The organism is Salimicrobium flavidum, from assembly GCF_900156645.1.
In the GTDB taxonomy this organism is placed as follows: Bacteria; Bacillota; Bacilli; order Bacillales; family Halobacillaceae; genus Salimicrobium; species Salimicrobium flavidum.
In genome coordinates this window covers 114,257-171,927 of record NZ_FTOC01000002.1, presented here as the reverse complement: position 1 = coordinate 171,927, position 57,671 = coordinate 114,257, and the positions used below count along the sequence as shown (strand labels likewise).

Genomic DNA, 57,671 nt, shown 5'->3' with positions numbered 1-57,671 from the left:
GGTCCAATACGTTACGTATGCACCATCACTATCCACATAGCCGATACCGATCTCTTCATAAGCTGCAGTTAATATATTTTCCCTATGTCCTTCACTGTTCATCCAGGCATTCACGACTTCCTCCGGGGTGACCTGCCCGGCGGCGATGTTCTCTCCGGCGAATCGGTAATCAAACCCGAAGTCATTCATCATAGTAAACGGTGACCCATACGTCGGGGACTGATGCGCAAAGTAACGATTCTCCTCCATATCGCGAGACTTTTCTTCAGCTACGCGGCTCAGCTCTTCGTTCAGCTCCAGTGGGGCGAGTCCGTACTTTTCCCGTTCCACATTTGTAAGCTCAACCACTCTCTGCTCAAATTCGGAGATTCCATCCGCGGCAGTGAATGTTTGAACGACGCCGGTACTGATGACCTGACTCGTTTCCGACTGCAGTTGAGGAGAGATCACCAGTTCATACATTTCGCCACTCTCATAAAACGTTTTCGGTTCTATCCGGAGGGTGGCCTCCGAGATAAAACGTTCCACAGGATGAAATGTCCCGTCTTCCTTCCTGATACCAATGTAGCTGTTACTCTCCAGCATTTCCTCGTCCATGCTTGTACTGAATTCAATCGTCCATGGTTTGTCGACCGGCACCTGCTTTTCCGGCCACACTTCCGATTCTGCCTGAGCAGGGTTCAACACTCCCAAAAGCAATAAAAACAATGCACTCGCCCAGTATTTTTGCATCCCGACCGCCCTCCTGCTTTACCTATAGAATCCCATATTCTGAAACTTCCGACAAGAGTCGAATTGCCTAATAGACTCACATACTTTCCAATTGATAGAAAAAAGCCCGGGTATATGCCCCAGGCTTTTTCGTTCACGTTATTTTTCAGAATATCCGAAAAGTCACTGAATCATCTGGTAAATGACTTTGGCAGCTTCCTCACGGTTCGCATCGTCTTTCGGACGGAACATATTACCTTTTTGACCTTCGATCAGTTCGAGTTCATAAGCAGCATTGATATACGGGTCGAATTCTCCACGGATATGATTTTCATCTTTGAAAACATGATCGCCCTCCGCTTCATAATCCTCATCGTGGTAAACATTATATGCTCTCATCAACATCGTCGTCATCTGTTCTCTCGTAATATTTCTTTCCGGTTTGAAGGATGTTTCTGAATATCCATTCGCTATCCCCGCTTCGTGCACTGCAGTAATCTCTTTACTGAAACGATCACTTACGTCCGTAAATGGAAGTTCTCCATCCGCTTCAAGGTCGAGCGCACGTGCTATAAATGCAGCGAATTGGGCACGGGATACTTCTTCATCCGGACGGAATTCCGACTTGCTATACCCTTCAATCACCCCGAGGTCTGTCAGCGGGTAAATGTAAGGGGCGAAATGGTGATCCTCCGGCACATCTTCGAACGATTCCGAAGCTTGTTGTTCCGGCATATCGAACTGATACGTCGCAAAACCATCCGCTCTCGTTTCCTGGTAAGTGATTTCTTCAATGTTTTCCGCGTATTTCTGTCCTCCCGGAGCAGAAGTGAATGTCAGCGTCGGATCGCCTTCCACGGGAGCGAACGACCAGTTCTGATCCGCCTGAGGGTTAATGCTGTCGTTGCTTTGGATATAGTCGACCAGCACCTGTCTGTTCTCATCCGGAGATTCTATGACGATATTGTCTCCGTCCGGATTAGCGAATTTCATATTGGCGCGGTAATTGTTCGTCGCTACCAGAAACTCCTGATCCGGATCGATCGCTTCTCCTTCGTATTGCACATTTTTGATACGATGGCTATCATTGATTTGTTCTCCGTCATTGTCATAACGTGCCGGTTCTGTAACATCAATTTCATAGGTGATACCGTCGATCACATCGAAGTTATAGCTTGGAAACCCTGGTTCCGTACTCGTATTCGCTTTTACGAGCTGTTGAGGACCTTCTTCATCCGGGTCGATCTGATTGAACTGTCCTGCGCTCCACTCCAGCCATTCGATGACCTGAGCCCCGTCTATCTTCACGGCGCGTACCGTGTTCGGGTATTTATACAGGGAAGTGGTATCACTGATATTCAATCCTCCCGCTTCGATATCCGTGAAGTCACTCACTCCGTCACGACCGGCTTTGAACGGAGCAGCAGCAGATAGTACAGGAAGATCGTCATTCGCCGTTCCCTGTACATACTTTTCTACATATTGTTTCTGTGCGTCGTTTACAATCTGTACGGTCGGATCATCGAGTACCTGGGAGAAATAGCTGTAAAGCGGTACTTCCGTTTCTCCGACCGGTGTTTGCACGTAATCCTGTGTCGCTTCATGATCTTCTTCAACAGCATCCTCGACGCCTTCATGGTTCTCTGCGAGAGACTCTCCGTTCTCCGAATCATAAATGGCACGGGTTTCAGATTGCTGATCCGTCACTGCCCATTCCCCGTCCTTATATTCAAGCGACAGGTCTACCACACCGAGGTGCGACCCCCAAAAGCCGGCCTGAGCGACAGCGACTCCATTGATTGTTCCCTTTTCAAGATCGACACCGGCTGTTCCATCGAGCCCTGCATAGTCATCACTAGGAAATGCCTGATGCGAGTGTCCGAAAAGAAGCGCATCAAAACCGTCGACGGTCGTAAGCTGATACGTCTGGTTTTCCGCACCTTTGATGTAGTCTTCAGTATTACCGAGTCCTGAATGCGGAACCCCTACGATGACATCGGCCCCGTCTTCTTTCATCTGAGGAATGAATTTTTCAGCTGTTTCCTTCAGGTCACGGGTCTCGACTTTCCCTTCAAGCTTATCCTTATCCCACTGCATGATCTGTGGAGGCGTGAATCCGATAATCCCCACTTGGATCGTATGAGTATCTCCGTCTTCGTCCGTCACTTCTTTATCAACGAGAACATAAGGGTCGAAATAATTTTCGTTATTGGTCGGATCGTCATCGTCATCCGCTTTATAGACGTTGGCGTTCACATAAGGGAAGTCCGACCCTTCCGTCGCCTGGCTTAAGTAATCGAGTCCATAGTTGAACTCATGGTTCCCATAGTTCCCCGCGTCATAATCCAGAAGATTCATGGCTTTATAAACCGGGTGTATGTTTCCTTCTTCATCAAGAACACCGTTGTTATGAATATGATCGGCCAGTGGGTTCCCTTGAATCAGGTCTCCGTTATCAATAAGTACATTGTTCTCCTGCTCTGCCTGAGCATCTTCAATCAAACTTGCGACTTTTACAAGACCGACTGTATCATCAGTCGTTCCACTGAAGTAATCGAAGTTCATGACGTTACTGTGGATATCCGTCGTCTCCATAATCCGTAAGTCCACTTCATCCCCATCTTCTTGAGCCGCCACTCCTGTGCCGGGGAGAACCACCCCGAGAACAAGTGCGCCGATACTTAACCATCCGGTTTTTTTCAACATGTCCCCTCCTCTTTGAATTCGCTTTCAAAAAACACAGTTACATTATATCAAATATGACAGATAAGTGAATACCAAAAAAACAATTCGTTCCTACACCAGGACAAAACTAAAAAAACAACACATCGCTTTCCGCGGGCACGGCCTCAAGCCACCATGATCAAGCAGATCGCCTGGTCATGGAGTTTTCAGCACATGCTTTACCCGCCGGATTCTCTGTGTTGTTCTTTACAAAATAATGGGCATCGTCTCGAATGTTCGGTTATTGATCATTGTTATTCGTTTTGTCTGATGCTTTTTTTATATGCTTTTCATAAAAGAATAGCTCTATTAAAGCCTATTGTTGATGATAGGAACGGAAGGTGGGGACGCCTGCGGAACGAGCATGGAAGGAAAATCACCCGTATCGACCAGAGGGAGAAACGGGAAGTTTCCGCCATGCCCGCGGCAAGCTTCCACCCGCAGTTATGAATATCCACAAGGAACGATAACAGAGCTTAAAGCAAGGCTTCCATAATCGCTTTTTGGACGTGCAGACGATTTTCGGCCTGATCGAAAACGACAGAATTCGGACCATCGATCACTTCCGCGGTAATCTCCTCTTCCCGGTGAGCCGGCAGACAATGAAGCACACTCACGTCCGGTTTCGCTATATCCACGAGGTTCTGATTTACCTGATAAGGGAAAAGAGCTTTTTTCCTTTCTGCTTCTTCCGCTTCCTGGCCCATGCTCGTCCAGACGTCAGCGTACAGCACATCGGCGTCTTCTGCGGCTTTTTCCACATCAGCTGTAATAGTTACACTCCCACCGTTCGTCTCCGCAAGCTCCCGGGCATTTTCCGTCACGAATCCCAGCGGTTCATAGCCCGGAGGGGAAGCGACTACGACTTCTAGTCCGAGAATCGCGCCGATTATCATGAGGGAATGGGCGACGTTGTTGCCATCTCCTGTATAAACAAGCTTCACGCCGGAAAGTTTTTCTTTCTGCTCATAGATGGTAAGCATGTCCGCGAGTGCCTGGCATGGATGATAAATGTCGCACAGTCCACTGATGACAGGTACGTTTCCGTTCGCAGCCAGTTCCTGTAGTTTCTGATGAGAATCTGTCCGGATCATGATTCCGTCCACATATCTCGACAGCACCTGGGCTGTGTCAGCAATCGTCTCTCCGCGTCCGAGCTGCATGTCCCGGCTGTTCAGGTTGATAGCCGTCCCACCGAGCTGCGTCATCCCTACTTCAAAAGAGACGCGCGTACGGGTGGATGATTTTTCGAATATCATCGCCAGGGTTTTCTGTGCCAATGCTTCTGAATAGGGCTTCTGTTTCAATTCCACTGCTCTCTCCAGCAGATGAACAATCTCTTCTCTTTTGTAATCTTTCCAGGTCAGCAAGTGTCTCCCCTGGAAAGAAATCTTTCCCTGTCTCGGTTCTATTTCCACACTCATACTTTCACCCCGTCTTTCACAGGTTGCACAAGGGCAATCCTTTCTTTATTACGATGCTCCATGCTATCTTTATACGCCTGATAGGTGGCTTTGTTACTGAAAATGGTGATCCCCGCTTTCAAAGCCTCGATGCGCTTTCGTTTCGCTTCTTCCGTTTCCGCCTCGTTATGATAGACGGTGGCGGATTTCGAGGTTAGCCACGTGTCGAAATCCTCATCCTTCTCCTCATCAAAACTCGCCGGATCATCCGGATAAGGGAGATGCTCAAACACTTTCGCCAGCGCCTGTTCTTTCGTTTTCCCGAGATACATCCCTTCTCCTGTCGACATCATATTCGCGCCAAGCTTGTGATCGAGTTCCGCCAGGGTATGGGAGGAGAACACGGGAAACTTCACCGCAATATAAGGTATGTGCGGCTTCGCTGCCGGAAAGGTCATCGTTTCATCGATCATCGCCTGCACGGCCCAGTCGATCAATGGTACAGCAGCTGTCTTGCTGACAATCGGAACTGTACGGCTTGAACGAGGGTTCACTTCCAGTACAAAGACCTCCTCCCCGCTCACAAGAAATTGGATGTTCATGATTCCTTTGTAATTTACATGAGTCGCAATCTTTTCCGCGTACTTTTCTATCTGTCCACTGATGCCTTCATCCACTTCAGCCGGGAATACAGCCATACTGTCTCCGGAATGGACGCCCGCCTCTTCGATGTGAGCCATGAGGCCGGGGATGAAGACCTCTTCACCATTGCTGACAAGTTCCACTTCGATTTCTTCCCCGGTGATGAACTGATCCATCACAAGCGGATAGTGCTTCGCTTCCGTTTCCTCTAGAGCCGCTTCGAGTTCTCCTTTCGAATGGATCACTACCATCCCCTGACCTCCGATGACGTAAGAAGGACGACAGAGAAGCGGGTACTGATATGAATCGGCGGCCTGTCTCGCTTCTTGCGCAGAATGGCACATTTCCCCCGGGATATGAGGAACATCGATGCTCTGCAACAGATCATAGAAAGCTTCACGATCTTCAAGCTTCTCGATTACGGAAGCAGGTACACCGGCGACTTTGTAGCCGTGGTTTTCGATAGATTCCGTCACGTTCAGGGCCGTCTGACCGCCAAAAGAGGTGAAAACGATATCCACTTGTTCAAAGGCAGCGATATCGAGAATATTCTCGAGTTTCAAGGGTTCGAAATATAGCCGGTCGGCCGTTTCATAGTCAGTGCTGACGGTTTCCGGGTTATTATTAATCATCACCGTCGTATATCCTTGTTTCTGAAGACTTTCGATAGCTTTGACCGCGCTGTAGTCGAACTCTACGCCCTGACCGATACGAATCGGCCCCGCACCGATGATCAACGCTTTCTTCTCCGCTTTCAGAGGTTCTATTTCCGTGACCCCTGCGTACGTGCTGTAGACATAATTCGTTTCGGCTTCGAATTCCCCGGCACACGTATCGACGATTTTATAAGAAGGGGTTATATCGTGAGTAGCTCTGAACGACGCCCACTCTTCCACCGGGATCCCGGTCACTTCGGCAAGTTTCGTATCCGAGACTCCATAGAGTTTCGCCTGCTTCACTGTTACCACCGAAGTATCACCAGCTAGACGTTTCTCCCAGTCGATCATACGACTGAAGGTATGAAGGAAAAACGGATCGATTCCGGTCGCATCAAAAATCTTTTCCATCGAGGTTCCCTGACGCAGCAAGTCAAGAATCGCAAAAAATCTTGCATCGGTCGGAGCTTCGATATGCTCCCAGGCATCATTAATCGCCGCGAAGGTCGGCAACGTCTGGTCCAATGAGTCGATCGCTTTCTGGAAGGCCGCTTCAAGTGTACGTTCAATCGCCATGACTTCTCCTGTAGCTTTCATTTTCGTCCCGAGTGTACGATTGGCGTCTTTGAACTTATCAAAAGGCCAGCGCGGGAATTTGACGACGACGTAATCAAGCGTGGGTTCGAAGCTTGCGTACGTGTAACCTGTAAGAGGGTTCATCAGTTCATCCAGCCGATATCCGAGAGCTAGCTTTGCAGCCATTTTGGCAATCGGATAGCCCGTCGCTTTCGAAGCGAGAGCCGAGGAGCGGCTGACCCGAGGATTGACTTCGATGACATAGTATTGCCGGCTGTTCGGATCGAGAGCGAATTGTACGTTACAGCCACCGATTACTTCCAGACTGTCGACGATCGTAAGAGCCGAGGTCCGGAGCATCTGATATTCTTTATCCGTCAGCGTCTGCGAAGGGGCTGTGACAATCGAATCCCCCGTATGAACCCCGACCGGATCGATGTTTTCCATATTACAGACCGAGATACATATGCCGTCTTTGTCCCGCATCACTTCATATTCGATTTCCTTGAACCCTGCTATACTTTTTTCCAAAATAACCTGGGAGATGGGGCTCGCTTTCAGTCCATCCTTCATCAGTATTTCGAGATCGTCTTCATTGTAGGCGACACCGCCTCCGCGCCCACCGAGGGTATACGCAGGGCGACTGATGACAGGAAAACCGATATGAGCCGCGAAAGACCGGGCAGCATCAAGTGTTGTAATGACCTGACTTTCCACCACAGGCTGATCCGTATCATTCATCACCTGACGGAACTGCTCCCGGTCCTCTCCTTTTTGAATAGAGTCGATGGATGTTCCGAGCACTTTCATATCATATTTATCCAGAATCCCTGCTCCCTGCAGCTCCACTGCCAGATTCAACGCCGTCTGTCCGCCGAGACCCGCAAGCAGAGAGTCCGGCTTCTCCTGCTGGATGATCGTTTCGATACTTTCGATTGTGAGCGGCTCACAGTAAACGCTATCCGCAATCTCAGGATCGGTCATGATCGTCGCCGGGTTGTTGTTGACAAGCACGACTTCGTACCCTTCCTCTTTCAGTGCCAGGCATCCTTGAGTCCCGGAGTAGTCGAATTCAGCCGCCTGCCCTATGATAATCGGTCCAGAGCCGATCACGAGTACTTTTTCAGACATATGTCGTCACCCCTACCTTCTGCACCATTGTGAAAAATTCATCTATCATCCATTCAGCATCTTCAGGTCCCGGATTCGCTTCCGGGTGGAACTGAGCGCTGAAAATCGGTTTCTCTTTGTGCACCACACCTTCTACAGATCCATCATTCACATGGACCAAACGAGCTTCGAGCGGAGTGTCCTCGAGACTCTCCCCGGTCACTACGTAGTTGTGATTCTGAGACGTTATGAATACATGACCGTCCTTCAAATCTTTCACCGGATGATTGGCCCCCCGATGACCAAAAGGAAGTTTTTCCGTATCCGCTCCGTAGGCGAGAGATATCACCTGGTGGCCATAACAGATACCGAAAGCCGGATACTCGTCGAGAAGTGCTTTGAGTTCTCCCAAGTGACCTGTGACATCTTTCGGATCCCCGGGTCCGTTCGAAAGAACAATCCCATCCGGCTTCATTCCGTGAATGTCAGCAATACTCCGGAAAGGAACGGTCGTCACTTTCGCTCCGCCGGCGAGCAATTTATCCAGAATCGACTGCTTCCATCCGAAATCTATAAGTACGAGATGAGTACCTCCATCACCGTGAACTTCTATTGTTTCCTTGCTCACTTCAAAAACCTGCCCCGCAGCCTCTAAGGGTGCAGGGGCGGAAGGCGTATTCGCTATACTCGCCCGACACGTCCCTTTCGTACGAATCGCTTTCGTAATCTCTCTCGTATCGATATTCGTTAAGTATGGAATATCCATTTCTTCCATGTAAGCAGCCAGAGACTGATCCGCCTGGTAGTGACTGTCCTCATCTGAACATTGCCACATGATCGCCCCTTTCACTTGCGGTTTTTCGCTTTCACTACCGCTATCGGAAACGCCGTAATTACCTATCAAAGGATACGTAAAAACGACGATCTGACCACGGTAGGAAGGGTCTGTGAGGACTTCCTGATAACCGGTCATTCCCGTATAGAAAACAACCTCTCCCTCGACCGGAGACGCCCATTCACCGGATGCATGTCCTTCGAAAAACTGTCCGTCTTCAAGCTGAATGACACCTTTCATATAACCACCCCATCTATGTGCATAATTATTATATTCGATGAATATTTATGCTATTATCTTATCAAATAAGATATTTGTCAAGACTGGACTAACGAAAAAAGGAGAACCATTTCGTTGCATCCATTGCTGATATCTTCCAGCGAATACCATAAAAAGATGAATCGTCGGGTTCTTCTACAGTCAGGTACGTACGAACGCAATATAAAAGAATTTTCATCGTGGTCATACATTCAGCGAGAATTTCGAACACAACGATGAAAGCGGGCATACCCTCCCGCCAAGGTATGAAAACCACAACAAAAAAACCACCCGCACACAGGCGGATGGTTATTCAAAGGACTGGAAAACGTACGAGTCCTGTACCGTATACACTTCTTCTCCGAGCAACTGATTGACAATCACTTTACTACGGAAGACGGCCAAACCGAGATTGGTGGAGCCGACACCGTGGGTGTGCGTAATTCCACTGTTGGCAAATATGTCGTAAGGATTTTCTCCTTTTTCCACAAGACGGTAATCTTTCGTCACCTTGAAACGACCGTATTCATCAAATTCGATGATATCGGATAAATCATGGACGAACTCCGGTACGTTCGGCTGGTAACCGGTGGCCACAATCACTTTATCCGTCCGTTTTGAATACGTGTCCTCTTTCTGATAATGATGACACGTCAATTCATATTCCCCGTCCTTCTGCTCGATACCGGTCACTTTCGTAAGCGGAAGAAGCCTGACATCGAGCTCTTCACCGCCCACCGTATATTCATACATCATGTTATATATTTCGTTGATCGTGTGTTCGCTGATTCCTTTGTAATACAACCCTTGAGAAGCGAAAATCTCATCCTTTTTTTCCTGCGAAAGAGGGTAGTAATAATCGATATAATCCGGAGAAAAATGTTCCAGATTCAACTTCGACTCTTCCATAGAGGCGAATCCCGGCGACCGTGTGATCCAGTCCAGGCTGAATCCGCAGGTGCGCTGTTCTTTAAGAAGTTCACGGAAAGCTTCCGCCGCGCTCTGCCCGGAGCCGACGACCGTCACCCGGTTCGCATCCCGGCATGTATGACGCTGAATCTCGAAGTCCGCCGTGTGGAACACGTCTTCTTCCGGCATACCCTGTAGTGCCTTCGGGAGCGCTGGGGTGCTCCCGGTACCGAGTACCACATGCTTTGTGAAAAAGGACTTTTCGCTTCCGGTCGCTTCTTCCCGCACGTCCACCCGGTGACTACCATCCTCCAACCGGTGGATACCTGTAACTTTTTCACCGAAACGGCAACTCTCAATCCGCTTCGATGCCCAGTTACAGTAATCGTTGTATTCCCTTCTCGGGATATCGAGACGCTGCAATATATAAAACTGATACATCCGCCCCTGCTGACTGATATAATTCAAAAAACTGTGAGGATTCGTAGGGTCCGCCATCGTAACAAGATCCGCAAGGAAAGGCACCTGAAGTTTCGTTCCCTCGATCAACATTCCCGGATGCCAGGCGAATTCCGATTTTTGTTCAAAAAATGCCGCTTTCACATCCTGAGTATCCAGGAGCGCAGCGAGACTCAAATTGAACGGGCCGATGCCGACCCCGATTACGTCAAATGTTTCCTGTTGTTGTTCCACTTCATCTCGACCCCTTTTTTCAGAAAAAATGCTTATTTCTGAAGTTTTCCTTTCTAATCGTATCATATTGAAAGAAAAACGAAACGAAAAATTTCGAAATCTTCTTAATGTGCAGCCTGCTTACTGACAAGATCCGCATACCTCCCACCTAAGGAGACCAGCTCGTTGTGACTGCCCTGTTCCACGATTCTTCCGTGCTCCATCACCAGAATCAGGTCAGCATTGCGGATCGTATTCAGCCGGTGGGCGATGACGAAACTGGTTCGGTCTTTCATCAACGTCTGGAGCGCTTCATTGATCTTGATTTCCGTCACTGTATCTATACTGCTCGTCGCTTCATCGAGAATGAAAAGGGAAGGATTCTTCAATATGGCACGGGCGATCGAGAGAAGCTGACGCTGCCCCTGGCTTATGCCCTTCCCATCGGAGTCCAGCATCGTGTCATACCCGTACCGAAATTTGCTTATGAATACATCAGCCCGCGCGGCTATCGCTGCCTGTTCCACTTCGTCATCCGTCGCATCAAGACGCCCGTAACGTATGTTTTCCCGAATACTCGCATGAAACATGACGGCATCCTGGAGAACAAGACCCATATGCTCCCTCAATGCGGAGCGCTTCAACGAACGTATATCTTTCCCGTCGATCCGAACACGGCCTTCTGTCGCGTCATAGAACCTCGACAGTAGAGAAACGACAGTAGTTTTCCCCGCACCAGTCGGGCCTACCAAAGCCACGGTGCTCCCCGGTTTCACGTGAAACGATACGTCTTCGAGCGCTTTTTCTTCCTGATCATAATAAAAATGAACGTGTTCAAACGCAACGTCCCCGTTAATATTTTCTACTTCGACTGCTTCTTTCTCATCCGTCGTTTCCGCTTCTTCATCAATGATACTGAGCACTCTTTCCGCCCCCGCTACTGCTGAAAGAATCATGTTGAATTGATTGGCGAGATCGTTGAGGGGGCGGGTGAACTGTCTCGAATACGTTGTGAAAGTGACGATCAGACCGACCGTTACAAACCCGTTCAAAGCAAGTACAGCACCCCCACCGACAATAATAGCGAAACTGAGACTATTCAGCATATTCATCAGTTTCGGAATAAACCCGGTATACACCTGAGCCCAGTACCCTGATTCATAAAGCGCCTCGTTCTTCTCCGCAAATTCCTTCTCTACGTCTGCTTCCTTCGAAAACATCGCTACGATCGGCTGTCCGGAAAACATCTCCTCTGCGTATCCGTTCACCTCTCCGAGATTTTTCTGCTGGTTCTTAAAATAAGTGCCGGTCCGCTTCGTGATCCATTTCATCCCGTAGTACATCACTGGAACGACAGTCACCGTCAGCAACGTAAGCATTGGACTCAGCACGAGCATTATGATGAGCGTCCCGGCGATTGTAAGAACACTCGTCACGAACTGGATAACTGCAGAGTTCAGTGTACGACTCACATTCTCCATATCGTTGGTGAGGCGGCTCATCAATTCCCCCTGCTGATATTTCTGGAAAAACGCCATCGGCAAATGCTGAAGATGATTGAACAGATGTTCCCGCATCCGGTACACCGTATTCTGGGACAGTTGAATCATCGAATAACTCTGCACCCACATGAATACCGATTGAAAAAGATAGATAACTCCAAGATATATGAGGAGCATCATCACCCTGCTTCTTTCAGGATTTTGTATGATGGTATCGATCACCACCCCGAGCAGATAAGGACCAGCGAGGGATAAAGAAGAACTGATGAAAATCGCCAGGAGCACAAAATAGAACTTCCCTTTTTCCTGCATCATATAGGACCAGATGCGCCGGAGTGTCGATTTCATATCATCCACTTTCGGACGACCGGTGAACGCTGCGGATTGCGCATGTTTCCTGTCTGCCATCAGTCCCCCTCCTCTCTTTGCGACTCATATACACTACGGTAATAGTCGTTCTCCACCAGCAGTTGTTCATGAGCCCCTTCAGCGAGAAGCTCCCCTTCCTGCATGACGAGAATCCGGTCGGCCTGACGAAGGGAACTGATTTTCTGCGCGGTTATCATAACCGTCCGTTTCTCTTCACGGAGAACAGTAAGAAGCTCCTCTTCCGTTTTTGCATCCAGCGCGCTCGTACTGTCATCGAGGATTAGAATCGCAGGGTCGCGAACAAGAGCCCGGGCGATGGACATCCGTTGCTTCTGGCCACCGGAAAAATTGACGCCTTTTTGGCCGATCTTCGTTTCGTATTTCTCCGGTAACGTATGTATAAACTCGTGGATGCGGGCTTTTATGGCGGCTTCTTGCACCTCTTCATCTGTAGCTTCCGGGTTACCGAAACGGATATTTTCACGGATGGTGCCGGAAAATAAGTGCACTTCCTGTGGTACAAGACTGATCTGTCGGCGCACATGATGAACATCCGCTTCTTCAAGTTCCTTTCCGTCTAAAAGGATGTCCCCTTTTTCCTTATCAAGCAGACGCGGAATGAGGTGGAGCAGCGTCGATTTCCCGGAACCTGTTTCCCCGAGGATGCCGATCGTCTCCCCTGAATAGCCGTGGAAAGAGATATCTTTCAACACCAACTCCTCTCCGCGCCGGGCGGATACGTGACGAAACTCTATGCCGCCTTCAAGATCGAATCCAGGTTTGCCTTTGTCATCAAGGTATGCGGGGGTCTCTTCCTGCAACACCTGAGCAATACGGCTCGAGGAAGCCTGGCCCCTCGAAAAAACCATGATCAAAAAGGTGAACATCGAAAAGTTCACCATCATCCGCGTCGCGTAATTGACGATGGCGACCAATTCGCCCGGCTCCACCCCTCCCATCGGAAGCTCTCCGGCGCCGAACCACAAAATAAGGAGGATGACCGCATTCATCATCAGCATAAGCGCAGGCATGGCAAATTCCATCAACCACAGCGCCTGTTTGTTCGTATGGCGGAGAGAGGCATTGATGCCATGGAACCTTTTCTCCTCGTGGGATGTACGATTGAACCCCTTGATCAGTCGAATGGCCGTAAGATTCTCCCTTATAATGCGGTTCACTCCGTCGAGCTTATTCTGCACAAAGCGGAAGAGCTTCACGCCTCTGATACTGACCAGCAACATAAAAAGAACCAGCACTGGAGTAGAAATCAAAAGGATAAGCGCCATGTCCCTGTTCACCGTAAACGCCATAACCAGAGCGAATATGATGAATAGAGGAGCTCTCAAACCGATTCTCGTAAACAGGAAGAGAAAGTTCTGGATTTGAACGATATCCGTCGTTACTCTCGTAACCAGGTCAGGGGTGGAATACTGATCGAAATTTTTCCCGGTGAACTTCTGTACTTTCCCGAATATATCCCTGCGGAGGTCATGGCCCGTCCCCTGGCTCGCCTTGGCAGCGAAGAACGAATTGACGATGCCCGCACCAAAAGCAGTGAACGAAAGAAGCACCAGTATGATCCCCCAGGTGATGACGGTGCGATAATCTTCCTGAAGAATGCCCTCATCGATTATCTTCCCCATGATGAGCGGCTGGAAGAGCTCGACTGTCAGTTCCACAAGCATCAGCGCAATCGCAAACAGAGCCGCCCGTTTATAAGTTGATACGTATTGCAGTAATAGCCTCAAGTCACTCACTCATTTCTATCATTCATCAGCAGGGAAAACGACTCCGATCTGTCTCCTCACTTCCTCCATGATCCGGGAGGTCTCCAGTGAATTCTCCGGGGAAGATACGAAGGATTGAGACTGGGAATCCTTAACGGATAAAATGTAGCTGAACTCCGTCAATTCCCCTAACATGGAGGTTTCTGAAAGAGTAGGCTGCAAGGCTTCTTCTGTACCGTCTCTATATTTGATCGTCATCCCTTCTGGAGTGGAGATATCCGGAATGATAATCGATCCCTCCTCCCCCTGGATTTCAGAAGGGGCATAGGAATTATGGATTTTGGAAAACGAGACGACAGCTTCCATCTCATCGTAATTGAAAATCGCTGTGCCCTCCCCGTCTACACCGGTATCCAACAGTACACCCGTGGCTTTTATGTCAGTAGGAGCACCGAACAAATCCACCATCGGATAAATACCGTAAACCCCGAGGTCCATCAGTGCCCCGTTCGACAACTCTCTCTTAAACGCATTCATGACCTCGCCTTTTCGATATGCTTCGTAACGGGAGGAGAACTTACAATAATTTCCGACATAACGACGGACTTTACCGATTTTATGGATCTCGGATTTTATTTGTGCAAAACCAGGCATTAATACCGACTTGATCGCTTCCATAAGAACGACACCCTCTTCTTCAGCCGTACGGAACATCTCTTCCGCTTCCCGGTAGTTCGAGGCGATCGGTTTCTCACACAATACATCCTTGCCGTTCCTCATACAGAGAAGCGCCTGTTTGTGGTGCAGGGCATTAGGGCTCGCTATGTAGACCGCATCGATCTCATCACTGGCGGCGAACGCTTCAAGATCTGTATAAGTGGAGGGCAGGCCATGCTTTTCAGCAAATTCGTCCGCCTTCTCTTGTGTTCTTGAATAAACGGCCTGGGGCACTACGTCCTCCAGATGTTCCGCCGCAGCAAGCAACCTGTCCGTTATGAAATTCGTACCGATAATTCCTAAACGCATATCGAACTCCTCCTTCTTAATTATTTCTCCATTATAACAAAAAGAAAACAGGAAGCACCCTGTAAAGAAAAACACCCCCTCTTCCCTTCAAAGGAAGTATGGGAGTGTCTGTTTCGAATTCTGGCCCTATCGATCAAGCAGAAAATCGGCTTTCCTGTTATTTGAATTCATCTGCATATTCTTCATATTCTGTGCCTTCTAATTCATCGGCAGGAATGAACTCCATAGCCGCTGAATTCATGCAGTATCTGAGTCCGGTCGGCTCAGGTCCATCCTGGAACACATGACCTAAATGGGAGTCCGCATGCTTACTGCGTACTTCCACGCTCGTTCCGAAAATACCGGTATCTTCTTCATACGTTATATTGGCCAGTTCCAAAGGTTTCGTGAAACTAGGCCAGCCCGTACCGGAATCATATTGATCACGGGAGCTGAACAACGGTTCTCCTGAGACGATATCTACATATATCCCCTCTTCGGTGTTGTCATGATAGCTATTGTCATAAGCGGGTTCCGTGCCATCTTCCTGCGTCACTTTATACTGCATGCTGTTCAATTCAGACACCGCCGCTTCTTTATCCTCTACAGCGAACGGGGAAGCTTTGCTTATCTCATACTCTTTGTCCTCTCCCCACACGTCCTCCAGGAATTCATCGCGTCCGGAGTTATCTCTATAATAATCATATCTTCCCGGATTTTTCTTATAGTAGTCCTGGTGGTATTTTTCCGCTTTGTAAAAGGTGTCGAATTCTTCAATAGAAGTCACGATTTCACTATCGAACCTTCCGGATGCTTCCAATTCATTCAATGAAGATTCTGCCGCCTGCCGCTGTGCCTCATCATGATAAAATACAGCCGATACATACGGCTCTCCTCGATCCACGAACTGTCCCTCATCGTCTGTTGGATCTATTTGACGCCAGAAAATCTGCAGAAGGTCTTCGTAACTGATCTTTTCCGGATCATACGTGATTTGGACTGCTTCCTGATGCCCCGTCTCCTTACCTGAAACTTCTTCATACGTAGGGTTCTTTTCTTCGCCCCCCGTGTACCCGGAAATCACACTGATGACGCCGGGCTTGGATTCAAATGGCGGCTCCATGCACCAGAAACACCCTCCAGCAAACGTAGCCTGCTCCATACCTTCCAAGTCTCCCTGTAATTCTGCTTGTTCCGTGGCGAGTACCTCTTCATATTCCTTTGCTGTTAAAGCCTGATACAAAAACCAGCCGCCTGCTAATAGAACGACCGCAATTATACTAATAATCCATCGTTTTTTATTCATGGAACACCCACTTTCGGTATCTAACTCGTACATAATACCTTTCTTTTAATTATAATGAAAAAAAACTACAGATTATATCATTATGCTTATACCGTTCAGAAAATTGAAAATCTGCTGCATAAAGAGCATTACACTCTCTTCTGCAACAGATTTCCCCTTCTTGCTTTATCTTTTTCAGTTTGGCTACCCTGAAAATAAATATTCAGGGTAGCCTTCATTTTATGTTCGAGGCTTCTTCCCTCAATTTGAATTTCTGAAGTTTTCCACTGGCATTTCTCGGCAGTTCCTCGACGAATTCATAACGTCTCGGACGCTTATACCTGGAGAGACTGTTACCGGATAAAAGGAATTCATCAATTTCCTCCCCCGTAACCTGTTCTTTTTTCACAATGAAGGCCACCACCTGTTCTCCCCATTTGACGTCAGGTTCCCCGACAACTGCAGCATCCTCGACGGCCGGATGGTCGTTCAGCGCATCCTCCACCTCGCGGGAGTAGATATTTTCTCCACCTGAAATGATCATATCCTTCACCCGGTCCCGCACCCAAAGGAAGCCTTCCTCATCCATCATTCCGATATCGCCTGAGTAGTACCAGCCGTCCCGGATGACTTTCTCCGTGGCTTCCGGACGTTTGTAGTATCCTTTCATCATACTCGGACCCCGGACGATGATTTCTCCCAGTTCACCGGCTTCACAAACGTCATCCGGATGTCCGCTTTCTTCCCCCTCAGCGCGAATGATTCTTACTTCCTGATTCACGAGAGGCTTGCCGGCGGAACCAGCTTTCCTTATTTGATCATCTTCCATCTGTACCGTAATCGCAGGCCCCATCTCTGTCATCCCGTAAGCCTGGACAAGACCGATTCCTAGCACATCATATAATTCTTTCGTCAGGGAAGGAGGCATCGGTGCTCCGCCATAAAGGCCCTGCCGAAGTGTTTTTATATCATCGTTCTTGAATTCCTGCTGAATCAGCATGTGCCACATCGTCGGTGCACCGAACATAGTCGTTATCCCTTCTTCTTTGATCAGACGGAGAGTTTCTTTCGGATCATAATGGTGGAGGACTACATTTCCGGCTCCTACAAGAATCCTCGGGAAGATCGCACAATGCAATTCGGCACAGTGAAACATCGGACCTATCGAAAGACCATTATCCGCCGGTGTGAGACGCATAGTCAGCGCAATGGCCATAGCCTGATCGACCATATCCCGGTGCGTATGAAGCACACCTTTAGGGTTGCCTGTAGTTCCTGATGTATACATAATCGCATACGTATCCTCTTCATCAAGACGGGTATCTATTCTTTCAGTCTTGCCCGAAAGTTCATCGTACAGATTCTTCGCACTCTCTCCTCCGCCATCAATAGACCAGAATTCCGTACCGGGCATCTCTGATTGGACCGGTCCCACCTGTTCCGAAGTCGCTTGCTCGAACAGGACGACTTTCGGTTCCGCGTCTTTCAGAATGAAGGAAATCTCTTTCTTCGTCAGGCGGAAATTGATCGGATTGAAGACTGCTCCGAGTTTCGAACATGCAAATAACGTCGTAAGAAACTCCGACGTATTAAAAAGGACCGTCGATACTACATCTCCTTTAGAAACGCCATTCTCCTGCAATGTATGAGCGTACCGGTGTACTTCTTCCTCCCACTGTCTATAGGTCCATCTTATTCCTATCCGTTCATCTACGATCCCTTCTTTTTCCGGAAATTTGGCTGTCGTCTGTTCAAAAACGGATTTCAATGTCGGTCCCATATCCCCACTCCTTATCGAAAAATTCAGAAAATGATCTGTATATCTATTATTTTCGACAAGAGATCGATTATTCCTGCTTCCACGAAAAAAAGCGGAAGTGCTAGACTCCCGCTTTCGCATCCACAATACGATTGATGACACTGGCTACGCCGTGCTCCAGATTCGATTCCGTAATGAGATCCGCTTCCTGCTTCACTTCATCCTGGGCATTTCCCATAGCGACTCCGACTCCGGCTTCTTTGATCATTGCCAGATCATTGAGACTGTCCCCTACTGCCATCACTTCCTTGATAGAAAAGCCGAGAAAACTGTTCACTTTGTGAAGCGCGGCTGCTTTACTGACGCCGGCAGGGTTGATTTCGATATTTACAGGACTTGAATTCGTCACCTCAAGAGCCGGATTGTCCATCACTTCTTTCAGAATGACTTCACGGATCTCTTCATCCGGAACTTCAAATCCGATTTTCAGCCATTCGTACTCATCGAGAGGTTTTTCAAAAGTATAATCCGAATCAAAGGCCCCTTCCACCGTGGATGTCCAGAGACGGATGTCATGTTCTTTCTGGATTTCCCATAGACGTTTCACTTCCTCCATGGCAAGCACCTGCCGCTTCACAAGGTTGAATCGTCCATCATAGATCTCTCCTCCATTAACGGTAATGACATATTCGGACTCTCCGAGAGTTTCTATGACTTCACGACACTTCACTATCGGCCGGCCTGTACTCACAACCACATGGATACCGGCATCTTTCGCACGTTGGACTGCCCTTCTGTTCTCATCGGAAATCTCGAATTCGTTTCTCAAAAGCGTGCCGTCCATATCCAAAGCTATCAATTTTATATTTTGTTCCATTCTTCATCACGTCCTCTCTACGACCTATATTCTAATATAGACGACCTTTCCCGTCCACCAGGAAAACCGCTCCCCGGTGAATTTCCATGAAAAAAATGCCCCCGCGGAGAGGGCATTTTGCTGAGGATCTTACGCTTCAATAAGTTTATTCACCTGGTTCTTCCACTGACTGAACCCGCCGTCCATATTTCGGACATCAGTGATTCCATGCGCCTGAAGAATACTGGTAGCGATAGCCGAGCGTGCTCCGGATCCGCACTGAACGATCAGCGGACGACCTCCAGGCACTTCTTCGATTCTATTCGGAAGCTCTCCCAGATAGATATGGGCAGCTCCTTCAATATGCGCTTCCTCATATTCTTCTTCCGAGCGTACATCAAGGACTTTCGCTTCCCCTTTTTCAATCATGGTCACGGAGTCTTCAGGAGTATAGTTGTGGTAGTGTTCCGTACGACTACTCATCGTGACTGCCTGGGAAGCCTCCATATAATGGGTGACCTTATCGATACCGATGGAACGAAGGGCTGCAAGCACTTGCTGATGTTCCGTATCTTCCGTCAGAATGTAAAGGTCCCGGTCGTAGTCGACGATCCATCCGGCCCAGTTGGCGAAGGACTTGTTGAATGGAATATTATACGTTCCTTTCACATGACTTTTCGCAAAACGGGCAGAATCACGTGTATCCAAGACCTGAACACCTTTATCCAGCGCTTCTTCAAGTTCTTTCGGATTGTCGATACGTTTCGGATCATTCAGTTCACGTACGATGCCAGGTCCGACTTTGTTCACTTTTTTCATTTCCGCAAAGTAGACAGGCGGAGCCGGTTGACCATCGGTCAGTTCCTTCACGAATTCCTCTGCATTGTCATGCTGGAACACCCAGTTTTCCTGTTTTTCATAACCGAGAGTGGACTGTGGCACAGAACCGAGTGATTTTCCGCACGCGCTTCCTGCCCCGTGTCCTGGCCAGATTTGGAGAAAGTCCGGAAGTTCGCTGAATTTCTGCAGCGATTCGAACATCTGATAGCCACCTTTTTCCGCTGTTCCTTCAGCACCGGCAGCTTTTTCAAGAAGATCGGGACGGCCGACATCCCCGACGAATAGGAAATCGCCGGTGAACACACCCATGGCGTTGTCCGTGCCTCCATCTTTCAAAGTGAAGGACAGGCTTTCCGGGGTATGCCCGGGCGTATGAATAACACCGATCTTCACGTTCCCTACCTTCACTTCATCTCCGTCTTTCAGAAGCTGATGAGGCAAGTGATCGATATTCTCATATTTCCAGTCGCTGTCCCCTTCATCCGATACATAAAGCGTAGCTCCGAGACGTTCGGCCATTTCCCGTCCTCCGGAGACGAAGTCAGCGTGGATATGCGTCTCTAAAGCACCTGTTATCCTGAGTCCATTCTGATTAGCCGCTTCGATATAAGGCTCGATTTCACGGGCCGGGTCGACAACTACCGCTTCTCCGGTAGCCTGGCACCCGACAAGATAAGAGGCTTGTGCTAAATAATTATCATAGAAATGTTTCAGTAACATACATAATTCCCTCCCGTTCATAATTTACCTACCATTAGGGGTATATCCTTTTCCAAAAAATTTTAAACCTTAATCCATTTCCTGAAGTCTCTGTTCCATCAGATCTTTATTCATAGCGCCGAGGATGACAGACTGTACTTTACCCTCTCTATCCACGAAGATAGAGGTCGGTACCGGCCCTACTTCATATTGCCCCATAACATCCGAATTCTGATCGAGAAGAATCGGAAACGAAAGACCGAACTCTCCGACAAACTGACTGACGGCGTTCCGCGTCGACTCGGTTTCGGTCAGATTCACTGCGAGAATCTCAAGGTCTTCGGTCGACTGATACATCTCTTCCATATCCGGCATCTCCGCCCTGCAAGGAGGACACCACGTCGCCCAGAAATTGATGATGACTGGAGTACCGCGGTAATCGGACAGGCTCACTTCCTTCCCACTCAAAGTTTCGAGCGTGAAATCGGGAGCCTCCTCCCCTTTTTGAAAGCTGGTGGCATCTTCCTGCTCCCCCTGCCCGTTTGCTGTCATAACAGTATCCCCTGAATCTTCGACGGCCTCTCCCGGCTCATACAATAAATCATATAGGGCCCAGCCGAACAGGCCCACCACTACAACAACTACGATCCATTTCTTCATCAGAATATCCCTCCGACAATAATCGTTCCGAGATTAGAAAACCACGTATCCTGGACCATCCGGAGCAGCATATTAGATATCTTCGTCAGCTGACCCGTGTACAGCAGCACACCCATCACGACCATCATACCGCCTCCGACTTTCATGAAAATCTGGCTGTACCGCACGACCGTCCTCGCAGACCCTACGAAGAAGGAGAATATAAGGAACGGTACGGCGAACCCGAGTACGTAAAAGACGCTGTAGACCATACCCTGTGTCGGGTTGCTGGCAGCCAATACGAGAATCGAACCGAAAATCGGCCCGATACACGGGGTCCAACCGGCTGCGAAACCTACCCCTGTAAAAATCGAACCGGTATACCCGAGGGCTTTTTTAGGCTTGACCGAAAAACGTTTTTCCCTCATCAGCCAGGAAAAATTAATCCACCCGGCTACAAATAATCCCATAACTATAATAAAAACTCCTGCGATTCGTTGGAGGAAGACTCCGGAATCCCCGGTGAGCACCCCCTGCATCCATTGTCCTGCCAAAGACGCCCCGAATCCGAGACTTAAAAATATCGAAGCCACTCCAATAAGGAAAAATACAGAGTGAAGCAGCACTTTCTTCCTTATTTGTGGATTTTGTTTATCCTGAATATCTTTTACACTCATCCCTGTGATGTATGAGAGATATGCCGGAAAAATCGGCAACGTACACGGTGACAGAAAAGATAGCACGCCGGCGCCAAACGCCAGCCAAAATGTTACATCCGCCTCCATCTGTATACCCTCCTATCTATAATGAATATTCCTGCAGCGGCAATGACATAAAATCCGGCATCCACCGGTATTCCCATCCAGTCAAGCACTGCACCGTCCAGACTGAGGAGACCTGCTGCGAGCATCCCTGCCTCGAGCACGGCCGACCAGTATTTCTTCCATAAAAAAGTTCCTATATAAATCAAAAACCAGACCACTATTTCCGCCAAAGGGCGATCGTCCATCGTTATTATACTTATAATATAGTAGAAGAAAAACGCTCCTGAAAGAAGTACAGCCATTTCGTGAAATTCATCTTTTGTAACAGCGAGCCGAAAAGCATGGATCACCATTGCCCCCACCCCTATGTAGAACTCCAGGGTACCGCTCGGGTAGCTGAGTACAGCCACCGGGTACTCTAAAACCATCGGGAATGTCGTAACGAGCTTGGCTCCGATGAATACGACGAAGAAAGTCGTAAGCAGGGAGACCCCTTTTGAAATGATACCCCGCTTCGCTGTACTTCCTTCACGCATCGTCCAGAAGACAGTTATACTCAAAAGCAAAGCAGCGAGACGTATCACTATATATGGAGGTACAAACATAATCTCCCCCTCCTTTATATCATATTCCAATTAACCTTTTGTGAATAATGAATGAACACTACGTGTTTAGTTCTATACCTGCAAGGGTACATGTATTTGAGAAAATACACAATAAGGAGAGATGTTTCATGTTTCACTATACGGTAAAAACCGACAAAAGTCTCGAACAGGCAGTGGAAAGTCTGGAAGCAAGCCTGCAGGATGCCCAGTTCGGAGTACTATGGAATTTTGACGTAAAAGAAACCCTCCACGGCAAAGGTCTCGACTTCGATACAGACTACCGCATCCTGGAAGTGTGCAACCCGAAAGAAGCGAAGAACATTCTCGAAAAAGATTTGCTTGCCGGTTACTTCCTTCCATGTAAGATGGTCGTCTATAACGATCAGGGGCAGACGAAAATCGGTATGCCGAAACCGACTGCTCTCATGGAAATGCTGGATGACAAGGAAATCAAAAACATCGCTGCGGATATCGAAGAGCGATTGAAAGTGTGCATAGACAACGCAGCATAAAGCCTCCACACCGGGGGCTTTTCCTTTTTTATTTCTATCGTGTTGACAAAATACCTGCATGGGTATATTATGTTGGATGTGCCTGACGGAAAGAGGCAAAAAAACGATAGACTCAGCCATTGACATTATACCTGCACGAGTATACAATCTAACACAGTTGATTTTTCAAACAAGAAAGAACTGCGAAAAAATTTTCGTTGACAAAATACCCACATGGGTATAAAATGAAATTTAGTTACGCAAAGGGAGGGAAATGAAATGGAATACAGCAGCAAAGAGATCAACAGAATCAAACGCCTGGAAGGTCAGCTTCGCGGGGTTCTCAGGATGATGGAAGAAGGCAAAGACTGCAAAGACGTCATCACCCAGCTGTCCGCCTCCCGGAGTGCCATCGACCGTTCGATCGGTGTCCTGGTAAGCTCCAACCTTGTTGAATGCGTAAGGGAAGAACAGAATCAGGAAGATCAGGAACAAGCTATCAACGAAGCAGTTCAACTGCTCGTCAAAAGCAGATAAAAATTTTTAAATGAATAAATACCCCTATAGGTATAAGGAGGAACTAATCATGTCAGAAACAAAAAAGACGAACATTATCCTATTCAGCGGTGACTACGACAAAGCGATGGCCGCTTACATCATCGCAAACGGAGCGGCAGCCTATGATCACGATGTAACCATTTTCCACACGTTCTGGGGGCTGAACGCCCTCCGTAAAGACGACAAAATGCTCGTCGATAACAAATCCACCTTAGAAAAAATGTTCGGCCGTATGATGCCTCGTGGGGCGAAGCGCATGGGCATCTCCAAGATGAACTTCGGCGGCTTCGGTCAGAAGATGATCAAAGATGTTATGAAAAAACACAATGCTATGCCCGTTGAAGATTTGATTGATATGGCTCAGGAACAGGACATCAACCTGATCGCCTGCACGATGACGATGGACCTCTTAGGTCTGAGAAAAGAAGAGCTCATCGATGACATCGAATACGGCGGCGTCGCTGCTTATATCGGTGAAGGCGAAGACGGAGCAATCAACCTATTCATCTAATTTTCAGGAGGAATCAACAATGAAAACTATTCAGGCAAATGAAGTAGAAACACAATATACCGATTTGAACATTGTAGATGTACGCGAAGCAGAGGAAGTGGCCGAAGGGAAAATTCCTGGCGCCATTCACATTCCTCTCGGCGTTCTTGAATATCGCATGAATGAACTGGATAAAAACAATTCTTACGTAATGGTATGCCGCTCCGGAGGGAGAAGCTCCCAGGCCACACGTTTCCTTGAGAACCAAGGATATGACGTTACTAATATGGAAGGCGGCATGATGAGTTACGACGGAAAGACCGAATAATAAGGAGGAATTCATGATGACGATCCAAACGGATATGCAACTGGACGCAAAAGGGCTAGCCTGCCCGATGCCTATCGTGAAAACGAAGAAATCGATGAAAGACTTAGAAGCCGGTCAGGTGCTCGAAATACAAGCTACCGATCAGGGCTCTACGACAGATCTGAAAGCCTGGGCGGAAAAATCCGGCCATCAGTACCTTGGAACGAACGAAACGGACGGAGTTCTGTATCACTATGTACGGAAAGCGGATGAAGAAAAGGCCGAAAAATCCCATCCTCACACCGTCGGCAACAAAGACCTTGAATCTCTCAGCGACGATGCAGTGGTTGTGGATGTACGAGAATCAGCGGAGTACGCTTTCGGGCATATTCCAGGAGCGGTATCCGTACCTCTCGGGGAACTTGACGAACGTATGAACGAAATCGATGCTTCCAAAGAAGTGTATGTCGTATGCCGCACAGGGAACCGCAGCGACATGGCTGCCCAAAAACTGGCGGAGAATGGATATGACAAAGTATACAACGTTATTCCAGGTATGAGTGACTGGAACGGAGACACTGAAAAAGCATAAAAAATTTATTCGATATAATACCTCAGGGGGTTATAAAATGTCATTACACGCAATGAAAGCATCCGAACTTGCGAAAAAAGTAGTAAACAAAGAGAATCTTTTCATTCTGGACGTTCGTAACGACGATGCCTTTGAAGACTGGAAAATAGAAGGAGAAAACTTCGAATACAAAAACGTCCCTTACTTCGACCTGATCGACGGCGTCGAAGAGATCCTGGACGATCTTCCAAAAGATAAAGAAATCCTTGTCGTATGTGCCAAAGAAGGATCTTCCGTCATGGTCGGGGAAATGCTTGCTGAGGAAGGTCTCGACGTTTCTTACCTTGAAGGCGGTATGAAAGCATGGAGTGAACATCTTGCACCTGTAAAAATCAGTGATCTGAAAAATGGCGGAGAACTGTATCAGTTCGTACGTCTCGGGAAAGGTTGCCTCTCTTATATGGTCCTCTCCGGCGGTGAAGCTGCTGTAATTGATGCCAACCGTATGACAAGCATCTATACCGACTTCGCCAACGAGAAGGGTGTTACCATCAATCATACGATGGATACTCACCTTCACGCAGACCATATCTCAGGAGGCCGTGCCCTTGCAGAAGAGACAGGCGGATCCTACTGGCTTCCACCGAAAGATGCGACAGGCGTAACTTTCGAGTATCAGCCACTTGAAGATGGCAACACGATCAAAGTCGGCGACACGAACATCGATATCCAGGCACTTTATTCTCCTGGTCACACGATCGGTTCCACGTCCTTCGTAGTCGACGAACAGTATCTGATGACAGGTGATATTCTGTTCATCGATTCCATCGGTCGCCCGGACCTTGCAGGAAAAGCGGACGACTGGGTCGGAGATCTCCGCACCACTCTTTACGAGAGATATCAGAAACTATCCGAAAACCTCATCGTTCTTCCGGCTCACTATATGATTCTGGATGAACTGAATGATGACGGCTCTGTTCAGGAAAAGCTATCGGTCCTTTACGAACAGAACCATGGTCTGAATATCGAAAACGAAGATGAATTCAGAAGAACCGTTACGGAAAATCTGCCACCACAACCGAACGCTTATCAGGAAATCCGCGAAACGAATATGGGACAGATTTCTCCGGACGGCGAGAAGAAACGCGAAATGGAAATTGGTCCGAACCGTTGTGCCGTCCGCTAAGACGTCATAACGGAAGGCCCTAACCCTTTATAAATAATATTTATTCAAATTCAAGGAGGATGTTTACCATGAACACAGCAAAAACATTAGACGCAACAGGACTAGCTTGCCCTATGCCAATCGTGAAAACGAAGAAAGCGATCAAAGACATCGAAGTAGGAGAAGTACTTGAAGTACAGGCTACAGACCAAGGTGCGAAAAGTGACCTTGCAGCCTGGACGAAGTCTTCCGGCCATGAGCTCATCGAAACAGACGAAAGTTCTGAAGTTCTTAAATTCTGGATCAAAAAAGGAGAGTAACTCTCCAATCTGACAACCGGAGGGAACCTTGCATAGGGTTCCCTCTTCCATTTGTAAAGGAGGCTCATGCATGGAAATCGGATTAATGATCACCGTCTTCCTCATCGGTTTTGCAGGTTCATACGTCTCAGGCATGCTTGGAATCGGTGGATCCATCATCAAATACCCTATGCTCTTATATATACCTTCTCTCGTAGGTTTCACTGCTTTTACAGCACATGAAGTATCCGGAATCAGTGCTGTTCAGGTGTTCTTCGCCACGATCGGAGGAGTATGGGCATATAGAAAAGGAAACTATCTTCATAAAGAACTGATTATATACATGGGTGTCGCTGTACTCATCGGAAGTTTCATAGGTGGATTCGGCTCCCGTTTCATGCCAGAAGATGGAATTAACTTCGTATACGGTGTTCTTGCGCTGATTGCGGCAGTAATGATGTTCATTCCTAAAAAAGGGCTGGATGATCAGAATTTCAGTGAGGTCACTTTCAATAAACCTCTCGCATCATCTCTGGCATTCATCGTCGGAATCGGAGCAGGAATCGTTGGGGCTGCCGGGGCCTTTCTGCTCGTCCCGATCATGCTTACCGTCATGAAGATCCCAACGAAAATGACCATTGCCTCTTCCCTGGCGATCACCCTCATTTCGTCCATAGGCTCCACAATCGGAAAAATTTCGACAGGACAGGTGGATTACCTTGCTGCCGGCATCATGATTGTGGCAAGTCTGATAGCTGCGCCTCTTGGTGCGAAAACCGGTAAGAACATGAATACGAAACTGTTGCAGGGGATGCTAGCTATACTCATACTCGGTACAGCTATCAAAATCTGGATGGACATATTCGGGATATAAATAGCGAAGTGGAGCCACCTCATGCTCAAAATCAACAACAGGGATCAACGGAGCTTTTCTGAAAGGATCCCCTGAAAAAGAAGTCACTGCTTAGGACACGGATTTCTGGATGTCATAACCGGAAAAAGGAAAACAGTACACACCGTTCGGAAGATTTGAAATTCAAACTGATAGAAAAATCCCTGTGGAACTTGGAATGTTCCACAGGGATTTTTTATTATTATTCAGCTGATGTTTCATTGTTCTCTTCTACCAGCTGGCTCTCATCCAAATAGCGGAGCAGATCTCCATAAATGACTGAATCGGACATATTAAGCTCTTCCTGAGCTTTATCAAATCCTTCTTCACAAGCTCCTTCAACTTCCACTTCTTCCCCGGTTTCCCGGTCGTAACAAACGCCTTCAATACCAACATATTCAGCATTCGCGAAGTTTCCGTCACGATCGACGACAAAATCGTCACGTTTCTCATTCAATAAGTCTGAACCGAACTGAATAGGGTTATCGTCTTCTTCTTCAAGTCCGAGAAGATTCATGATTGTCGGACGCAGATCCACTTGACCGCCGACTGTATCGCTCTTCATCGAAGGGATGTCTTTTCCGTAAATCAGGAACGGCACACGCTGAAGCTGGAATTGTTCAAAAGCACCGACTTCTTTCCCGAGATACTCTCCCATGGCTTCCTGGTGGTTTTCTGAAATTCCGAAATGATCCCCATAGACGAGCAATACCGTATCATCATAAAGCTCTGATTGTTTGAATTCCTCTACGAACTGTCTCAAAGCTTCATCCTGATAACGCATCGTCTGGAAGTAACGATTCAACGTCGTACTGGAGGTCTCCCCTGCCTCAAGTGTCTGAAGCTCTTCAGGGAGTGTGAACGGATAGTGGTTCGTGAGTGTAATCATCTTCGTATAGAACGGCTCTTCCATATCCTTCATCTTGTTGAGAGAATCCTGGAAGAAGTACTCGTCGAGATAGCCCCATCCGTGGGACTTCTCTTCTGTTACATCATAATCCTCTTTCGAATAATACTCATCATAACCGAGGGAATCATACATCCCGTTCCGGTTCCAGAAAGTTTTGTCATTGGCATGCATGTTAGCCGTGAAATAGCCGTTTTCACTAAGGATTTCAGGGGTAGCTTCATATTCATTATCCGAATGGGTAAAGAATACTGCACCTCTGTTCAGCCCGTACATCGAGTTATCGAGCAGAAACTCGGAATCCGAGGTACGCCCCTGTTTCACCTGATGATAGAAATTGTTGAAATAAATGCCTTCCTCTTTCATCTGGTTGAAGTAAGGCGTGATTTCTTCTCCGTGCAATGTGTTATCCACTGTGAACGTCTGCGTACTTTCAAGCGAGAGAATGATGACGTTCTTGCCTTCTGCGACCCCTTCAAGCTTGTCGCTGTCCTCTTTATTCTGTTCGTTCACATAGTTGATTACTGGAACAAGTTCGTTACTATCAGCGAAGGTACGCTTCATTTCCGTACGTCCCTGCAAAGTTATATCATACGCATGATAATTCAGAAGACCGATATACTGAACGAGCATGTTTCTGTCGAACGTACGCTCGAGAAGATCCGTACGTTCGGTCTCTGCCCATGCCAGATTGATCATGAACATCGGGATAGCCACTATAGCAAGAGCAGCACCTTCCAAACGTTTCGGCATGAAAGAAACGAATCGATCGACTCTTAGATAGAAAAGGAGAAAAGCGGCAATAAGGACATCCACGAATAGAAAGATATCTCCTACAGATAGAATTTCCTGAATACTTCCTCCCATTCCGGCGAGGTTCGCTACCTGTTCAATCATAGGAAGCGTAATGAAATCATTGTATTCCCGGTAGAACAATACGTTCACATACAAAAGCGCCGAGCCGAGAATATATGAAATAAGAAGTCCTTTCCTTCCTGCAATGAGCAATCCAAGTCCGAAAATCAGCAGAATGCTGCTGAGCGGATTGAACGCGAGTATGAAAGCTTCATTTGTGTTTTCCACAGGCAAATTGAACACGAATCGCTGGATGATATACATCTTCAGCCAAAAAAGGGCAATCACCCCAGCATACGTACCCATTTTCTTTTTATTATTCAGTAAAGTTTGTTTTATTTTTGTCAGCATTGTAAAACCTCCGTTAAGTTTCGCACATAACTATTTTAACTCATTTCCTTTCAGAAGTGTATCGAAACCTGCTATTTTAAGGAAATCGTCACAATTGAAAACGCTTCGAAATGAATGAAGGGTTTACAAAACTATGAAAACAGGAAAAAAGATAGAGAAACTGCTATTAGGAGGAATCGAATTGAGTAATAAAAAAATGATTTTCTATCAAAATTCCGTTCTCATCGAAAAGTGACGAACGATTTGATTTCACTGATCGATGAAGGGAAAGAAGACTATAAACCTACGAAAACCTCGATGGAAGTCGGAAAGCTTGCCAATCATATCGTTGAATCGTCTTATACGTTCGTCCGTCTCGCCGCAGACCAGTCCCCAGCGAAGCTGTTTGACGAAAATGACGATAAGGATCTTAAATCAAAAGCTTCCACTTACACTCAGGAAACGGAAAAACTTCTCACTTCCCTGTCAGAAGAAGATTTCGATAAAACGATTGATGCGACGAACATTCTGGGAAGAGAACTTTCGGCTGAAGCTATTTTGCAATCAGCCCTCGAGCACGAAATTCACCACAAAGGACAACTTTTCATTTACGTAAGAGAATTGGGACATACCGATCTTCCTTTCTTCACTTCCCGCGGGGAATGATCCAACCGGAAGCTTAGGAAATGAAACAGGCGTGCTCCAAACCATCGGAGCACGCCACATACCGAGAAGCTGAAACACGGAGATAGCGGCCCTGCCCTATCTCTTGGTTCAACTTCTATTATTCACCTATATCATTCTGTCGATGCGACTTCAAAGGAGGGAAACATTTATGAGTGAAGATCATACTTCCATCCAACATCAGAGCCGGGAAGAGTACGTCGAGAATAAAATGAAGAACCATTCCCAGTTTTACAGCAACTTTTATAAAGTCCTTTACACTGTCAATGACTTCACTTCCGGTCTATGGTTTTTTATCGGAAGTATCCTTTTTTACTTTTCAGAACCGATGAAAACCTGGGGAGTCACTCTCTTCGTTCTTGGAAGTATCCAGTTCATGGTTCGTCCGACCATCCGACTTGTCCATGAAGCACATGCACGCAAACATTACGGTAAACAATACGATAAAAGTACGTGATGGAAGAGTCTTCACCCCTCCTCCATCAATTCTACTATCATTCCCATGACGACTGTCAGCATGATGACCATCGATATTGTAAAAGCGAAGGCAAACGACATACCCCTCTCTCCTTTCCTACCATGTCTGGAATCCTTTCGATCCCGGTGGTGCATGTTGGATCATATCCATCATCGGCACTGTGTAAGCAATCGCAATCAGAACAAAAGCGACACCGATCCAGACTTTCCAGTTCTCAAGTATTTTCGGTGTTTCTGTAGAATCACTCGTCGCGATCGGGAAGACCTCCTGATTCGACTCATCAGCTTCCGGTGCGAACCAGGTGAGTTGAATGACGATGAAAACGAGCAGAGAAGCTGACAGGAAGAGGATCGAACCTCCGACTGCCATCGTTACATGATTGGAAATAATCCCTTCGAACCAGGCTAACGCGTCTTCATGCTGATACCCCGTATACGCTGTACGACGCGGGGCGCCGAACAATCCGAGCACGTGCTGGGCTGTACTCATGAGAACCATTCCTATAGACCAGGTGATGATCTGGATGAACGCCAGCCGCTGCAACGCCTTCGTGAACACACGTTTCGTCAGGTACGGCACCAGCCAGAACGTTACACCGAAAAATGTCATCGCCACAGGGGTCCCCACGGTGATATGGAAATGCCCGACCACCCATAACGTATTGTGGATCACTTCATTCATCTGGAAGCTTGCATTGATGATACCGCCCGCACCTCCAGGAATGAAGAACAACATAGCTACGAAAATCGAAGTGAACCTGACATCTTTCCAGGGAAGCTTGGTGAACCATCCGAACAGTCCTTTCCCTCCGAGCTCACGGCCTCGTATTTCAAATACAGCAAACATGGAGAACGCCGTCATCAGAGAAGGCACAATCACCATAAAGGTGAGAACGGTCTGAAGAAACTTCCAGAAGCTTGCGATTCCCGGCTCTGTCAGCTGGTGGTGAAAGCCTACAGGAATGGAAAACAGAATGAACAGGATAAAAGCCAATCTCGCCAGGGAATCACTGAAGACTTTCCCCCCGATCAGTTTCGGAACAATGACATACCATGCGATATAAGCCGGCAACAGCCAGAAGTATACGAGCGGATGACCGAAATACCAGAACAGGGAGCGGCTCAGTTCTACATTGATACTATCCTTCCATCCGAATGCCCACGGAATGAACTGGAATAACACCGTCGCAACGACACCTAGACAGGCGATAATCCAGAGTACAATGGTAGCCACCGTCATAAAAGCGAACAACGGACTCCTTTCTCCTTTGTGAGCCTTACGCCACTTACGATAATGACCGACAAGCGCCAGGCTCTGCACCCATGTGCCGACTACAAATAAAGCCAAACCTACATAAAAGAATCCGTTAGCCATCATAGGCGCGTAGAACGTATACAGCACAGATGCCTCTCCGATCACGATCATGACTGTATCCATAACGGTTCCAGCTGTAGTGATAATAAGACCGATCCAGTTCCATAGAATAACCTTCGGACCAAACGCCCCAAGTGTTTTACTCATTCCGGACTGGAAAAATCCGAAAATGAAGAATGTAGTGAATATCAAGGCCAGCAACACACCGTGAGCCGTCAATATCTGATAATAATCGAGCCATGCCGGCAGCTGCAAGGCGTCATTACGGATGAATACCTGCAGCAGTCCGCATAGAGTACCAATGATAAAAGCGATATAAGCTATCCCTAAATTCGTCAGCGCTAATTTACGTTCCGGTTTCGGAATCGATACTGCCATCATTATTCCACCACCTCGATTTCCGTACTCATGAAGTGATGTCCGCCTCCACAATATTCATTACATACGATAAGGTAAGTTCCAGGTTCTTCGAATGTATGTGTCTTTTCGTTCACCTGACCGGGAACGACCATCATGTTTACGTTCGTATCTACGATTGAAAAACTGTGTGTCACATCTTTGCTCGTCACTTTAAATGTCACTTCTGCACCGGCCTGCACCTGAATTTCAGAAGGTGTATAGCCGAAAGCCTCTGCAATGACGACCACTTCATAACTCCCGTCTTCTTTTTCATGCACACCGGGATCATCGAAGGGAGGTGTAGCCTCCAGGTTCTCCGGATCAACTTTCTGCAGCCCACCTGACGGGGTATGCCCCTGGTGGAAAGCGCTCACTCCGACAACTGATAGAAAAATGATAAGTGCAGCAAAACCGAAGGTAAGCCAAATCTTTTCATATTTATGTAGATGCATATCTTTTCCCCCTTTTTATAAACGGCCTATGTAGAGAGCGTATACTCCTGCCCACATAGCCACGATGATTATTCCGACAACAAATACACTGATCAGCGTTCCTTTCAAAGACGGATCTTTTTTCATAACCGTATCCTCCCTTTCTACCTTAATTATATGAATAAACGGTCTATGACGTTATCAGGGAATCCCCCCATCTTCCCTATTCAATCCCCTTAAAAAGTTGCTGTATCCCTTTTTCTCAACAAAAAAACAGAGCTGAATTCATCAGCTCTGAACGTATAACGTATGTTTCATCATTTTTCAGGGTGTTTTTGGAAATGTGACCGTGACCATCGTGCCTTCTTCCGGTTTCGAATAGATGGTCAGCTCTCCACCAGCAGATCTGGCCCGTTCCTGCATGCTGAAGGTCCCTACACCTTTCTCTGCTTTCTGCTTATCGAAGCCTGCCCCTTCATCACGGACAGCTACGAAAATATAATCGAGATTCTCCTCCACCTCTACATCAACGTGATCCACGTCCGCGTACTTCCTTACATTCGTCATCGACTCCTGAATGATTCGATAAATGGCAGTTTCCACTTCCGTATCCAGTCTTGTCCTAAGTGTCGATTCCAGGGTGGAATGTATTCCATAGGCTTCCCGGTATCTGTTCAAGAAAGACCGTATGGCGGGAATCAGCCCGAGTTCGTCCAGCGTAGAAGGCCTGAGTTCCCAGGACATATCCCTGACCTTTTGGATAATTTCACTCACTCCCTCTTCCATCTCACCAAGGAGAGGAGTCTCCCTTTCCTGTTGTAACCGCTGGAGACCGATCAGTAAACTGTAAAGATCCTGCCCGATTCCATCATGCAATTCCCGTGATAAGCGACGCTTTTCCTCTTCCTGCACGTTAAGAATTCTGGTTGTCATTTCTTTCAATTCCTGTTCCACACGTTTTTTTGCCGTCACTTCATTCCTGATCGCCAAATACTGATAAGGTTTCCCGTTCTCTTTCAGAAAAGGTACGATGGTCGTCTCCACCCAGTAAAAATCCCCGTCTTTCGCTTTGTTGCAGATCTCCCCCCGCCACACACGGCCGGTGCCTATCGTCTTCCACAAATGCTTGAAGAACGTCCGGGAATGATAGCCTGAGTTCAGGATACGGTGATCTTCCCCGATCAACTCCTCCGCTTCATACTTCGATATTTCACAAAATTTCCTGTTCACATACTGGATCCGTCCACGCTGGTCGGTTACTGCTACAATCGAAGACTCGTCGAGGGCATATTTAATGTCGAGGAGTTCTTTCAACGGTTCATAGAAATCCGGCGCCAGCTTCGCCCTTTCCTGGATGTTTGTAATGGTCACAAGGTACATGTCATGTTTCTCATATACGACTACAAGCACAGGAAAGGCATCCCCTTCCAACGGAGATATGTATTTATCAAGCAGAACATCTTTTTCGCAACTTTCCATATCCTTCCAGTTGAAATCCAGAAAAATATCCTCCACGCCAGTAATGGAAGCGAGAGATCCTGTCATATTCTGAGCTTTTTCATTGGCGAACAAGATTGCACCCTGTTTATCGAATAAAAAAAGTCCTTCTTGTTTGGATGTGAAGGAAGTTGTCGATCTGCTCATGTAAACTACTCTCCTTTCAATGCTTCTGTCACTCGTTCTTGCCATTTTTTCCATGCCGCCTCCTGTGGAAGATCCACCCGGACCCGGTACCCGATCAGTAACACGCTCGAAAGGCTTGAACCGGAAGGGATCGGAATCAGTAAAAGCGATTCCAGAGATTCTGCATTCACTAGAGGATCCTTACCGGTTTCCTCCTTTGTAAGATAATACATAGGAGTCCCAGACTGCATCACCTTCCCGACGATGCCGAGACCATAAAGGATATGCATATGCCGGTATCTTTTATTATTCATCCCGGTTGCATACCCCCACTGGATCGATGCTTCTTTCTTCTTCCATTCCGCTACTGCGACAACGTCTGCCTGGAGGTCCGATTTGATTTCCTTAAGTAACCCTTCCATCGTTCATCGCTCCTTATATCGAATAGCCGAACAACCCTTTTTTCCAGGCATACTCCACGAGTTCAGGTCTTGTCTTCAACTGCAATTTCTCCATGACGTTCGCTTTATGGGCTTCTACCGTCTTCACACTGATGACCAGCTTTTCACCGATTTCCTTATTGGAGTATCCTTTGGCTACAAGAGCTAGTACTTCTTTCTCTCTGTCGGAAAGTAAGGAGAAACGGCCTCCCTCTTTCCCCTCTTCTATTTTTGACATATACTCCTCCATCAGTCGTTTCGTAGCGGAAGGATAAAGGTAAGCATCGCCTTTGGCCACCTGATGAATCGCTTTGATCAGCTCGTCATGCGGAGCATTTTTCAATATACACCCAGAGGCCCCCAGTTGAATCGCCCTGAATAGATATTCTTCATCATCGTGCATCGTCAAAACGAGTATATACGTATCGGGAAATTGTTTTTTGATTTCAGAAGTAGCCGACAATCCATCTTTTCCATGAGGCATCGATAAATCCATCAGCACGAGATTCGGCCTATACTCCTCCGTCTTGGCATAGGCCTCATTGCCTTCGGAGGCTTCCCCGGCCACTTCAAGATCTTCCTGCGCCTCAAGAAGCATACGTAAACCCGAACGCACTACAGCATGATCATCCACTATCAGTATCGATATCATTAATTCTCCCCCTTCCCTTTCAACACCCAGATCTTAGTAGTCCCTTCCTTACGTACCGAGACACTGACACGAGCAGAATCGGCGAATTCTTTCGAGAAATTCTTTTCCTTCCTTGTCATTTCTTCCTTTTCATAAAATAATAGCAAAGTATCCGCTTCAACGGAAACCCTTATGAACTCCGGTCCTTCTTCACTGATGATAAACTGGATCATCTGCTGGAGCAGCCGGAATATGACAGCATCTCCCTCGTTCCATTCATGGAATGAAGCCTCCTCGAATTCGAACTGGACCCCTTGTTGTTTGCCCAGTTGTTTCGCATATGTCTTCCAGGCGCGGAACACTCCCCATTCTCTGAGGGTCACAGGAGAGTAGCAGGAAGAACGCTCTCGCATATCTTCAATGATATAAGAGATAAGCGAAGCATCTTCTTCATCCACTTTCCACTGAAGCCCCGCCAATAACTGACTATATCGCTCATGTAAGTCAAAGGATGCTTCTTCCAGTAACTTCTCATAAAAATCATGAATGGATGTACGTGTCATCGGCTTCCCCTCCTGTCTATATTCTATACCTCCGTGTATTATTCCGGAATCAGGGAATACCCCTAACATGTCCGGGGAAGCTCCCCTCTATTGAAAAGGCCACCCTGAAAATAAATATTAAGGCGGACGCTTATCCAGGAGCAATGCTTCAGCCTCCTCGTTTCCTAAGAGCCACGGACATCAATAACAATTAGTGCCAAAACCAAAGGAAAAGGAGAGATTCCATGCCGATAGTTTTGAAACGGATTTATGAAGAAGAAACAAAGATCGGAGGGCACCGGGTCCTCGTAGATCGGGTGTGGCCGCGGGGGGTTTCCAAAGAGGACGCCGATGTGGACGAATGGGCGAAAACGCTGGCACCTTCCTCCTCATTGAGAAAATGGTTCAACCATGATCAGAGTAAGTTCGAAGAGTTCAGTCGTCTCTATAAAGAAGAACTGCAAAGTGAAGATTGCAGAGATTATCTGGAACATCTCCGCAGGAAAAGCGACGAAGGTCGAGTGGTCCTTTTATACGGCGCGAAAGAAAAAGAATATAACCATGCCGTCGTACTGAAGAGTGTGCTCGACTCATAAAAATAACCGGGCTTCCCTTCAAATGGAAGCCCGGTCACTGAAAGTCATCCTTTATTCTTTTGCATGAAATCGTCTATACTGTAATCTTTCGTAGATGAAATGTCCGCCTGAAGAGAACGTCGGACGATTTTCAACGCATTATCATTGTCTTCTTTATATTCAGAGGCAGCCGTGTCCTCAGGTACCCACAAATCATATCCGCGCATATATGCAGCATTCGCTGTGAACAGCACGCATATGTCTCCGGCAATACCTGTCATAATCAATTGATCGACGTCGAGCTGCTCCAGGAGAATATCGAGCTGCGTGCCATAAAAACCGGAGTGCTTCGGCTTCAATATGAAATACTCATCTTTCGAAGGCTCCAATTCTTCTATAACCGGTCGTCCCCTGCCCTTTTTGACATCCTCGATCAGATCATCCACATGATCCTGCCAGAGACCGAAGTTGTCATTCACATAGATGACGGGCACGCCTTTTTCTTTCGCTTCCTGTTTCAGCGCTTTGACATTAGGAACGATTTCTTTCGTATTTTCCAACAGATTCTCTCCGCCATCAAAATCCATACTATTTATGAAATCGATGAGCAGAAGTGCCGTTTTGTTACTCATAGATACTACTCCCCTTTCGGAAATTCCTGAGGAACAGCAGGCATTTGCCGTTTGTGCTTACTCTTCTCATGAAGCTCCTCGATGATTTGTTTATCCTTCTCATCAATCGATTCCCCGCGTAAATAGGCGTCAATCGTATCGTAGGAAACACCGAGTTCACCTTCATCCGTCTGACCTTCCCACAACTCCGCGCTAGGCGGACGTTCGATGACCGCTTCCGGGACTTCAAGGAATCTGGCCATCTCACGCACCTGCTCTTTCGTCAGATGAGCGAGCGGTTCCAAATCAGCAGCGCCGTCTCCGAACTTCGTGAAGTAACCGGTATATGTTTCCGGAGCGTTGCCGGTTCCGACTACCAGGTAATTATAGTTCGCAGCCATCGCATACAACGCATTCATTCTCAGACGGGCTTTGAGGTTAGCCCCGCCAAGCAGTTCATTGTCTTCCACCCATTCTCCGTGGGTTTCTATACTCTCTTTAATATCTTTGAAAAGCTTTTGATAAGCGTCCGTCAGGTTGATTCCGATGTAGAAAAGGTCAGCTTTCTCAACTGTATCGACAGCTTCCACCTGGTCCTCGACCTGCTGTCCGACCGGCATGATCACACCAAGAGAGTCGTTCGGAAAAGCGCGTTTTATAAGGTTCGCGACTACAGCTGAATCCAGACCTCCGCTGACCCCGACGACTGCCCCCTTGGCACCTGCATCCTTGACTCTTTTCTCTAACCATTCCACAAGATAATCGACATGTTCTCTCATTGCTATTGCCTCCCCATCCTCTGTCTTATTCTGTTAGGAGAGTACCCATTTCCGGAACAGGTGAAACAAGACCAACAAGGTTTTCGGGAACGTAAAAGACCCTTCCCGACTTATGCCGGAAAGGGCCCCTTTATACGATACTACTGGATATATCCAGTTTCAGTTTATCGTTTTCTCGAACCGTTCCTCATCGCTAAGGGATCCTCTCCCTTTTATCGAAAACAGAGTTATCGATGCCCTGCTTCGAAAGCCGGTTGTTGAATCGGTTCCTGAGGAAGACGATGTTTGTTCGTGCCATTCTTAGCACGGGTCATTAGCTCATTACCAGCGACCAAAACTACAAACGTCGAAACTACAGTGAATAAAATTATGAAAAGAGATGTGACCATCGTCTCTTCCTCCTTTACAAATAGAGTTTGATACCATTTATATCTATATAGTATCAAATATCCCCCTAAAGTAAATAGAAAAAATACTATTCTTCAAAAACCAATCGATTCCTGTCGTATACTATCGTTTACTCTAAATATTTCAACCGATTAAAGTCGTTGTCATGAGCGCATTTCCATAAAAAAAGACCGGTGGAAACCGGTCTTTATCTGACTATTTCGACTGTTTGTGTTTACTGATCATCACGTTGATTTCGGCTCCGACCATAAGAATCAGACCGGTAAGGAAGAACCAAAGCATCAGTATGATGATCCCCCCAAGACTTCCATAGGTGGCCGAGTAATTCCCGAAATTATTGATATAAAATGAAAATAGCAACGAAATGATCTGCCATAATAAAGCAGTAGTCAGCGCTCCTGGGATGATACTCTTAAACGGAATTTTCGTATTCGGAGCGATGTGGTAAAGAGCCATCAGCACCCCGGTCATAACAATAATTGCTACTACCCATCTTAAAATCTGGAATATGATGACGGTCGAATCAGGCAATCGAAGAAGATTCTGTGTAAAGCTTATGATCACATCACCGAACACCGGCAGCATGATTGCTACAAGGATAGCGACTATCATTCCGAAAGTCAGCCCGATCGAAATCAGTCTCACTTTGATAAAGGAGCGGGTCTCTTCTACATTATAAGCAATATTAGATGCTTTGATGAAAGCATTGACACCATTCGAAGCGGACCATATCGTACCCAGAATACCAATGGTCAGAAGCCCGCCGCTCGGCTCCTCCACAACACTCACTATATTTTCCCTGAAAATCTCCCCTGTGTTCCCTGGCACATTATTCGAAATGAATGCCATGACGCGCTCACTATCAATTGAGAAATAAGGCAATAAAGACAGAATAAGTATGAGCATCGGGAAAATCGCCAGCAAATAATAGTATGCCTGTGATGCTGCAAGTACCGGCACGTCATCCTTTTGGAACTCTCCTATAAATTCCTTTCCGTAATCTCTGATTTTTTTGAACACCCTGCACTACCTCCCTTTGTCACAGTTACTGCCCTTCTATTCCCGAAGAGAGGCTTCATTAATCGAATTTTTTGGAAAAACATCCTTTTCAATGAGTTTCAAATGATGAATTTAGTGGTATCATGAAGAGAGAAGACGAAGGAGGTGGAACCATTGTCACTTGTTTCCATAAGTTTATTTATTATTGCTTTATCTTTTGGATTGATTGTGATTTTCCTGGTTAAGACGATGAATGCAGCTACTGAAATTCTACACAATGTTTCCAGCACGCTCGATACGGTGGAGAAACAAATCGAGGGCATGACGAATCAGACCGAAGACCTCGTAAGAAAAACGAACGCGTTGGCTGACGACGTCCAACACAAAAGCGAATCAATCGACCCGCTTTTCGAATCTCTACATAGCGTCAGTTCTTCGGTAGGGAACGTAAATCACTCGATTGACAATCTTACCCGTCATGTTTCAAATGCTTCCGATCGAAGCTCGGAGCAAGTCGCCCAGGCTATGAAATGGGGAGATGCGGTTATCGAGTTGTACTCCAAGTACCGCCGGATCCGTCCGAAACAGCAAACGAAATAAGAAAGGGGATCGATTATGGATTATTTAGGAATCGGTGTATTGATTATTGCTATTGCATTTGCGATTATCGCTATCTTTTTAGTGAGAACTTTGAACAATCTTGCTGATGTTCTGAAAGGAGTCGACCGCACTGTAGACGAGTTGCCCTCTCAGCTTGATAATGTCATGAATGAGACTACTGATATTCTTAAAAACAGTAATGTGGCATTAGCAGATGTTAACGAAAAACTTCGGGCGTTGAGTCCACTGTTTTATATCGTCGGAGATGTCGGTGAGTCTTCCCGTCAGCTTTCTTCCTCTCTCGTAGATGTTACCCATGCATTGAAGAAGAATACGACCGAAGGCGAAGACAAAGTCGGAGAACAGGGATGGAATGGTCTCTATGGCGCGCTGGCCCTCTCCTACTACCTTGTACAAAAGAGAAAAGCCCTGAAAGAAAACCTCCCGGAGAAGAACCATGCCACAGAATAACACGATCAATACGGGAGTCTCAGGACTCGGTTTTGTTCTTGGCGCACTTGGCGGATATTTTCTTTACCGGGACACACGGTTTCAGAAACAGGAATCGCATCGACGCCTGAAAAAAGAACGGAAACGACAGGAACGGTATAACACAGGCTCTCACATATACCATTCCATCGAAGCCGATAAGCTTCAGCTGAAACAGGAAGCTGTTCAATCCGCACGTTATCAAAATAACCTATTACAGAAAGAGGGATAAACAATGGTACAAAATTATGAAAACAATCAAAGCAGAACGAGAAAAGGAAACAAACTTCCACTCGCTATGGTTTCCGGAGCTCTTGTAGGAGCGGTCGTCGTACTGGCTGCAGATTCCGAAGAACGTAGACGCCTGAAGTCCGGTTCCTCGAATGCCAAACATAAAGTTTCCGATTATGCTACACGTGTGAAAGAAGATCCTCAAGGCGTTAAAGATGACTGGCTCGGCCGGATTCAAAGTGCCGCTTCCATTACTAAGGAAGCAGTCCAAAAAATCCAGGAAATCCTTGACGAGCAGGGTTCTCAAATCAAAGAGAGCGCTCAGGATATCCAACACGAGTCCAAAGAAATGATCGAGACTGCCAAAGATGCAGGAGAAGAACTCCAATCTGTCGGAGATAAAGCTCAGGAAGCAAAAGAGGAGCTATCCAGTGATAATGAAACGAACGAAACTGAAGAAACGACTATCACTGATATCAACGACAAGAAGTAATATATTGAAAGAATAGGGCTTGGCCGTTCACAGTACTGTGAACGGCCAAGCCCTATTTATATTTACTATTACGCTCTGTTAAAGACTATTGTTGATGATAGAAACGTAAGGTGGAGACGCCTGCGGGACTGGCATAGAAGGAAATCACTCGTATCGACCAGAAGGAGATACGGGAAGTTTCCGGCATGCCCGAGGCAAGCTTCCACCTGAAGCTACAACAAACGATAACAGAGCCTACTATTAAATTCTTCAAGTAAGAAAGATCTCCTGATTTCAAGCATCCTTCTTTTTAAGGAGATGCATATTTTCAAAATCTTTGACGGGAAGGGGGCGAGCATAATAATATCCTTGGACGATCAGCTTTCTTGAAATAAGATGCTTATGTTGCACAGTGTCTTCTATTCCTTCTGTGACCATTTCCAGGTTAAGTCTTTCTGCCATATCCAAAAGTACTTCTAATAATATGTTATCTTTTTCATTATAAGGAACGCCATCCATCAATGACTTGTCCAATTTCAAAGTATGAATCGGCATTTTTTTCAAATACATGAATGATGAGAGGCCCGACCCGAAATCATCCAACGCAATACGAATTCCTTTTTGACGCAATTCTTCCAGTAACACTGTCGCTCTCTCCAGATTGTTCATGACTGCTGTTTCTGTAACTTCGACTTCCAACCATCCGGAAGCGGGATCCACATTCATATCTTCGAAAGCTTGAAAGAGCATGTCATTGGCATCTTCAATCTGAAAATGAACCGTGGATAAGTTGATGGAAAGACTCGAAATGTCGAAGCCTCTTAACTTCCACTGCTTCATATAACACAGCGCTTCTTTCAATACCCACATCGTAATATGCTGAATAGTGCCATTCCGCTCCGTCACCGGAATAAACTCCCCTGGCGGTACATGCCCAAGTTCTTCATTGTACCATCGTACAAGCACTTCTGCTCCGGCGATAGATACTTCCGGCAGCTGGAATTTGGGTTGGATTACAAGAGAAAAACCTTTCATTCCGTCAGCTACATCCTGTTTAATATATTCTTCGATTTCCCGTTCCCTGCGGTTGGAATGCAACGAAGAATCATATACGACATACCGATTCTTACCTTGATTTTTTCCGTATTGCAGTGCCTGCTCAAGATTCCCAAAGATAAATGGTATGTCTTCTTTATCTCCGGAGATTGTTGCTCCTATAGTGGTGAAAACATGGATTGATGTTCCCCCGATAGAGAAAGGGCGTTTCAAAGTATCATGATAACGAAGCACTTCTTCGTTCACTTCCATGCCTTCTTCAATAGGTGTCATACACAGGAATTGGTTCCCCGCATAACGTATAACGATATCCCCGCTCTTTTTGTTCTCCGACAAATAATCAGCGAATTCCCTAAGTAGTTCATCTCCCTGCCGATATCCAAAAGTTTCATTGATCCACTGAAACTGATCAATATCAATCAATAAATATAGGACGCCTCCATGCCGATGAAGATGTTCCGTTTCTTTCCCCATGAATTGATGCACCCAATGACGATTCGGCAGACCGGTAAGTACATCCTGATAAGCCACTTTACGTATAGCGACATGTCGGGATTGGATGTAACCGAATATGAGGAAAAGACTAGTACACACTATAGCTGCGAGTATAATACCTAGAATATCGAAAGAAACTACAGGTGCACTTTGAAGAGCGACCAGGTTTTCTTCCGGAAGATGAAATTCCATAGCTAACATCCCAAGGTAATGCATGCCGGAAACACCGACACCTATGATAATAGCAGGTTGCATCAATGCTACTGTTTTATGCACATTCTTCATCTGCCTCAATAAATACAGTCCCAGAAAGGCTACTCCAATCGCAAACAAAATCGAAAGAATGACAAGACCAGTATCATATACCATAAATCCTTCAGATGTAATCGCAGCCATTCCTGCATAATGCATCCCCGAAATTCCAAGACCTATTACTATACTCGAAAACAAGGTAGCCCACCACCGGGAGACAATTACATATAGGGTTGTAAAAGCTACAAAGGAAGCGAACAGTGCCGGCACAATCGACAAAATTGTCAGTAACCAATTATAGGTGATGATCACTTTTAAACTGAAAGACGACATCCCTATGAAATGCATAGCCCAGACCGTCATCCCCATCACCAAAGAAGTGAAAGCGATCATCACCCGACTATACCCTTTCATCAAAGCAATGCGGCGATTCATAAATAACGTTATGTATGAACCGAAAATAGCTACAAGGATAGAAAGAATAATTAATTTAATATCATAAAATTGTTCAAGTATAATAGAATTCTCCAATTCATTCCCTCCTAGTGTCTTGCTACTATTGTACTTGTTATATTTCATTTAGCAAACCTTCTATTACACAATTGAAGCTCCAATTCCTGATTTATATGCTCGATAATTGTTTCCAACTCCACCTATCCAAGACTTTATTTCTGTCTCTTCACACTTCAAATTTGCCGTAAAAAAAGTCGCCTGGCTCAGCAGGCGACTTACTTTTCTCCAAACATATACGTACGATGATGAAACGTCACAGCAAAAGCGAATCCCATCGCCATAAGCGTTGCAAGCAATGAACTTCCTCCGTAACTGACGAACGGAAGCGGGATACCTGTGATCGGCAACAGTTGAATCGACATGCCGATATTTTGAAAAACATGGAAGGTGATCATAACGATGATTCCTACGAGAACGTAAGAGCTGAAATGAGAATTAGCACGCTGGGCAATGACGGTCAGACGATAAATCAACAGGAAGAACAATAGCAGAACCACACAAGTTCCGATAAACCCGTATTCTTCCCCGATGATACTGAAAATGAAGTCCGTCTGACTCTCAGGCATATACACCTCGCGCCCCCCTGTCCCCTTTCCGAACAATTGACCGGAGCCTATCGCCCGCATCGCCTTCACAAGCTGATAACCGGAAGAGTCTTCGTATTTAAGCGGCTGGAGCCAGGAATAGATACGACCGAAATGGTACTCTTTTACGCCGAGGTATTTTTCAAGAATCTGCGGCGCCTGAAGCGCAAGGATAATAACTGTCGTAGCAAGAGCTGCTATCCCTGTATATAAAGGAATGATGACACGCCATCGCACCCCGGAGATGAGAATCATACCGACCATGATCGCAATGAAAACGAGAGAGGTACCTAAATCGGGCTGTTGCATAACTAAAAGGAGCGGAAGAGCGGTAATCCCGACAATTTTCCCTATCAGTAGAAAATCTGACTTAAGAACCGGGCCACGGAATCTTTCATTATGTTTCGATATACTACTGGCAAGCATCATAATCGTGAAGATCTTCATGAATTCGGATGGTTGAATCGATAATCCCGGAAGCACAAACCAACTTTTCTGTCCTTTGACAACAGGTGCAATAGAAGATGGGGCAAGGATCAAGGCCACCAGGAGCAGTAGTCCGAATATATACAAATAAATGCTGGCTTTCTGATAAAGATCAGGGTCGAAATACATCATGAAACCGATGACGAAAAATCCGAGTCCGTAGAAGACCAGCTGCTTCATGACGAAGGGCTCGTTATATTGTTCACTTTGCTGGGCACTATATAAAGCGATGCAACTGACAGCAATAAAAGCCAGGATCGAAAAAAACAGCTGCCAATCAAATCTTTCTTCCCACCTCACATGCCAACTTCCTCTCTGGAACCATATTTCTTCAGCCACTATTATAACTCTAAACAGTAAGTTAGAAAAGCGGAAGCTGGAGAGTCAGGAGATACTATTGTATAAAAACCGCCACAGTGAAAATCACTGTGACGGTTTTTATGACTCATGTTTATTTAAATTCTCTCGTAGCCGCAACGGCTTTTTTCCATCCGTTATAAAGCTCCTCACGATCCTTTTCTTCCATATCAGGATCGAATGTCTTTTCTACGTTCCATTGTTTTCTAATGTCTTCTTTACTGTCCCAGAAGCCGACAGCCAGACCTGCAAGATAAGCAGCGCCGAGAGCTGTAGTTTCCTGGACGACCGGACGTTCTACAGGGGCGTCGATGATATCGCTTTGGAACTGCATAAGAAAATCATTCTTCACAGCCCCTCCGTCCACACGTAATTTTTTAACTTCTATACCGGAATCAGCCACCATCGCATCCAGCACATCTTTTGTCTGGTAAGCCAGAGATTCCAGCGTAGCGCGGATGATATGATCCTTCTTCGTACCACGAGTGAGACCCAGTATAGAGCCACGCGCATCACTGTCCCAGTAAGGCGTTCCGAGACCTACGAAAGCAGGTACCATATAAACACCTTCCGTAGAATCGACATTGGTTGCGAACTTCTCACTCGAAGGTGAATCTTCAATCACCTTAAGTCCGTCACGAAGCCATTGGATAGCGGAACCGGCGACGAAAATACTTCCTTCAAGTGCATATTCCACTTTTCCATCGATTCCCCATGCCAGAGTGGTCAAAAGACCGTTATCGGACTTCACTCCTTCTTCACCGGTATTCATCAGCATGAAACAACCTGTTCCATACGTGTTTTTCGCCATCCCTTCATCGAAACAAGCCTGACCGAACAGCGCTGCCTGCTGGTCTCCGGCGATTCCTGCAATCGGAACTTCTTCCCCGAAGAAATGATAATCGACCGTATTGGCATATACCTCAGAAGAATCTTTCACTTCCGGAAGCATGCTTTCAGGAACTCCTAGAATATCCAAAAGCTCTTCATCCCATTTCAAGTCATAAATATTGAACATGAGTGTACGGGAGGCATTGGAGTAGTCGGTGATATGAGCCTTGCCTCCGGACAGTTTATGCACGATCCACGTATCCATGGTGCCGAACAGTAAATCACCGTTATCAGCTTTTTCTCTCGCACCTTCTACGTTATCAAGGATCCATTTTACTTTCGTTCCGGAGAAATATGGATCAAGCAAAAGCCCTGTCTTGTCGCGGAACGTGTCATTTAAGCCTTTTTCCCGTAACTCCTTACAGATCCCCTCCGTCTGGCGGGACTGCCATACAATGGCTTTGTAGACGGGTTTCCCTGTGTTTTTATCCCAGACCACCGTCGTTTCACGCTGGTTCGTGATACCGATACCTTCAATCTGACTCGGATCTACGTCCGATTTCCTCAATACTTCTGAAATGCAGGCAAGAATCGAAGTCCAGATTTCGTTCGCATCATGCTCTACCCAGCCCGGCTTCTGGAAAAACTGTTCAAACTCTTTCTGCCCCGTTTCAACAATCTCCCCCTTATGGTTGAATAAAATCGCTCTTGAACTCGTCGTTCCCTGATCCAGGGATAAAATGTACTTCTCTGTCATAATTAATCTCCTCCTCATTTATGTTATTCATAAAGTAAACGTACTAGCTGATTTTCTCTTCAAGATCGTCCGCCGGTGTCGGGTTTTTGCTTAATTCCGACTTTGCCGCCAGGAACAGGATAGCTAAAATCACTACCGTACCGATCCAAAAAGGTATGTTGTAATTATTTAGAAACAATGCTTTGTAGAAAAGCGCTCCGTACATCCCTCCAAGAGCCGGTCCGACAATCGGCACCCAGGAGTATTTCCAGTCAGAACCGCCTTTGCCTGGTATCGGCAACAGGGCATGGGCGATACGCGGTCCAAGGTCCCGGGCCGGGTTGATCGCATAGCCCGTCGTTCCACCGAGACTCATGCCGATTGCAACAATCAGCAGCCCGACGATCGCCGGGTTAAGTCCTTCCGTAAAACTGTTGGCCCCTATGAATAATATCCCCATCACCAGTACAAACGTACCGAGTATCTCACTGACAAGGTTCGAAAAAGGGCTTCGGATAGCAGGATCTGTCGAGAAGACCGCCAATTTCGCTCCCTTGTCCTCGGTTACCCGCCAGTGTGGCAGATAGTTCAGGAAAACGAGGATACCACCTATAAAAGCTCCGATTACCTGGGCAGAAATGTACATCGGCACTTTCGACCACGGGAATTCACCGACCGAAGCAAACCCTAGTGTCACTGCAGGGTTGATATGAGCACCGGAAACACTACCCACGGCATAAACTGCCATCGTCACCCCGAGTCCCCAGGCAAGAGTAATCAGTACCCAGCCGGCACCTTCCGCTTTGGAGTCTTTTAATACGACCCCGCCTACAACTCCTCCTCCGAATATAATCAGAATCATCGTACCGATAAGCTCAGCTAAAAATTCATGCATCTTCATTACTCCTTTTCACATTATTTGTAAGTGGAAACGAAAAAAGATTCACATGACAAGGCACACTGGTCTCAATGCGCCTACTCATGTGAATCTCCAATTCTCCACCACACGTTTTAACTTGTTGCTTACACTATATCGGAATGTGTAAGCGGTGTCAAACGGATGAGTGAATTTATATTTATTCAGAGCAATCGCACACTCTTTACTTTTCCTTTTCTAATACTTTATAAACCTATTGGAAAGAAAAACAGCCAGGGGCAGCGGACTCTGAAGATATACACAAAAAGAATTTGTAAGAGAACGAACAACAGCAATCAACACCGGAAGATTCGAGACGAGACTCATCATTGTAGGAAGGATAATGTAGAGAATCCTCCGCAAACAGTATACGAGCCTGGGACAGAATGTATGGTAGAAATGCTGAAAACGAATATTCATAAGAAAAACACGGAGACTCCTAGGGGAACAGCACGAGCTTAAGATCCAATGGATCAAGCTATTCGCTTGATCCATTCAGCTGAAGCCTTGCCCATGGAAAGCGACGTGTTTTTCTTATGAATCATTCCATATACGAAGGTATATAAAAATCCGAACAACGTTGTTCGGATTTTTAAACGTAAAAGCAGTTTTTGTCCCAGGCTCGTTCTATTCAGTTTTGTCCTCTACTTTTTCATTCAGAAGGACTCGAAGTAGTTTTTGACGGTCTTTATCCCCCGTCGGAAATTGGATAGATTAAAATGTTCATCAGGGGCGTGCATGTTCTCCGACTGAAGACCGAATCCCATGAGCACCGGTTCGGAGTCCAATTCACCTCGGAACACTTCGATGATAGGAATCGATCCTCCTTCTTTTGGAAACAGGGTTTCATTTTCATAAAAGTTTTCATAAGCACGAGCCGCTTTTTGGATATATTCATTATCCGGATCCATCGTTACTGCCTTCGCCTCGATCAGTTTATCGAGGGTAACCGTAGCACCTTCAGGGGTGAATGCAGCAACATGTTCTCTGATCCTTTCAAAAACGTAAGACGGATGCTGTTCCCCGACGAGTCGGCAACTGATTTTAGCAGAAGCTTCTTTCGGGATGATCGTTTTCATACCTTCTCCCTGATATCCACCCTTTATCCCATTGAATTCCATCGTAGGGCGTATACCTATCTGTTCAAGCGGTGTGTATCCTTTCTCTCCATATAGGGAACTAAGTCCAAGTTCCCTCTTCGTTTCCTCTTCGGAGAACGGCAGACGAGCCATCTCTTCCCGTAACGCATTCGTCACTTCCGGTACTCCTTCATAAAATCCATCTACCGTTATTTTCCCTTCGTCATCATGAAGCGAGTCCAGCAATTTGACGAGGTGATGAACCGCGTTCGGTACTGCCCCTCCATATGCGCCGGAATGCAAGTCGGAAGAAGCGGTAATCACATTCATCTCAAATGCGAGCGCCCCTCTAAGCCCGGTCACGATCGCGGGCGTCTCTTTATCCATCATAGGTGTATCGGAAACGAGAACAGCGTCGCAGGAAAGCTTCTCTTTATGCTTCTTAACAAATGGCACAAGATTCGGGCTGGCTATCTCTTCTTCCCCTTCCAAACAGAATTTCACGTTCACCGGAAGTTCTCCGTATTCTTCCATCAGAGAAGCTACAGCTTTTACATGAATAAGCAGTTGCCCTTTATCATCCGTAGCACCGCGGGCATATACTTTATCATCGCGTATTTCCGGCTCGAACGGGGAGGTCGTCCACAATCCCAAAGGGTCCGGTGGCTGCACGTCGTAGTGACCGTAGATAAGAAACGTCGGTTTCCCAGGCTGATGCAACCAGTCGGCATATACGACCGGATTGCCCGCTGTTTCCATAATCTCCACATTTTCCATTCCGCTTTTCTTCAATTCTTCGGCCAGCCACCCGGCTCCCTTTACAATCCCCTCTTTATAAGCACTGTCTGTTGAGACTGTAGGAATCCTCAGAAATTCGAGCAGGTCCTTTATGTAAATATCCGATTTATCAACCATCTGCAATTCCTCCTAAAACATTGCCCCGTCCTCCGGAGAGCACAGGGCATGAATTATAAGTTTTCTAAAAATAGTCGGATGACATCCGCTCCACCGATGAACGTTCCGAGCGAACTTCCGATATTCGTCAAAGCGATGACGAGAAGCACTCTCGTCGCTTTGTTGTTCCAAAATCCTTTTACAGACGTTACATCATCCGGCAGCGATTCAAAGTCAGCGACGTTCGGACGCTTGATATAAGCCTGGACAAATCCCGCGAACCACCCGGCCGCAATCATGGGGTTGAGGGAAGTGATCGGCGCCGCTATAAAAGCAGTGACGATTGCGAGTGGATGTGCCCATGCGGCTGTGGCCCCGATAGCTGAAACGATTCCATTCCATAGAACCCAGCTGAGTGTCTGTTGGGCGCCAGCTTCGGCATTCACAGTAAATGTATAGGCGATGAGAGCGATGATGAAAATAGGGATCGCCCAGCCGATGATTTTCGGCCATGGGGATTTTTTCGGTCGTTCCTTCAACGCTTCGAGATCATGCTCATGATGAACTTCTTTCGAAATCCCCGGCACGTGGGCCGCTCCAAGCACCGCAACTATCTTTTTACCCGGCGCGGTGCGGATTTTTTCAGCGAGATACTGATCCCTTTCATCGATGAGAGGGGTCTTCAATCTCGGGAAATTCTCCGTGAAATCTTCAAGCATCGCATCGAGCATATCCTGTTCCTTCATCTTCTCGAGTTCTGCTTCTGTAATCGTTTCTTTCGAAAATATACCGGCAAACAGGGATAACATCAATTTCGCCTTGCCTTTGAAACCGAGATTTCCCCAGATACGGGCGAACGTAAGCTGGATGTTCCGATCGGCGAGGACGAGTTCAGCTCCAGCTTCTTTCGCTGAATCGATTCCCTGCAGCATTTCCTGACCAGCCTGGATTCCGAACTGTTCCGCCATACGTTTCTGGAAAGAAGAGATCGCCAGGTTCATAAGAAGAAGCGTCGATTTCTTCTCTTTGATGACCTGAAAAATATCCATATTCCTCCACTGGTTGCCTTCCATGATGGATTGATACCGTTGTTCGTCGAGCTCTACGCATACGCTATCCGGTTCTTCTCTTTCAATGACATCTTTGACCTGCACGGCGCTCGCTTTAGAGACATGTGCCGTACCGATAAGGACGATTTCTTTATCTTCGATTTGAATCCGTGTTATATAGTCTTCATGTTCTTCCATACGTGAACCTTCCTTTTTATACAGGCTAACTTTCATTTTATACTAAATAAGTCGTTCTGAACACAATTATCCACCCGTGATATTTATCACGAACAAGTACTGATAATTGTGTCTTATACCTGCTACTAATTTCGGTTATGATTATAGTAACATTAAGATACAGGAGGAACGATCATGGAAAAAGAAAAGCAAAAACAACTAAAAAAAGACGTCGCAGCCTTCGCCAAACCAGATACGAAGGCCGGCATCAAACAACTCGTCAATACAATGCTTCCTTTTCTCGCACTCTGGATTCTTGCATACGTTTCGCTTGAAATCTCCGTATGGCTCGCGGTTCCGATCGCTCTCCTCGCCGGAGCTTTCGTCGTTCGTATTTTCATCATCTTTCACGATTGCACCCACTCGTCTTTTCTGCCGAGCCAGAAAGCGAATCGTACCATCGGGATTATCAGTGGAATCCTTACTCTGTTCCCTTTCGATAAATGGAAACGTAGCCATTCCATTCACCACGCAACCAGCGGGAATCTCGACAAACGCGGAACAGGTGACATCTGGGTCATGACCGTGGAAGAATATATGCAAGCCTCCAAAGGGGAACGATTCATCTATCGCTTATATCGTCACCCGATCGTCATGTTCGGATTCGGACCGATTTACCTGTTTCTCGTCTCCAATCGGTTCAACCGTAAAGGAGCTAAGAGAAAAGAACGCTTGAACACTTACCTTACCAATGGATCTGCGATACTGATTTACGGAACCATCATCGCTACTTTAGGCTGGGAAGCTTTCCTTCTCGTTCAACTGCCTATACTATATGTATCCGGCATGCTCGGAATCTGGTTGTTCTACGTCCAACACCAGTTCGAAGATTCCTATTTCGAAGATGAATCCGAATGGGACTTCGTCAAGGCAGCGGTCGACGGAAGTTCCTATTACAAGCTTCCTAAGGTAATGCAGTGGATTTCCGGAAATATCGGTTTCCACCATGTCCATCACCTTCAGCCAAGAGTTCCGAACTACAAACTTGAAGAGGCACACGAATCAAATCCGCCTCTGAAACATGCAACGACGATCACGTTCCTGACAAGTCTTAAATCCGCGCGTTTCCGCCTTTACGACACGGCGAACAAAACGTTCGTATCGTTCAAAGACATCAAACCGAGGCTGAAAAGAAATGAGCAAACTTCCGCCTGACATCAAAAGAAAAGAGGTCGTCCCTACTTCCCATGGGACGGCCTCTTTTCTATATGATATGCTTGATGAAAAGGAGCGACATTTATGCAGAACTGGTACGACATCTTACCTAAACAAACAGGACTCGGCGCTTATATTTGGATCATTTTTTGCGTCCTTCCTTTTTTCTTCATTTTCAGGTCTTCTTCCATGTACGAGATCATTTTCGGAATTCTGATGACTTTCATTTTTTTCCTTTGCTACCGCTGGTCTTATTCCTCCGATAGCCGGATGATTTATATTTTCGTCAGTGTGGAAATAGTTATCAGTCTCGTGATGACGTTTCTCTTCGGGTACGTCTACTTTGCTTTGTTCCTCGCTTATTTCATCGGAACCGTACGTCACACAGGAGGATTCATCGCTCTTTATACCGTTCACCTTACAACTACTTTTATAGCGACCATACTGACATTCATCATGCGGATGGAATCTCTTTTCCCTTACCTACCGTTCGTCACTATTGCTCTGATCGGTGTCGTACTGCTTCCTTTCACCGTCCGATACCGCAGGAACCAGGAAGTATTGAAAGACGCACTCGAAGATGCCAACAAACGCATATCCCAGCTGATGGTCACAGAAGAAAGGGAACGTATCGCCCGGGATCTTCATGATACCCTTGGGCAAAAACTATCTATGATCGGTCTGAAAAGCGAACTGGCGGGCAAACTGATCGAAGATAAACCATCCCAGGCCAAAAGTGAAGTAGATGATATCCATGATACAGCCCGTGCTGCTCTTAAAGAAGTAAGGGAAATGGTGTCTGACATGAGAGTCGCCTCTCTCGAAGATGAGTGGGTACGAGCCCATCAGATGATAGAAACTGCAGGTATGAGATTCGAGCAGGAAGGGGATCCAGGTGAACTGTCTCTTCCGCCTCTGATCGAGCACGTTCTAAGTATGTGCCTGAAAGAAGCGATCACTAACGTCATCAGGCACAGCGAAGCCTCTACTTGTCGCGTATCGCTCACCCAATATCAGGAATACACTTCTCTTACGGTAACCGATGACGGCAAGGGCTTCCAGACTAACAATTTTTCCCGCGGAAGCGGTATGAAAGGTATGAAAGAACGCCTGGAATTCGTCAATGGCAGCCTTGAAGTCAACCAAAATAACCAAACCAGCCTTTCTTTCCATGTACCGACTGTCATTAAACAAAAGGAGGACTCCTTATGATTCGGCTGATTATTGCAGAAGACCAGCGAATGCTACTCGGCGCCCTTGCCACACTTCTCGATCTTGAAGAAGGCATTGAAGTCGTCGGTCAAGCAGGAGATGGAGAAGAATTATTGCGCCTCGCTTATGAATTAGAACCCGATATATGTATGCTCGATATCGAAATGCCGAAAAAAGACGGCCTGGAGGCTGCGATGGAATTGAAGGACCATCCTTCCAAAGTGATCATACTTACGACTTTCGCCCGCTCCGGCTATTTTCAAAAGGCCCAGAATGCCCAAGTGCACGGTTATCTATTAAAAGACAGCCCGAGTGAAGATTTGGCCTCTTCCATCCGTAAGATACATGAAGGTGCGAAAGTTTATGACCCTGAACTGATTGATATCGCCTTCACAGCTCAAAGTCCCCTGACAGAAAGAGAACAGCAAGTCGTCAGCCTGATGGCCGAGGGGAAAAATACAAAAACAATCGCTCTTGAGTTGTTCATCACTCCTGCCACGGTGCGTAACTATATTTCAATCATTCTTGATAAGCTTGAGGTCACCAATCGAATTGAAGCGATCCATCGCTGTCAGGAAAAAGGGTGGATCTAACTTCAGTTTCACTTCTTTTCATAAGGGAAAGAAGAAGGAAAAGGAGAGTGAAACGATGAATAAACGACCGGTCGTCGCCCTTACAGGGGCAAGTGGATATATCGGAAAGAACCTGCTTAAGAAAATAGAAGAGAGTGCTGATGTCATCGCTCTATCAAGGAACGGGGATAAGTATGGAGACAGTGAACATGTCACATGGCGTTCCTGTGATTTGTACTCCATGGTGGATGCCGAGAAAGCATTAGAAGGGGCGGATATAGCCGTTTACCTGGTGCACTCCATGATGCCTTCCGCCAAGCTCACCCAGGGCTCATTCGAAGATATGGACGTCATACTCGCGGATAACTTTGCGCAGGCAGCTAAGAAACAGAACATAAAACGAATCGTATATCTCACAGGGATCATCCCAAATGATAACGAACCTCTCTCCCGTCATTTGCGCAGCCGTTTCGAAGTGGAGAATGTTCTTCGTGCCTACGGGACACCTGTCACAGCTATAAGAGCCGGCCTGATTGTAGGACCCAAGGGGTCGTCTTTCCCGATTTTAGCGAAATTGGTGAAACGTCTACCTTTCATGATTCTACCTAAGTGGACACGTATGGAGACCCAGCCGATCGCTCTCCCGGATGTCCTTCATGCTCTTGACGAAGGCATGCGGAATGAAAGCATTTCGAACCGTTCCATCGACGTCGGTGGTCCGGAAGTCATGACCTACTGGGATATGATGATGAAAACGGCTGGTATTTTAGGTAAAAATCCTAGAGCTATTCCTGTACCATTCATCACCGTGAAACTATCAAGATTATGGGTAAGTATGGTGACAGGGGCTTCCAAAGAAATCGTCTATCCCCTTATCGAGAGCCTCAAACACCCGATGATTGTCCAAAAAGAGAACTACGTGGAAGGGATAAGTAACGGGAAGATTTCATTTGAAGAATCTGCGAAACATGCGCTTGAAAGTGAAAGGCAGGAGGGAGTACGCCTGAAACTTCCTCAACTCCCTTCCTTCAAACAGGATGTTCGCTCTGTACAGAGAGTCACTCTGCCTCAAGGAGAGACGGCAGACAGTACAGCATTGTATTATGTGGAATGGCTCGAGTCGCTGTTGAATCCTTGGGTGCGGACAACCGTCGATGAAAACTACCGTTGCCGCATCGGTATATCGTTCAGTTCAAAGCCATTGCTGGAACTTTCCTATTCTAAAGACAGAAGTACGACTGACCGGGCGCTTTATTATATTACGGGAGGCTTGCTTACAGACTCTAAAAAGAATACCCGGGGGCGCCTTGAGTTCAGGAAAATCCCACACAAAGATGAGTTGATTGTGGCTATTCATGAATATATGCCGTCCCTCCCATGGTTCGCATACAAATACAGCCAGGCCTTCACCCATCTTCTGATCATGCGACTCTTCAGCAAACACTTGGAAAAACGAAAAGCGGAAGTTTCCGTTCAGAAGACCTAAGATAAGTGGAGATCCCTGGCTTCGGGTGCTTTTTCCCGAAACAGAGATAGCCGCTTATATTACGGACTTCTGGAAACTGCAGCTGGACAACGAAAAGCGGAATCACCCCGTTTAGAAACCTAAGTCATAAGTAGACTTGTTCTCTTTTGGGTGCTTTTCCCAAAAAGACATGGCTACTTATAGCTCCGGTTTCTGGGTGATGAAGCTGGACAACGAAAAGTGAAGACATCCCGCTCAGAAGCTCTGACCTAAGTAGACCGGTCAGGCAAAAGTGTTCTTCCTTTTTCTGATCCGGGCTACTTAGGGCACGTGCTTTTGGATGTCGTAACTGGACAACGAAAAGCGGAAGTTTCCGTTCAGAAGACCTGAGTAATTAGCAGCACAAAGATGAAAAAGAAGGCGGAAGCTCCCTTTCAAACTGGAGTCTACGCCTTCTTTTTTGTCTTCCTCATCTATTTTTCATATCCTCCGTCATTTCATACAATCCGTGAGAAGAGGCAGCCACCTGGGAGACCGCTTTATTGATTTCATCTATGATCGCTGTGAACTCTTTCAGATTGGTCTCCATATTCGTACTCGACCGGTAATTCTTACCCATCGCATCTACAATATCCAGCATGAACTCATTGATTTCATCAATCTTCTCCACACCGTCCCCGATCATTGCATCTATTTCCGTCACACGTCCGGAAACGCTATGCACCTGTCCGTTCGTGGACTCGATCAGCTGGGAAACTTCAGAAACAGAGGACTGGGTCTGTTCGGCGAGTTTACGCACTTCATTCGCCACGACGGAAAAACCGGCTCCATATTCCCCGGCCCTCGCCGCCTCAATCGAAGCATTCAGCGACAGGAGATTCGTCTGTTCGGCAATACCTGAAACGATGGTGACAATTTTACCGATCTTATCCGCAAACCCCTTCAGTTCTTCTGTTTCCACCGAAATATGCCTGATGCTTTCTTTGATTTCCTTCATCTGTTTCTGATGCTCATCAAGTTCCTCTTTACTCTTCATGGACTGCTCGGTAACCTGTTCGCTTATGCCAGCCCCTTCTTTCGCCTCTTTGAGAATCTCCTCGCTCTGATTCTTCAACTCTTCCGTAGAGCCACTGGCCTCCTGTGTAACGGAAGCAAGCTCCTCCGCTGTCGTCTCCACCCGGGATGATCTTTCACGTTGCTCTTCGATCGCCTCACGTCTTTTCCGCGCATTCCCTTCTTCGAATAGATCCAGGACGATCTGCTGTTCCAGGCTCAACATTTTCGTAATTGCCAGAATTCCTTTGTGATAGTATTCATAAGACAATTCCGCCTGATCAAGCGCTGAGAACATCGATAATTGCATATCCTGAAAAGCTGCCATGTACCATTTAGGCAACAGTCCTATGTGTACGTGCATTTCAGCGATTCTCCGACGTTTCTCGATGAACTCTCCGTCTATGACGCCATTGAACATTTCCTGGATGTGGCGGATCAGTGTCTTTTTCAGACGCTCTGTGGAACTGTGTTCGTTAATGATATCAATCAGGGATGGTTCCTTCTCCAAATTCGCATAAAACTGATCGACGACTCCCTGCACATGCTCCTCGAAAACCGGTTCCAAGGAATTCAAGACCCCGAGGTCCTCCTCGGTCATATGTATCATCTTCAATTGTTTCTCAAGATCGGAACCTTCCTCGACCTCTATTCTCCCAAGCACCGTTTCTTCCTTCGATTCGTTAGCTGTTTCTGATTTTCTTCTGCCGAATAGCTGTAACATATGCTTCCCCCGCTCATGCTTTTTTTCTACTATCGGCATCATTCCTCAATCGTTAACCGAATCCAGCCAGTCAGCAATTTCAAGCAACCATCTTCTGTCCACTTTTTTCCTTTCTTCAAAGTGCTTCACGATGTAGCTCGCGGGTGGTTCATACTGTTGCGACGATTCTTCGATGTCTTCAAGATTCCGCGCCCATGTTCGGACCGCTTCTTCTACCAGTTCCCGATTGGAATAATGAACGAAAAGAAGAGCCGGATATACGAGACTTACATCCATCCGCTGCTGACGAAAAACCTCCGTGATCATCTCTGCTAAAACTTCTTCCCCCTGCACGGTGAGCTCATACACCGTCCGGCTCGGCCGCTGCTCGATCTGCTCCTTTTTGCTTCCCCTGATATTTCCTCGCTCTTCGGCTTTACGGATATTATGATAAAGGTTTCCATCCGTTATGGAAAAAAGCCTGTCCCAGTTTTGTTTCTTCATGACACGCTTCATTTCATAAGGGTGGCGCGGCTCATCTTTCAACAACCCCATAATCAGAATCTGCATCGACATTCCTAACCCTCCCCGTTCTTCAACTTCTTTATATATTACAGAAAAAGCTGCCCCTTTTAAAGGGCAGCGCGAGGCATCACTGAGCAGAGAAGCCTCCATCAATAACGAGCTCGGCTCCAGTAATATAATCCGCATCATCGGAAGCGAGGAAAAGCACTGCATTCGCAACATCTTCCGGCCTGCCGAGTCTTCCAAGAGGTGTCGCCTGTTCAAGCTGTTCAAGCATACCCCCTGACTCTTTCAGTTTCTTCGTCATCGGTGTTTCGATGACCC

Annotated in this window: 57 protein-coding genes (2 of these 57 running past the window's edge); 19 read left to right on the top strand and 38 right to left on the bottom strand. The window is 46.7% G+C overall.

Translation table 11 applies throughout. From position 1 onward, the window contains the following. The 16 genes from BW944_RS04120 to BW944_RS04040 form a co-directional block, all read right to left on the bottom strand. Positions 1–732, bottom strand: the 5' portion of a protein-coding gene (locus BW944_RS04120; RefSeq protein WP_076557086.1) for a CAP domain-containing protein. Its footprint begins 24 nt before the window's first position; only the first 732 of its 756 coding nucleotides appear in the window; it begins with the start codon at positions 730–732; its stop codon lies off the left edge, out of view. A 162-nt stretch (positions 733–894) separates the two neighbouring features. Next, positions 895–3,417: a bifunctional 2',3'-cyclic-nucleotide 2'-phosphodiesterase/3'-nucleotidase gene (locus BW944_RS04115; protein ID WP_076557085.1), complete on the bottom strand. Its 2,523-nt coding sequence runs from the start codon at positions 3,415–3,417 to the stop codon at positions 895–897. 494 nt (positions 3,418–3,911) lie between these two features. Next, positions 3,912–4,859, bottom strand: a complete 948-nt coding sequence (argF, locus tag BW944_RS04110; RefSeq protein ID WP_076557084.1) for an ornithine carbamoyltransferase — start codon at positions 4,857–4,859, stop codon at positions 3,912–3,914. Continuing rightward, on the bottom strand, positions 4,856–7,843 hold the full coding sequence (locus tag BW944_RS04105) for a carbamoyl phosphate synthase large subunit (RefSeq protein WP_076557083.1): 2,988 nt from the start codon (positions 7,841–7,843) through the stop codon (positions 4,856–4,858). The genes argF and BW944_RS04105 overlap by 4 nt, the downstream gene beginning before the upstream one ends. Then, positions 7,836–8,897, bottom strand: a complete 1,062-nt coding sequence (locus BW944_RS04100) for a carbamoyl phosphate synthase small subunit (protein ID WP_076557082.1) — start codon at positions 8,895–8,897, stop codon at positions 7,836–7,838. Before BW944_RS04100 ends, BW944_RS04105 begins: the two co-directional genes overlap by 8 nt. A 327-nt stretch (positions 8,898–9,224) precedes the next feature. Then, entirely contained in the window at positions 9,225–10,517 is a 1,293-nt protein-coding gene (locus BW944_RS04090; protein ID WP_076557080.1) for a lysine N(6)-hydroxylase/L-ornithine N(5)-oxygenase family protein, read from the bottom strand. Between the two features lie 104 nt (positions 10,518–10,621). Then, positions 10,622–12,406, bottom strand: coding sequence for an ABC transporter ATP-binding protein (locus tag BW944_RS04085; RefSeq protein WP_076557079.1), 1,785 nt, complete (start codon positions 12,404–12,406; stop codon positions 10,622–10,624). Continuing rightward, positions 12,406–14,124, bottom strand: a complete 1,719-nt coding sequence (locus BW944_RS04080; protein ID WP_407690078.1) for an ABC transporter ATP-binding protein — start codon at positions 14,122–14,124, stop codon at positions 12,406–12,408. The genes BW944_RS04085 and BW944_RS04080 overlap by 1 nt, the downstream gene beginning before the upstream one ends. A 9-nt stretch (positions 14,125–14,133) precedes the next feature. After that, entirely contained in the window at positions 14,134–15,120 is a 987-nt protein-coding gene (locus BW944_RS04075; protein ID WP_076557078.1) for a Gfo/Idh/MocA family protein, read from the bottom strand. A 157-nt stretch (positions 15,121–15,277) separates the two neighbouring features. After that, the gene (gene msrA, locus BW944_RS04070) at positions 15,278–16,405 is read right to left on the bottom strand and encodes a peptide-methionine (S)-S-oxide reductase MsrA (RefSeq protein ID WP_076557077.1); all 1,128 of its coding nucleotides are present in this window, start codon (positions 16,403–16,405) and stop codon (positions 15,278–15,280) included. A gap of 214 nt (positions 16,406–16,619) precedes the next feature. Beyond that, positions 16,620–18,164 carry a fatty acid--CoA ligase gene (locus BW944_RS04065; protein ID WP_076557076.1) on the bottom strand — a complete coding sequence of 515 codons (1,545 nt, stop codon included), beginning with the start codon at positions 18,162–18,164 and terminating at the stop codon, positions 16,620–16,622. A 100-nt stretch (positions 18,165–18,264) separates the two neighbouring features. Then, positions 18,265–19,020, bottom strand: coding sequence for a Cof-type HAD-IIB family hydrolase (locus tag BW944_RS04060; protein ID WP_076557075.1), 756 nt, complete (start codon positions 19,018–19,020; stop codon positions 18,265–18,267). 129 nt (positions 19,021–19,149) lie between these two features. After that, positions 19,150–20,559 carry an MBL fold metallo-hydrolase gene (locus tag BW944_RS04055; RefSeq protein ID WP_076557074.1) on the bottom strand — a complete coding sequence of 470 codons (1,410 nt, stop codon included), beginning with the start codon at positions 20,557–20,559 and terminating at the stop codon, positions 19,150–19,152. A 69-nt stretch (positions 20,560–20,628) separates the two neighbouring features. After that, positions 20,629–21,198, bottom strand: a complete 570-nt coding sequence (locus BW944_RS04050) for a redoxin domain-containing protein (RefSeq protein ID WP_076557073.1) — start codon at positions 21,196–21,198, stop codon at positions 20,629–20,631. Further along, positions 21,198–21,962, bottom strand: a complete 765-nt coding sequence (locus BW944_RS04045) for a cytochrome c biogenesis CcdA family protein (protein WP_076557072.1) — start codon at positions 21,960–21,962, stop codon at positions 21,198–21,200. The genes BW944_RS04050 and BW944_RS04045 overlap by 1 nt, the downstream gene beginning before the upstream one ends. Beyond that, complete coding sequence (locus BW944_RS04040; RefSeq protein ID WP_076557071.1) at positions 21,947–22,546, bottom strand: hypothetical protein; 600 nt, start codon at positions 22,544–22,546, stop codon at positions 21,947–21,949. The genes BW944_RS04045 and BW944_RS04040 overlap by 16 nt, the downstream gene beginning before the upstream one ends. Positions 22,547–22,674: 128 nt before the next feature. On the opposite strand from BW944_RS04040, the gene BW944_RS04035 reads away from it, so the two are divergent. The 8 genes from BW944_RS04035 (at position 22,675) to BW944_RS04000 (ending at position 27,301) form a co-directional block, all read left to right on the top strand. After that, entirely contained in the window at positions 22,675–23,058 is a 384-nt protein-coding gene (locus BW944_RS04035) for a DUF302 domain-containing protein (RefSeq protein ID WP_076557070.1), read from the top strand. 258 nt (positions 23,059–23,316) lie between these two features. Continuing rightward, a complete protein-coding gene (locus tag BW944_RS04030) occupies positions 23,317–23,574 on the top strand; it encodes a metal-sensitive transcriptional regulator (protein ID WP_076557069.1) in 258 nt (85 codons plus the stop codon). Positions 23,575–23,623: 49 nt separating this feature from the next. Continuing rightward, positions 23,624–24,106 carry a DsrE/DsrF/DrsH-like family protein gene (locus BW944_RS04025; RefSeq protein WP_076557068.1) on the top strand — a complete coding sequence of 161 codons (483 nt, stop codon included), beginning with the start codon at positions 23,624–23,626 and terminating at the stop codon, positions 24,104–24,106. Positions 24,107–24,125: 19 nt separating this feature from the next. Further along, positions 24,126–24,413 (top strand): rhodanese-like domain-containing protein, encoded by a 288-nt coding sequence (locus BW944_RS04020; RefSeq protein ID WP_076557067.1) that lies wholly within the window; start codon positions 24,126–24,128, stop codon positions 24,411–24,413. A 13-nt stretch (positions 24,414–24,426) separates the two neighbouring features. Further along, positions 24,427–24,984, top strand: coding sequence for a sulfurtransferase TusA family protein (locus tag BW944_RS04015; RefSeq protein ID WP_076557066.1), 558 nt, complete (start codon positions 24,427–24,429; stop codon positions 24,982–24,984). Positions 24,985–25,021: 37 nt separating this feature from the next. Beyond that, positions 25,022–26,149 (top strand): MBL fold metallo-hydrolase, encoded by a 1,128-nt coding sequence (locus BW944_RS04010; protein WP_076557065.1) that lies wholly within the window; start codon positions 25,022–25,024, stop codon positions 26,147–26,149. 68 nt (positions 26,150–26,217) lie between these two features. Then, positions 26,218–26,448 (top strand): sulfurtransferase TusA family protein, encoded by a 231-nt coding sequence (locus BW944_RS04005; RefSeq protein WP_076557064.1) that lies wholly within the window; start codon positions 26,218–26,220, stop codon positions 26,446–26,448. 70 nt (positions 26,449–26,518) lie between these two features. Continuing rightward, positions 26,519–27,301, top strand: coding sequence for a sulfite exporter TauE/SafE family protein (locus BW944_RS04000; protein WP_076557063.1), 783 nt, complete (start codon positions 26,519–26,521; stop codon positions 27,299–27,301). 220 nt (positions 27,302–27,521) lie between these two features. On the opposite strand, the gene BW944_RS03995 is transcribed toward BW944_RS04000, so the two are convergent. Beyond that, a complete protein-coding gene (locus BW944_RS03995) occupies positions 27,522–29,432 on the bottom strand; it encodes an LTA synthase family protein (protein WP_084193611.1) in 1,911 nt (636 codons plus the stop codon). Between the two features lie 243 nt (positions 29,433–29,675). Here BW944_RS03995 and BW944_RS03990 point away from each other — a divergent pair, with 243 nt between their 5' ends. Together BW944_RS03990 and BW944_RS03985 are read left to right on the top strand one after the other, a co-directional pair. After that, entirely contained in the window at positions 29,676–30,077 is a 402-nt protein-coding gene (locus BW944_RS03990) for a DinB family protein (protein WP_234983104.1), read from the top strand. Between the two features lie 169 nt (positions 30,078–30,246). Next, a complete protein-coding gene (locus tag BW944_RS03985; protein WP_076557061.1) occupies positions 30,247–30,552 on the top strand; it encodes a YrhK family protein in 306 nt (101 codons plus the stop codon). Positions 30,553–30,669: 117 nt separating this feature from the next. On the opposite strand, the gene BW944_RS03980 is transcribed toward BW944_RS03985, so the two are convergent. The 7 genes from BW944_RS03980 to BW944_RS03950 all read right to left on the bottom strand — a co-directional run bounded on the left by BW944_RS03980 (position 30,670) and on the right by BW944_RS03950 (position 36,034). Beyond that, positions 30,670–32,328, bottom strand: a complete 1,659-nt coding sequence (locus BW944_RS03980; RefSeq protein ID WP_076557060.1) for a b(o/a)3-type cytochrome-c oxidase subunit 1 — start codon at positions 32,326–32,328, stop codon at positions 30,670–30,672. Continuing rightward, a complete protein-coding gene (locus BW944_RS03975) occupies positions 32,328–32,798 on the bottom strand; it encodes a cytochrome c oxidase subunit II (protein WP_076557059.1) in 471 nt (156 codons plus the stop codon). The genes BW944_RS03980 and BW944_RS03975 overlap by 1 nt, the downstream gene beginning before the upstream one ends. A gap of 15 nt (positions 32,799–32,813) precedes the next feature. Then, positions 32,814–32,924, bottom strand: coding sequence for a cytochrome C oxidase subunit II (locus tag BW944_RS03970; protein WP_076557058.1), 111 nt, complete (start codon positions 32,922–32,924; stop codon positions 32,814–32,816). 177 nt (positions 32,925–33,101) lie between these two features. Beyond that, complete coding sequence (locus BW944_RS03965) at positions 33,102–34,421, bottom strand: PAS domain-containing sensor histidine kinase (RefSeq protein WP_076557057.1); 1,320 nt, start codon at positions 34,419–34,421, stop codon at positions 33,102–33,104. 5 nt (positions 34,422–34,426) lie between these two features. Next, positions 34,427–34,822, bottom strand: a complete 396-nt coding sequence (locus tag BW944_RS03960; protein ID WP_076557056.1) for a hypothetical protein — start codon at positions 34,820–34,822, stop codon at positions 34,427–34,429. A gap of 13 nt (positions 34,823–34,835) precedes the next feature. Further along, positions 34,836–35,492, bottom strand: coding sequence for a response regulator (locus BW944_RS03955; RefSeq protein WP_076557055.1), 657 nt, complete (start codon positions 35,490–35,492; stop codon positions 34,836–34,838). Next, positions 35,492–36,034 carry a hypothetical protein gene (locus BW944_RS03950; RefSeq protein WP_076557054.1) on the bottom strand — a complete coding sequence of 181 codons (543 nt, stop codon included), beginning with the start codon at positions 36,032–36,034 and terminating at the stop codon, positions 35,492–35,494. Before BW944_RS03950 ends, BW944_RS03955 begins: the two co-directional genes overlap by 1 nt. A 224-nt stretch (positions 36,035–36,258) precedes the next feature. Here BW944_RS03950 and BW944_RS03945 point away from each other — a divergent pair, with 224 nt between their 5' ends. Next, positions 36,259–36,609, top strand: coding sequence for a DUF488 domain-containing protein (locus tag BW944_RS03945; protein ID WP_076557053.1), 351 nt, complete (start codon positions 36,259–36,261; stop codon positions 36,607–36,609). 44 nt (positions 36,610–36,653) lie between these two features. Here BW944_RS03945 and BW944_RS03940 read toward each other — a convergent pair whose 3' ends face one another. The 4 genes from BW944_RS03940 to BW944_RS03930 form a co-directional block, all read right to left on the bottom strand. Next, positions 36,654–37,220 (bottom strand): cysteine hydrolase family protein, encoded by a 567-nt coding sequence (locus BW944_RS03940; protein WP_076557052.1) that lies wholly within the window; start codon positions 37,218–37,220, stop codon positions 36,654–36,656. A 5-nt stretch (positions 37,221–37,225) separates the two neighbouring features. Beyond that, positions 37,226–37,978, bottom strand: a complete 753-nt coding sequence (nadE, locus tag BW944_RS03935; RefSeq protein ID WP_076557051.1) for an NAD(+) synthase — start codon at positions 37,976–37,978, stop codon at positions 37,226–37,228. 227 nt (positions 37,979–38,205) lie between these two features. Continuing rightward, a complete protein-coding gene (locus tag BW944_RS14965) occupies positions 38,206–38,367 on the bottom strand; it encodes a hypothetical protein (RefSeq protein ID WP_159438143.1) in 162 nt (53 codons plus the stop codon). Between the two features lie 214 nt (positions 38,368–38,581). Then, positions 38,582–39,406 carry a YihY/virulence factor BrkB family protein gene (locus BW944_RS03930; RefSeq protein WP_076557050.1) on the bottom strand — a complete coding sequence of 275 codons (825 nt, stop codon included), beginning with the start codon at positions 39,404–39,406 and terminating at the stop codon, positions 38,582–38,584. 153 nt (positions 39,407–39,559) lie between these two features. Here BW944_RS03930 and BW944_RS03925 point away from each other — a divergent pair, with 153 nt between their 5' ends. Genes BW944_RS03925 through BW944_RS03910 form a run of 4 tightly spaced genes read left to right on the top strand, consistent with a single transcriptional unit; the run spans position 39,560 to position 41,198 of the window. Beyond that, positions 39,560–39,985, top strand: a complete 426-nt coding sequence (locus tag BW944_RS03925) for a DUF948 domain-containing protein (RefSeq protein ID WP_076557049.1) — start codon at positions 39,560–39,562, stop codon at positions 39,983–39,985. A gap of 15 nt (positions 39,986–40,000) precedes the next feature. Next, on the top strand, positions 40,001–40,456 hold the full coding sequence (locus BW944_RS03920) for a DUF948 domain-containing protein (protein WP_076557048.1): 456 nt from the start codon (positions 40,001–40,003) through the stop codon (positions 40,454–40,456). Then, positions 40,443–40,706, top strand: coding sequence for a hypothetical protein (locus BW944_RS03915; RefSeq protein ID WP_076557047.1), 264 nt, complete (start codon positions 40,443–40,445; stop codon positions 40,704–40,706). The genes BW944_RS03920 and BW944_RS03915 overlap by 14 nt, the downstream gene beginning before the upstream one ends. Before the next feature lie 3 nt (positions 40,707–40,709). Then, entirely contained in the window at positions 40,710–41,198 is a 489-nt protein-coding gene (locus BW944_RS03910; protein WP_076557046.1) for a hypothetical protein, read from the top strand. An 85-nt stretch (positions 41,199–41,283) separates the two neighbouring features. Here the strand turns inward: BW944_RS03910 and BW944_RS15205 are convergent, their stop codons facing one another. From BW944_RS15205 to BW944_RS03875, 7 genes are all read right to left on the bottom strand, one after another. Beyond that, on the bottom strand, positions 41,284–41,451 hold the full coding sequence (locus BW944_RS15205) for a hypothetical protein (RefSeq protein ID WP_234983103.1): 168 nt from the start codon (positions 41,449–41,451) through the stop codon (positions 41,284–41,286). 20 nt (positions 41,452–41,471) lie between these two features. Continuing rightward, positions 41,472–43,511, bottom strand: a complete 2,040-nt coding sequence (locus BW944_RS03905; protein WP_076557045.1) for a putative bifunctional diguanylate cyclase/phosphodiesterase — start codon at positions 43,509–43,511, stop codon at positions 41,472–41,474. 197 nt (positions 43,512–43,708) lie between these two features. Next, positions 43,709–44,863 carry an FtsW/RodA/SpoVE family cell cycle protein gene (locus BW944_RS03900; RefSeq protein WP_076557044.1) on the bottom strand — a complete coding sequence of 385 codons (1,155 nt, stop codon included), beginning with the start codon at positions 44,861–44,863 and terminating at the stop codon, positions 43,709–43,711. 151 nt (positions 44,864–45,014) lie between these two features. Next, complete coding sequence (glpK, locus tag BW944_RS03895; protein ID WP_076557043.1) at positions 45,015–46,508, bottom strand: glycerol kinase GlpK; 1,494 nt, start codon at positions 46,506–46,508, stop codon at positions 45,015–45,017. A gap of 43 nt (positions 46,509–46,551) precedes the next feature. Continuing rightward, the gene (locus BW944_RS03890) at positions 46,552–47,382 is read right to left on the bottom strand and encodes an MIP/aquaporin family protein (protein WP_076557042.1); all 831 of its coding nucleotides are present in this window, start codon (positions 47,380–47,382) and stop codon (positions 46,552–46,554) included. A 677-nt stretch (positions 47,383–48,059) separates the two neighbouring features. Next, the gene (locus BW944_RS03880) at positions 48,060–49,397 is read right to left on the bottom strand and encodes a dipeptidase (RefSeq protein ID WP_076557040.1); all 1,338 of its coding nucleotides are present in this window, start codon (positions 49,395–49,397) and stop codon (positions 48,060–48,062) included. A gap of 53 nt (positions 49,398–49,450) precedes the next feature. Continuing rightward, complete coding sequence (locus BW944_RS03875) at positions 49,451–50,623, bottom strand: TraB/GumN family protein (protein WP_076557039.1); 1,173 nt, start codon at positions 50,621–50,623, stop codon at positions 49,451–49,453. Between the two features lie 174 nt (positions 50,624–50,797). Here BW944_RS03875 and BW944_RS03870 point away from each other — a divergent pair, with 174 nt between their 5' ends. The 4 genes from BW944_RS03870 to BW944_RS03855 all read left to right on the top strand — a co-directional run bounded on the left by BW944_RS03870 (position 50,798) and on the right by BW944_RS03855 (position 55,087). Next, on the top strand, positions 50,798–51,817 hold the full coding sequence (locus tag BW944_RS03870; RefSeq protein WP_076557038.1) for a Delta(5) desaturase DesA: 1,020 nt from the start codon (positions 50,798–50,800) through the stop codon (positions 51,815–51,817). Positions 51,818–51,901: 84 nt separating this feature from the next. Then, positions 51,902–53,029, top strand: coding sequence for a sensor histidine kinase (locus tag BW944_RS03865; protein ID WP_076557037.1), 1,128 nt, complete (start codon positions 51,902–51,904; stop codon positions 53,027–53,029). Further along, entirely contained in the window at positions 53,026–53,622 is a 597-nt protein-coding gene (locus tag BW944_RS03860; protein ID WP_076557036.1) for a response regulator transcription factor, read from the top strand. The genes BW944_RS03865 and BW944_RS03860 overlap by 4 nt, the downstream gene beginning before the upstream one ends. A 55-nt stretch (positions 53,623–53,677) precedes the next feature. Continuing rightward, on the top strand, positions 53,678–55,087 hold the full coding sequence (locus BW944_RS03855; protein WP_076557035.1) for an NAD(P)H-binding protein: 1,410 nt from the start codon (positions 53,678–53,680) through the stop codon (positions 55,085–55,087). A 448-nt stretch (positions 55,088–55,535) separates the two neighbouring features. On the opposite strand, the gene BW944_RS03850 is transcribed toward BW944_RS03855, so the two are convergent. The 3 genes from BW944_RS03850 to BW944_RS03840 all read right to left on the bottom strand — a co-directional run. Further along, positions 55,536–56,843, bottom strand: a complete 1,308-nt coding sequence (locus tag BW944_RS03850) for a globin-coupled sensor protein (RefSeq protein ID WP_076557034.1) — start codon at positions 56,841–56,843, stop codon at positions 55,536–55,538. A gap of 45 nt (positions 56,844–56,888) precedes the next feature. Next, positions 56,889–57,398: a PadR family transcriptional regulator gene (locus tag BW944_RS03845; RefSeq protein ID WP_076557033.1), complete on the bottom strand. Its 510-nt coding sequence runs from the start codon at positions 57,396–57,398 to the stop codon at positions 56,889–56,891. 76 nt (positions 57,399–57,474) lie between these two features. Further along, positions 57,475–57,671, bottom strand: partial view of an SDR family NAD(P)-dependent oxidoreductase gene (locus BW944_RS03840; RefSeq protein ID WP_076557032.1) — the end only. The gene runs 538 nt beyond the window's last position; 197 of the gene's 735 nt are visible here — the last part of the coding sequence; its start codon lies beyond the right edge, outside the window — the gene reads right to left on this strand; it ends in the stop codon at positions 57,475–57,477.

What these genes read in the sequence shown, in the direction of transcription:
- BW944_RS04115 (WP_076557085.1), bottom strand. Translation starts at nt 3,417, where the DNA reads ATGTTGAAAAAAACCGGATGGTTAAGTATCGGCGCACTTGTTCTCGGG.
- argF (WP_076557084.1), bottom strand. Translation starts at nt 4,859, where the DNA reads ATGAGTGTGGAAATAGAACCGAGACAGGGAAAGATTTCTTTCCAGGGG.
- BW944_RS04105 (WP_076557083.1), bottom strand. Translation starts at nt 7,843, where the DNA reads ATGTCTGAAAAAGTACTCGTGATCGGCTCTGGACCGATTATCATAGGG.
- BW944_RS04100 (WP_076557082.1), bottom strand. Translation starts at nt 8,897, where the DNA reads ATGAAAGGTGTCATTCAGCTTGAAGACGGACAGTTTTTCGAAGGACAT.
- BW944_RS04085 (WP_076557079.1), bottom strand. Translation starts at nt 12,406, where the DNA reads ATGGCAGACAGGAAACATGCGCAATCCGCAGCGTTCACCGGTCGTCCG.
- BW944_RS04075 (WP_076557078.1), bottom strand. Translation starts at nt 15,120, where the DNA reads ATGCGTTTAGGAATTATCGGTACGAATTTCATAACGGACAGGTTGCTT.
- msrA (WP_076557077.1), bottom strand. Translation starts at nt 16,405, where the DNA reads ATGAATAAAAAACGATGGATTATTAGTATAATTGCGGTCGTTCTATTA.
- BW944_RS04065 (WP_076557076.1), bottom strand. Translation starts at nt 18,164, where the DNA reads ATGGGACCGACATTGAAATCCGTTTTTGAACAGACGACAGCCAAATTT.
- BW944_RS04060 (WP_076557075.1), bottom strand. Translation starts at nt 19,020, where the DNA reads ATGGAACAAAATATAAAATTGATAGCTTTGGATATGGACGGCACGCTT.
- BW944_RS04055 (WP_076557074.1), bottom strand. Translation starts at nt 20,559, where the DNA reads ATGTTACTGAAACATTTCTATGATAATTATTTAGCACAAGCCTCTTAT.
- BW944_RS04050 (WP_076557073.1), bottom strand. Translation starts at nt 21,198, where the DNA reads ATGAAGAAATGGATCGTAGTTGTTGTAGTGGTGGGCCTGTTCGGCTGG.
- BW944_RS04045 (WP_076557072.1), bottom strand. Translation starts at nt 21,962, where the DNA reads ATGGAGGCGGATGTAACATTTTGGCTGGCGTTTGGCGCCGGCGTGCTA.
- BW944_RS04040 (WP_076557071.1), bottom strand. Translation starts at nt 22,546, where the DNA reads ATGTTTGTACCTCCATATATAGTGATACGTCTCGCTGCTTTGCTTTTG.
- BW944_RS04035 (WP_076557070.1), top strand. Translation starts at nt 22,675, where the DNA reads ATGTTTCACTATACGGTAAAAACCGACAAAAGTCTCGAACAGGCAGTG.
- BW944_RS04030 (WP_076557069.1), top strand. Translation starts at nt 23,317, where the DNA reads ATGGAATACAGCAGCAAAGAGATCAACAGAATCAAACGCCTGGAAGGT.
- BW944_RS04025 (WP_076557068.1), top strand. Translation starts at nt 23,624, where the DNA reads ATGTCAGAAACAAAAAAGACGAACATTATCCTATTCAGCGGTGACTAC.
- BW944_RS04020 (WP_076557067.1), top strand. Translation starts at nt 24,126, where the DNA reads ATGAAAACTATTCAGGCAAATGAAGTAGAAACACAATATACCGATTTG.
- BW944_RS04015 (WP_076557066.1), top strand. Translation starts at nt 24,427, where the DNA reads ATGATGACGATCCAAACGGATATGCAACTGGACGCAAAAGGGCTAGCC.
- BW944_RS04010 (WP_076557065.1), top strand. Translation starts at nt 25,022, where the DNA reads ATGTCATTACACGCAATGAAAGCATCCGAACTTGCGAAAAAAGTAGTA.
- BW944_RS04005 (WP_076557064.1), top strand. Translation starts at nt 26,218, where the DNA reads ATGAACACAGCAAAAACATTAGACGCAACAGGACTAGCTTGCCCTATG.
- BW944_RS04000 (WP_076557063.1), top strand. Translation starts at nt 26,519, where the DNA reads ATGGAAATCGGATTAATGATCACCGTCTTCCTCATCGGTTTTGCAGGT.
- BW944_RS03995 (WP_084193611.1), bottom strand. Translation starts at nt 29,432, where the DNA reads ATGCTGACAAAAATAAAACAAACTTTACTGAATAATAAAAAGAAAATG.
- BW944_RS03985 (WP_076557061.1), top strand. Translation starts at nt 30,247, where the DNA reads ATGAGTGAAGATCATACTTCCATCCAACATCAGAGCCGGGAAGAGTAC.
- BW944_RS03980 (WP_076557060.1), bottom strand. Translation starts at nt 32,328, where the DNA reads ATGATGGCAGTATCGATTCCGAAACCGGAACGTAAATTAGCGCTGACG.
- BW944_RS03975 (WP_076557059.1), bottom strand. Translation starts at nt 32,798, where the DNA reads ATGCATCTACATAAATATGAAAAGATTTGGCTTACCTTCGGTTTTGCT.
- BW944_RS03970 (WP_076557058.1), bottom strand. Translation starts at nt 32,924, where the DNA reads ATGAAAAAAGATCCGTCTTTGAAAGGAACGCTGATCAGTGTATTTGTT.
- BW944_RS03965 (WP_076557057.1), bottom strand. Translation starts at nt 34,421, where the DNA reads ATGAGCAGATCGACAACTTCCTTCACATCCAAACAAGAAGGACTTTTT.
- BW944_RS03960 (WP_076557056.1), bottom strand. Translation starts at nt 34,822, where the DNA reads ATGGAAGGGTTACTTAAGGAAATCAAATCGGACCTCCAGGCAGACGTT.
- BW944_RS03955 (WP_076557055.1), bottom strand. Translation starts at nt 35,492, where the DNA reads ATGATATCGATACTGATAGTGGATGATCATGCTGTAGTGCGTTCGGGT.
- BW944_RS03950 (WP_076557054.1), bottom strand. Translation starts at nt 36,034, where the DNA reads ATGACACGTACATCCATTCATGATTTTTATGAGAAGTTACTGGAAGAA.
- BW944_RS03945 (WP_076557053.1), top strand. Translation starts at nt 36,259, where the DNA reads ATGCCGATAGTTTTGAAACGGATTTATGAAGAAGAAACAAAGATCGGA.
- BW944_RS03940 (WP_076557052.1), bottom strand. Translation starts at nt 37,220, where the DNA reads ATGAGTAACAAAACGGCACTTCTGCTCATCGATTTCATAAATAGTATG.
- nadE (WP_076557051.1), bottom strand. Translation starts at nt 37,978, where the DNA reads ATGAGAGAACATGTCGATTATCTTGTGGAATGGTTAGAGAAAAGAGTC.
- BW944_RS14965 (WP_159438143.1), bottom strand. Translation starts at nt 38,367, where the DNA reads ATGGTCACATCTCTTTTCATAATTTTATTCACTGTAGTTTCGACGTTT.
- BW944_RS03920 (WP_076557048.1), top strand. Translation starts at nt 40,001, where the DNA reads ATGGATTATTTAGGAATCGGTGTATTGATTATTGCTATTGCATTTGCG.
- BW944_RS03915 (WP_076557047.1), top strand. Translation starts at nt 40,443, where the DNA reads ATGCCACAGAATAACACGATCAATACGGGAGTCTCAGGACTCGGTTTT.
- BW944_RS03910 (WP_076557046.1), top strand. Translation starts at nt 40,710, where the DNA reads ATGGTACAAAATTATGAAAACAATCAAAGCAGAACGAGAAAAGGAAAC.
- glpK (WP_076557043.1), bottom strand. Translation starts at nt 46,508, where the DNA reads ATGACAGAGAAGTACATTTTATCCCTGGATCAGGGAACGACGAGTTCA.
- BW944_RS03890 (WP_076557042.1), bottom strand. Translation starts at nt 47,382, where the DNA reads ATGCATGAATTTTTAGCTGAGCTTATCGGTACGATGATTCTGATTATA.
- BW944_RS03880 (WP_076557040.1), bottom strand. Translation starts at nt 49,397, where the DNA reads ATGGTTGATAAATCGGATATTTACATAAAGGACCTGCTCGAATTTCTG.
- BW944_RS03875 (WP_076557039.1), bottom strand. Translation starts at nt 50,623, where the DNA reads ATGGAAGAACATGAAGACTATATAACACGGATTCAAATCGAAGATAAA.
- BW944_RS03870 (WP_076557038.1), top strand. Translation starts at nt 50,798, where the DNA reads ATGGAAAAAGAAAAGCAAAAACAACTAAAAAAAGACGTCGCAGCCTTC.
- BW944_RS03865 (WP_076557037.1), top strand. Translation starts at nt 51,902, where the DNA reads ATGCAGAACTGGTACGACATCTTACCTAAACAAACAGGACTCGGCGCT.
- BW944_RS03860 (WP_076557036.1), top strand. Translation starts at nt 53,026, where the DNA reads ATGATTCGGCTGATTATTGCAGAAGACCAGCGAATGCTACTCGGCGCC.
- BW944_RS03855 (WP_076557035.1), top strand. Translation starts at nt 53,678, where the DNA reads ATGAATAAACGACCGGTCGTCGCCCTTACAGGGGCAAGTGGATATATC.
- BW944_RS03850 (WP_076557034.1), bottom strand. Translation starts at nt 56,843, where the DNA reads ATGTTACAGCTATTCGGCAGAAGAAAATCAGAAACAGCTAACGAATCG.
- BW944_RS03845 (WP_076557033.1), bottom strand. Translation starts at nt 57,398, where the DNA reads ATGTCGATGCAGATTCTGATTATGGGGTTGTTGAAAGATGAGCCGCGC.